This window comes from Spirillospora sp. NPDC127506 (assembly GCF_040302145.1).
Classification (GTDB): domain Bacteria; phylum Actinomycetota; class Actinomycetes; order Streptosporangiales; family Streptosporangiaceae; genus Spirillospora.
On record NZ_JBEORG010000041.1, the window covers coordinates 1 to 55392 of the forward strand.

At 73.5% G+C, this 55392-nt stretch carries 52 protein-coding genes; 21 read left to right on the plus strand and 31 right to left on the minus strand.

Annotated features, from left to right (window positions below; translation table 11 throughout):
- From ABTW95_RS29315 to ABTW95_RS29330, 4 genes are all read right to left on the minus strand, one after another.
- Positions 1-555, minus strand: a 555-nt coding sequence (locus ABTW95_RS29315; RefSeq protein ID WP_500227964.1) for a glycerate kinase, incomplete at its 3' end; no start/stop codon positions are given.
- 14 nt (positions 556-569) lie between these two features.
- Positions 570-1460, minus strand: coding sequence for a hypothetical protein (locus ABTW95_RS29320; RefSeq protein ID WP_396448697.1), 891 nt, complete (start codon positions 1458-1460; stop codon positions 570-572).
- Positions 1457-2533 carry a S66 peptidase family protein gene (locus ABTW95_RS29325; protein WP_396448696.1) on the minus strand — a complete coding sequence of 359 codons (1077 nt, stop codon included), beginning with the start codon at positions 2531-2533 and terminating at the stop codon, positions 1457-1459. Before ABTW95_RS29325 ends, ABTW95_RS29320 begins: the two co-directional genes overlap by 4 nt.
- Positions 2534-2624: 91 nt before the next feature.
- Complete coding sequence (locus ABTW95_RS29330) at positions 2625-3392, minus strand: SIR2 family NAD-dependent protein deacylase (RefSeq protein ID WP_500227965.1); 768 nt, start codon at positions 3390-3392, stop codon at positions 2625-2627.
- 134 nt (positions 3393-3526) lie between these two features.
- On the opposite strand from ABTW95_RS29330, the gene ABTW95_RS29335 reads away from it, so the two are divergent.
- Positions 3527-4489: a sulfotransferase family protein gene (locus ABTW95_RS29335; RefSeq protein ID WP_396448694.1), complete on the plus strand. Its 963-nt coding sequence runs from the start codon at positions 3527-3529 to the stop codon at positions 4487-4489.
- Positions 4490-4493: 4 nt separating this feature from the next.
- Here the strand turns inward: ABTW95_RS29335 and ABTW95_RS29340 are convergent, their stop codons facing one another.
- On the minus strand, positions 4494-6449 hold the full coding sequence (locus ABTW95_RS29340) for an ABC transporter ATP-binding protein (protein ID WP_396448724.1): 1956 nt from the start codon (positions 6447-6449) through the stop codon (positions 4494-4496).
- 263 nt (positions 6450-6712) lie between these two features.
- Here ABTW95_RS29340 and ABTW95_RS29345 point away from each other — a divergent pair, with 263 nt between their 5' ends.
- On the plus strand, positions 6713-8635 hold the full coding sequence (locus ABTW95_RS29345) for a Xaa-Pro dipeptidyl-peptidase (RefSeq protein ID WP_396448693.1): 1923 nt from the start codon (positions 6713-6715) through the stop codon (positions 8633-8635).
- 52 nt (positions 8636-8687) lie between these two features.
- On the opposite strand, the gene ABTW95_RS29350 is transcribed toward ABTW95_RS29345, so the two are convergent.
- The 3 genes from ABTW95_RS29350 to abc-f form a co-directional block, all read right to left on the minus strand.
- Complete coding sequence (locus tag ABTW95_RS29350; protein ID WP_500227966.1) at positions 8688-9518, minus strand: enoyl-CoA hydratase/isomerase family protein; 831 nt, start codon at positions 9516-9518, stop codon at positions 8688-8690.
- Between the two features lie 172 nt (positions 9519-9690).
- Positions 9691-9903: a helix-turn-helix domain-containing protein gene (locus ABTW95_RS29355; RefSeq protein WP_021596738.1), complete on the minus strand. Its 213-nt coding sequence runs from the start codon at positions 9901-9903 to the stop codon at positions 9691-9693.
- Between the two features lie 116 nt (positions 9904-10019).
- On the minus strand, positions 10020-11618 hold the full coding sequence (gene abc-f / locus ABTW95_RS29360; RefSeq protein WP_396448691.1) for a ribosomal protection-like ABC-F family protein: 1599 nt from the start codon (positions 11616-11618) through the stop codon (positions 10020-10022).
- Positions 11619-11951: 333 nt separating this feature from the next.
- On the opposite strand from abc-f, the gene ABTW95_RS29365 reads away from it, so the two are divergent.
- Positions 11952-12749, plus strand: a complete 798-nt coding sequence (locus tag ABTW95_RS29365; protein WP_396448690.1) for a VOC family protein — start codon at positions 11952-11954, stop codon at positions 12747-12749.
- Between the two features lie 65 nt (positions 12750-12814).
- On the opposite strand, the gene ABTW95_RS29370 is transcribed toward ABTW95_RS29365, so the two are convergent.
- Genes ABTW95_RS29370 through ABTW95_RS29380 form a run of 3 tightly spaced genes read right to left on the minus strand, consistent with a single transcriptional unit; the run spans position 12815 to position 14871 of the window.
- Entirely contained in the window at positions 12815-13576 is a 762-nt protein-coding gene (locus tag ABTW95_RS29370; protein WP_396448688.1) for an AIM24 family protein, read from the minus strand.
- A gap of 3 nt (positions 13577-13579) precedes the next feature.
- On the minus strand, positions 13580-14233 hold the full coding sequence (locus ABTW95_RS29375; RefSeq protein WP_396448686.1) for an AIM24 family protein: 654 nt from the start codon (positions 14231-14233) through the stop codon (positions 13580-13582).
- Positions 14233-14871, minus strand: coding sequence for an AIM24 family protein (locus ABTW95_RS29380; protein WP_396448685.1), 639 nt, complete (start codon positions 14869-14871; stop codon positions 14233-14235). Before ABTW95_RS29380 ends, ABTW95_RS29375 begins: the two co-directional genes overlap by 1 nt.
- 68 nt (positions 14872-14939) lie before the next feature.
- On the opposite strand from ABTW95_RS29380, the gene ABTW95_RS29385 reads away from it, so the two are divergent.
- Positions 14940-15335 (plus strand): ABC transporter permease, encoded by a 396-nt coding sequence (locus ABTW95_RS29385; RefSeq protein ID WP_396448684.1) that lies wholly within the window; start codon positions 14940-14942, stop codon positions 15333-15335.
- A gap of 42 nt (positions 15336-15377) precedes the next feature.
- Here the strand turns inward: ABTW95_RS29385 and ABTW95_RS29390 are convergent, their stop codons facing one another.
- Both ABTW95_RS29390 and ABTW95_RS29395 read right to left on the minus strand, forming a co-directional pair.
- Entirely contained in the window at positions 15378-16055 is a 678-nt protein-coding gene (locus ABTW95_RS29390; RefSeq protein WP_396448683.1) for a response regulator, read from the minus strand.
- Positions 16052-17263, minus strand: a complete 1212-nt coding sequence (locus ABTW95_RS29395) for a sensor histidine kinase (protein ID WP_396448682.1) — start codon at positions 17261-17263, stop codon at positions 16052-16054. Before ABTW95_RS29395 ends, ABTW95_RS29390 begins: the two co-directional genes overlap by 4 nt.
- Before the next feature lie 123 nt (positions 17264-17386).
- Here ABTW95_RS29395 and ABTW95_RS29400 point away from each other — a divergent pair, with 123 nt between their 5' ends.
- A complete protein-coding gene (locus tag ABTW95_RS29400; protein WP_396448681.1) occupies positions 17387-17956 on the plus strand; it encodes a hypothetical protein in 570 nt (189 codons plus the stop codon).
- Between the two features lie 383 nt (positions 17957-18339).
- Here ABTW95_RS29400 and ABTW95_RS29405 read toward each other — a convergent pair whose 3' ends face one another.
- From ABTW95_RS29405 to ABTW95_RS29465, 13 genes are all read right to left on the minus strand, one after another.
- Entirely contained in the window at positions 18340-18666 is a 327-nt protein-coding gene (locus ABTW95_RS29405; protein ID WP_396448680.1) for a metal-sulfur cluster assembly factor, read from the minus strand.
- Positions 18663-19121, minus strand: a complete 459-nt coding sequence (sufU, locus tag ABTW95_RS29410; protein WP_396448679.1) for a Fe-S cluster assembly sulfur transfer protein SufU — start codon at positions 19119-19121, stop codon at positions 18663-18665. Before sufU ends, ABTW95_RS29405 begins: the two co-directional genes overlap by 4 nt.
- Before the next feature lie 42 nt (positions 19122-19163).
- Positions 19164-20471, minus strand: coding sequence for a cysteine desulfurase (locus tag ABTW95_RS29415; protein ID WP_396448677.1), 1308 nt, complete (start codon positions 20469-20471; stop codon positions 19164-19166).
- Complete coding sequence (gene sufC / locus ABTW95_RS29420; RefSeq protein WP_396448676.1) at positions 20468-21232, minus strand: Fe-S cluster assembly ATPase SufC; 765 nt, start codon at positions 21230-21232, stop codon at positions 20468-20470. Before sufC ends, ABTW95_RS29415 begins: the two co-directional genes overlap by 4 nt.
- A 27-nt stretch (positions 21233-21259) precedes the next feature.
- The gene (locus ABTW95_RS29425) at positions 21260-21613 is read right to left on the minus strand and encodes a non-heme iron oxygenase ferredoxin subunit (RefSeq protein ID WP_396448674.1); all 354 of its coding nucleotides are present in this window, start codon (positions 21611-21613) and stop codon (positions 21260-21262) included.
- Positions 21610-22746 carry a Fe-S cluster assembly protein SufD gene (gene sufD, locus ABTW95_RS29430; protein ID WP_500227967.1) on the minus strand — a complete coding sequence of 379 codons (1137 nt, stop codon included), beginning with the start codon at positions 22744-22746 and terminating at the stop codon, positions 21610-21612. Before sufD ends, ABTW95_RS29425 begins: the two co-directional genes overlap by 4 nt.
- Positions 22746-24158, minus strand: coding sequence for a Fe-S cluster assembly protein SufB (gene sufB, locus ABTW95_RS29435; protein WP_500227968.1), 1413 nt, complete (start codon positions 24156-24158; stop codon positions 22746-22748). The genes sufD and sufB overlap by 1 nt, the downstream gene beginning before the upstream one ends.
- Positions 24155-24994: a helix-turn-helix transcriptional regulator gene (locus tag ABTW95_RS29440; protein ID WP_500227969.1), complete on the minus strand. Its 840-nt coding sequence runs from the start codon at positions 24992-24994 to the stop codon at positions 24155-24157. The genes sufB and ABTW95_RS29440 overlap by 4 nt, the downstream gene beginning before the upstream one ends.
- A gap of 80 nt (positions 24995-25074) precedes the next feature.
- Positions 25075-26034: a universal stress protein gene (locus ABTW95_RS29445; RefSeq protein WP_500227970.1), complete on the minus strand. Its 960-nt coding sequence runs from the start codon at positions 26032-26034 to the stop codon at positions 25075-25077.
- Positions 26031-27485: an amino acid permease gene (locus ABTW95_RS29450; RefSeq protein WP_396448730.1), complete on the minus strand. Its 1455-nt coding sequence runs from the start codon at positions 27483-27485 to the stop codon at positions 26031-26033. Before ABTW95_RS29450 ends, ABTW95_RS29445 begins: the two co-directional genes overlap by 4 nt.
- Positions 27482-28417, minus strand: coding sequence for a carbamate kinase (arcC, locus tag ABTW95_RS29455; protein ID WP_396448731.1), 936 nt, complete (start codon positions 28415-28417; stop codon positions 27482-27484). Before arcC ends, ABTW95_RS29450 begins: the two co-directional genes overlap by 4 nt.
- Positions 28418-28427: 10 nt before the next feature.
- Positions 28428-29441, minus strand: coding sequence for an ornithine carbamoyltransferase (gene argF / locus ABTW95_RS29460; protein ID WP_396448732.1), 1014 nt, complete (start codon positions 29439-29441; stop codon positions 28428-28430).
- 31 nt (positions 29442-29472) lie between these two features.
- Positions 29473-30714, minus strand: a complete 1242-nt coding sequence (locus tag ABTW95_RS29465; RefSeq protein ID WP_396448733.1) for an arginine deiminase — start codon at positions 30712-30714, stop codon at positions 29473-29475.
- A gap of 199 nt (positions 30715-30913) precedes the next feature.
- Between ABTW95_RS29465 and ABTW95_RS29470 the strand changes: the two genes are divergently transcribed.
- From ABTW95_RS29470 to polX, 5 genes are all read left to right on the plus strand, one after another.
- Positions 30914-31852: an ABC transporter ATP-binding protein gene (locus ABTW95_RS29470; protein WP_500227971.1), complete on the plus strand. Its 939-nt coding sequence runs from the start codon at positions 30914-30916 to the stop codon at positions 31850-31852.
- The gene (locus ABTW95_RS29475) at positions 31849-32616 is read left to right on the plus strand and encodes an ABC transporter permease (protein WP_396448735.1); all 768 of its coding nucleotides are present in this window, start codon (positions 31849-31851) and stop codon (positions 32614-32616) included. The genes ABTW95_RS29470 and ABTW95_RS29475 overlap by 4 nt, the downstream gene beginning before the upstream one ends.
- 3 nt (positions 32617-32619) lie before the next feature.
- The gene (locus tag ABTW95_RS29480; protein WP_396448736.1) at positions 32620-33570 is read left to right on the plus strand and encodes an EamA family transporter; all 951 of its coding nucleotides are present in this window, start codon (positions 32620-32622) and stop codon (positions 33568-33570) included.
- A 141-nt stretch (positions 33571-33711) separates the two neighbouring features.
- Positions 33712-34548, plus strand: coding sequence for a proteasome subunit beta (gene prcB / locus ABTW95_RS29485; RefSeq protein WP_396448737.1), 837 nt, complete (start codon positions 33712-33714; stop codon positions 34546-34548).
- A 69-nt stretch (positions 34549-34617) separates the two neighbouring features.
- Positions 34618-36336, plus strand: a complete 1719-nt coding sequence (polX, locus tag ABTW95_RS29490; protein ID WP_500227972.1) for a DNA polymerase/3'-5' exonuclease PolX — start codon at positions 34618-34620, stop codon at positions 36334-36336.
- A 27-nt stretch (positions 36337-36363) separates the two neighbouring features.
- Here the strand turns inward: polX and ABTW95_RS29495 are convergent, their stop codons facing one another.
- The 3 genes from ABTW95_RS29495 to ABTW95_RS29505 form a co-directional block, all read right to left on the minus strand.
- Positions 36364-37377, minus strand: coding sequence for a COX15/CtaA family protein (locus ABTW95_RS29495; protein ID WP_500227973.1), 1014 nt, complete (start codon positions 37375-37377; stop codon positions 36364-36366).
- 48 nt (positions 37378-37425) lie between these two features.
- Positions 37426-38649 (minus strand): PrsW family intramembrane metalloprotease, encoded by a 1224-nt coding sequence (locus ABTW95_RS29500; protein ID WP_396448741.1) that lies wholly within the window; start codon positions 38647-38649, stop codon positions 37426-37428.
- A 77-nt stretch (positions 38650-38726) separates the two neighbouring features.
- Positions 38727-39686, minus strand: coding sequence for a heme o synthase (locus ABTW95_RS29505; RefSeq protein ID WP_396448776.1), 960 nt, complete (start codon positions 39684-39686; stop codon positions 38727-38729).
- A 561-nt stretch (positions 39687-40247) separates the two neighbouring features.
- On the opposite strand from ABTW95_RS29505, the gene tkt reads away from it, so the two are divergent.
- The 9 genes from tkt (at position 40248) to ABTW95_RS29550 (ending at position 52252) form a co-directional block, all read left to right on the plus strand.
- Positions 40248-42374 carry a transketolase gene (gene tkt / locus ABTW95_RS29510; RefSeq protein ID WP_396448743.1) on the plus strand — a complete coding sequence of 709 codons (2127 nt, stop codon included), beginning with the start codon at positions 40248-40250 and terminating at the stop codon, positions 42372-42374.
- 9 nt (positions 42375-42383) lie between these two features.
- Entirely contained in the window at positions 42384-43499 is a 1116-nt protein-coding gene (tal, locus tag ABTW95_RS29515) for a transaldolase (protein WP_396448745.1), read from the plus strand.
- A complete protein-coding gene (locus tag ABTW95_RS29520; RefSeq protein ID WP_500227974.1) occupies positions 43496-45151 on the plus strand; it encodes a glucose-6-phosphate isomerase in 1656 nt (551 codons plus the stop codon). The genes tal and ABTW95_RS29520 overlap by 4 nt, the downstream gene beginning before the upstream one ends.
- A 116-nt stretch (positions 45152-45267) precedes the next feature.
- On the plus strand, positions 45268-46983 hold the full coding sequence (locus tag ABTW95_RS29525) for a phosphoheptose isomerase (RefSeq protein WP_396448749.1): 1716 nt from the start codon (positions 45268-45270) through the stop codon (positions 46981-46983).
- 158 nt (positions 46984-47141) lie between these two features.
- Positions 47142-48668 (plus strand): glucose-6-phosphate dehydrogenase, encoded by a 1527-nt coding sequence (gene zwf / locus ABTW95_RS29530; RefSeq protein ID WP_396448751.1) that lies wholly within the window; start codon positions 47142-47144, stop codon positions 48666-48668.
- Positions 48668-49702, plus strand: a complete 1035-nt coding sequence (locus ABTW95_RS29535; protein ID WP_500227975.1) for a glucose-6-phosphate dehydrogenase assembly protein OpcA — start codon at positions 48668-48670, stop codon at positions 49700-49702. The genes zwf and ABTW95_RS29535 overlap by 1 nt, the downstream gene beginning before the upstream one ends.
- A complete protein-coding gene (gene pgl / locus ABTW95_RS29540; RefSeq protein ID WP_396448753.1) occupies positions 49699-50445 on the plus strand; it encodes a 6-phosphogluconolactonase in 747 nt (248 codons plus the stop codon). The genes ABTW95_RS29535 and pgl overlap by 4 nt, the downstream gene beginning before the upstream one ends.
- A 141-nt stretch (positions 50446-50586) precedes the next feature.
- Positions 50587-51792 carry a L,D-transpeptidase gene (locus ABTW95_RS29545; protein WP_500227976.1) on the plus strand — a complete coding sequence of 402 codons (1206 nt, stop codon included), beginning with the start codon at positions 50587-50589 and terminating at the stop codon, positions 51790-51792.
- A gap of 127 nt (positions 51793-51919) precedes the next feature.
- Positions 51920-52252, plus strand: a complete 333-nt coding sequence (locus tag ABTW95_RS29550) for a cupin domain-containing protein (protein ID WP_396448755.1) — start codon at positions 51920-51922, stop codon at positions 52250-52252.
- A gap of 3 nt (positions 52253-52255) precedes the next feature.
- On the opposite strand, the gene ABTW95_RS29555 is transcribed toward ABTW95_RS29550, so the two are convergent.
- Positions 52256-52888 (minus strand): helix-turn-helix transcriptional regulator, encoded by a 633-nt coding sequence (locus tag ABTW95_RS29555; RefSeq protein ID WP_500227977.1) that lies wholly within the window; start codon positions 52886-52888, stop codon positions 52256-52258.
- 5 nt (positions 52889-52893) lie between these two features.
- Positions 52894-53217: a ferredoxin gene (gene fdxA, locus ABTW95_RS29560; protein WP_396448757.1), complete on the minus strand. Its 324-nt coding sequence runs from the start codon at positions 53215-53217 to the stop codon at positions 52894-52896.
- Between the two features lie 154 nt (positions 53218-53371).
- Between fdxA and ABTW95_RS29565 the strand changes: the two genes are divergently transcribed.
- Together ABTW95_RS29565 and ABTW95_RS29570 are read left to right on the plus strand one after the other, a co-directional pair.
- Positions 53372-53902 (plus strand): TetR/AcrR family transcriptional regulator, encoded by a 531-nt coding sequence (locus ABTW95_RS29565; RefSeq protein WP_396448758.1) that lies wholly within the window; start codon positions 53372-53374, stop codon positions 53900-53902.
- A gap of 81 nt (positions 53903-53983) precedes the next feature.
- Positions 53984-55392, plus strand: a 1409-nt coding sequence (locus ABTW95_RS29570) for a DHA2 family efflux MFS transporter permease subunit (protein WP_500227978.1), incomplete at its 3' end; no start/stop codon positions are given.

Sequence of the window (55392 nt, forward strand, 5' to 3'; positions counted from 1 at the left end):
GGGGCCGCCGCCGGCCGCCGGGGGGGCGGGGTCCGGGGGGGGCGGGGGGGCGCCCCCCCCCCCGCCCGGCGGCAGCTCCTCCCCCGCGGCGTCCAGGAAGCGGACGCCGAGGGCCCGCAGCAGGCCCGCGCCGCCGTCGGTGCTGGCGCTGCCGCCGACGCACACCAGCACGTCGCGCGCCCCGCGCCGCACCGCGTCGGCGATCAGCTCGCCGGTGCCGGTGGTGGCGGCGTTCATCGGGTCCGGCGGGACGTCCTCGACCAGCGGCAGCCCGGACGCGGCGGCCAGCTCCACCACCGCGGACCGGCCGTCGCCGGACAGCGCGTAGCGGGCCTTGACCGGGCGCCCCAGCGGGTCGGTTGCGGCGACCTCGACCGCGGCGCCGCCGCGGGCGCGCAGGAAGCAGTCGAGGGTGCCCTCGCCGCCGTCCGCCATCGGCACGGCGGCCACCTCCGCGTGCGGCGCCCCCCGGCGCACCCCCGCCTCCACCGCGGCGCAGACCTCGACGGCCGACAGGCTGCCCTTGAACGAGTCGGGCGCGACGACCACCCGCATGGCCCGCGGCATGGTCAGTGCTCGGCGGCCAGGGTCGCGAGGACGGAGGCGAACTCCTCCGGCAGCACCATCGTGTCGCCCTCGTAGCGGGTCTCCAGGAGGGTCAGCTCGCCGGCGCGCCACCAGTACAGGTGCGGGCTGAGGGAGCCGGGGCCCTCCTCGTAGGCGCGGTGCGCCTGCGCCTGCAGCTCGGTCGCCGCCGCCACGGCCGCGCGGTAGCGCGCCCTCGGGTGCCCTTCGGCGATGCGGAGCGGGTGGGCGACGATGAGGCTGCGGTTCGGCGCGATGACCAGCGCCCCGTACGGGCCGATCGGGAGGTACTCCTCCAGCCAGGCCAGGTGCGTGACGGCGTAGAACGTCCAGCCGTGCAGGACCGACACGCGGACGCCGCCGAGGTCCTGCTCGTCCATCTGCAGGGGCCCGTCGGCGCGGACGTTTGCGCGGCCGAGCATGAACAGCGCGTCGCCGGAGACCGGCCAGCCGTTCATCTCCTCGGTCGTGACTGTCCGCACGGTGGTGGGGGTGTCGACGACGACGGCCTCGATCAGGCCCGGCGCGAACGGCCGGGCGGCGAGCATGCCGTTGTCGGCCTCCGCCGGGTAGATGCGGGTGCGCAGCAGGTGCTGGGCGAGGTCGAAGTCGCTGAGGTCGAGCGGCTCCTCGATCGCGGTGACGATGGTGGTGACGTGGTCGGACACCAGCGCCGGCCAGTCGTCGCGCGGCACCAGCCGGGCGAGCTGCCGCAGGTCGCGCAGGCTGACGTGCAGCCGGTTCGCGCCCTCCAGCAGCATCACCTCGCCGGGCGCGCGGGTGCAGCGGTAGCCGAGGCTCTCGGCGACCAGTACGAGCAGCGAATCGAGGGTCCCGTCGTCCCAGGGTTCGGGACGGGCATGGCGGCCGCTCATCGCGCACCTCCCGGGGGCGCTTCGAGGGTGAGCGCGCCGGGTTCCGGCACGGCGGGGTGCGGATCTCGCGGGGAGACGGTGAGCACGGCGGGTGCGCCGAGTTCGAGGGTGAGCTGGCGCGGGCCGTGCCCGGCGGGGACGCCCGCGAGGACGGGGACGCCGAGCGGGCCGAGCCGGGCGGCGAACACCGACTCCAGCTCGGCGGGGTCGCCGCAGTCGCGCCAGGAGCCGAGCGCCACGCCGGCCGCGCCGTCGAACCAGCCGGCCTGGAGGAGCTGGACGAGCATCCGGTCGACCCGGTAGGGCGCCTCGGTGACGTCCTCCAGGAACACGATGCGGCCCTCCGCGGGCGGCGGGGCGTAGGGGGTGCCGAGCAGCGCCGTGAGGAGCGAGAGGGTGCCGCCGGTGACCGGGCCCTCCGCGCGCCCCGGCCGCAGGGCGCGCGTGCCGGGGAGGACGACGGGGCCGCCGAAGAGCGCGGCGCGCAGGGCGGCGAGCGTGGCGCCGTCCGGCTCGGGCTCGGCGAGGGCGCCGGCGGGCATCGGGCCGAAGGACGTCGTGACTCCCAGGCGCGTTCCAAAAGCGGCGTGCAGCGCGGTGATGTCGCTCGACCCGTGCAGGATCTTCGGCTCGGCGACGTCGGCCGCGGCGGCCAGCGCGTCCCAGTCGAGGTGGTCGAGGACGCGGGTCGCGCCGTAGCCGCCCCGGGCGCAGACCACCGCGCGGACGCGCGGGTCGCACCAGGCGTCCTGCAGGTCGGCGGCCCGGTCGGCGTCGCTGCCGGCCAGCCGGTGCCAGTCGTCGCGGACGGGCCCGGGAGCCCCGAGGTTGACACGGTCGAAGGCGTGCTTGCCGACCACCGCGTCAAGGCCGAGACCGCGCAGCGCGGCGCAGCCGGCCTCCAGCCGGGCGGGCTCCGCCGGACCGCTCGGCGCGATCACCGCGACCCGGTCACCCGGCCGCAACCGCCCGTACCTGCGGGTCTCGCGGGCACGGCCGCGGCCGCCGGGCACGCCGACGGCGGGCGCGGCAGGCGGCCCCTCGGCCGTCTCCGCGCGGGCGCCCCCGCTCATCAACCCGATCCCTCCTCGCACCGCGACGGATAGAGCTTGTCAGGATCCGGTCGCCAGTGGAAGAGGCGACTGGTCACGACCCGCCAACAGATCATCTCGCCGTGCCGAGCGCGAGGCCGGCGAGGCGCGGCAGCGTCTCGCCGATCGGCCGCCTGAGCACCGCGTCGGCCAGCCCATCGTACGGCGTCTCCTCCGCGTTGATGATCACCAGCCGGGCGCCGTGGTCGACCGCCTCCAGGCACAGCCCCGCGGCGGGCTGCACGGTCAGCGAGGTGCCGACGGCCAGGAACAGGTCGCAGGAGCGGGCGGCGGCGACCGCCGCGTCGAGGACGTCCGGGTCGAGGGCCTGCCCGAAGGAGATCGTCGCGGACTTCTGCACGCCGCCGCACTCGGCGCAGGGCGGGTCGTCCTCGCCGGCGTCGACGCGGGCGAGGACCTCCGGCATCGGGGTGCGCAGGCCGCAGGACAGGCAGACCGCCTCTCGCATGGTGCCGTGGATCTCGATGACCTTGGCGTCGGACGACCCGGCGCGCTGGTGCAGCCCGTCGATGTTCTGGGTGATCAGGGCGCGCAGCCGGCCGGCCCGCTCCAGCTCGACGAGCGCGGCGTGCGCGGCGTTCGGCTCGGCGTTCCACAGGGGGTGGTCGCGGCGGGACCGCCAGGCGCGCCGCCGCACCTCGGGGTCGGCGAGGTAGGCGCCGATCGTGGACATCGCCTCCGCCGACGGGTCCTTGGTCCAGACGCCCTGCGGGCCGCGGAAGTCGGGGATCCCGCTGTCGGTGGAGATCCCGGCGCCGGTCAGCACGGTGATCGCCTCGACCTTGGGCAGGAGCTCGGCGAGCGTCAGGGGAGCGTCCACCCTCACATGGTAGGCGCCGCCGCGGGGTGGGCCCGCGGCCGCCGCGCGCCGCGGTTAACGGATGGGTATCGGGCGGGCCCTTACGGGGAGTCACGGACCGACCAGCCCTCAAAAGGTGACAAACTGTGCCGCGTATGAGGTCGACGCCGCACATCCTGGTGGTCAACGGCACCAAGGTCCGCCGCCCGGTGTTCATCCTGGGGGCTCCGCACTCGGGTGCGGAGCAGCTGGCGCGCGCGGTCAAGCGGTCCCCCGGCTTCCACCTGACCATCGGGCGCCCCGGCGTGCTGCGCGTCACCTACGCGTTCGCGCGGCAGCCCTCCATCGCGACCGAGCGCGGCAAGGGCGCGGCGCGGGTGCTGCGGGACGCCTTCGCCGAGGCGTGGCAGATCTCGGCCCGGGGCTGCGCGCAGTGCCCGGACGAGTGCCGCGAGCCGGCCGGGCTGCCGCCGCGCCCGCCCGCCCCGCCCGGACGCCCGGCGCCCGAGGCCGACCTCGCGGAGCCGTGCGCGGACCCGCAGGGCCTCGAACGGTTCGCCGACGCCTCCCCCGACCTGATCTACAGCGCCGACGTGCTGCTGGACGCCTTCCCCGACGCCCAGCTCGTCCAGGTGATCCGGGACGGGCGGGACGCGGTCGCCGACATGCTGGACGACGAGCGCTGCCTCGCCTGGTTCAAGCCGGGCCTGGCCAACCTGGACACGGTGTTCCCCAACCCCTTCCTCGGCGTCGAGGACCACACCGACCGGAACCGCTGGCCGCGCGCGGCGGCCGCGGTGAAGTGCGCGCTGCGCTGGCGCGGCTCGGTGCGGCTCAGCGCGCGGCTCCGCCGGCAGATCCCCGAGGAGCAGCTGCTCACCGTCCGCTACGAGGAGCTGGTGGCGCGGCCGCGGGCCGTCGCCGCCGGGCTGTCGGAGTACCTGGACGCGCGGATCCCGAAGACGGCGTTCTCCGGCCTGGTCAGGGCGGGCGACGCGAACGACGGCGGGGTCGGGTCGTGGCGCGACCGGCTCACCCCGCGGCAGGCCGCCCAGGTCGAGAAGGTCGCCGGGACCGAGCTGCGGCGGCTCGGCTACCGGACCGGCCAGGACGCCTGACCGGCTACTCGGCGCCCAGCGGCTCGGTCTGCCGCTCCCCGTCCCGCTGGTGGGAGAACTGGGTGCGGTACAGCTCGGCGTACAGGCCGCCCGCCAGCAGCAGGTCCTCGTGCCGGCCGCGCTCTGCGACCCGGCCGTCCTCGACCACCAGGATCTGGTCGGCCTCCCGGATCGTGGACAGCCGGTGCGCGATCACCAGCGACGTCCGGCCCGCGAGGGCGGTGCGCAGTGCCCGCTGCACGGCCGCCTCGGACTCGGAGTCCAGGTGCGCGGTCGCCTCGTCCAGCACCACCACCGACGGCGCCTTCAGCAGCAGCCGCGCGATCGCGAGGCGCTGCTTCTCGCCGCCCGACAGCCGGTAGCCGCGGTCGCCGACGACGGTGTCCAGGCCGTCCGGCATCCCGGCGATGAGACCGCCGATGTGCGCGGCCTCCAGGGCCGCGAGGATCTCCTCGTCGGTGGCGTCCGGGCGGGCGTAGCGCATGTTCTCCCGGATCGAGTCGTGGAACAGGTGCGCGTCCTGGCTGACCACGCCGATCTCGGCGCGCAGCGACTCCAGCGTCACGTCGCGGACGTCGACGCCCCCGACGCGCACGGCGCCGCCGGACACGTCGTACAGCCGCGACACCAGGTGCGTGATCGTCGACTTGCCCGCGCCGGACGGCCCGACGAGCGCGACGAGCTGCCCGGGCTCGGCGCGGAAGTCGACGTCGTGCAGGACCTCCCGGCCGGGTGCGGTGTCGGTGCGGGCGATCGACTCCAGCGACGCCAGCGACACCTCGTCCGCGGACGGGTAGGCGAACCGGACGTGGTCGAACTCGATCGACGGCGCCCGCACCGGCGCCCCGGCGGGGGCGGCCGGCTTCGCGAGGTCCGGGGCCCCGGCGCGCGCCTCCCCCAGCGGGCGGGCGTCCTCGCGGTCGCGGATCAGCGGCTTGAGGTCGAGCACCTCGAAGACCCGGTCGAAGCTGACGAGCGCGGTCATGACGTCCACGTGCACGTTCGACAGCGCGGTCAGCGGCCCGTACATCCGGGTCAGCAGGGTGGCGAGCGCGACGAGCGTGCCGAGCTGGAGGGTGTCGTCCACGACGAGGTAGCCGCCGACGCCGTACACCATGGCGGTGGCGAGCGCCGCGACCAGCGTCAGCGCGGTGAAGAAGACCCGCCCGTACATGGCGGAGACGACGCCGATGTCGCGGACGCGGGCGGCGCGGCCGGAGAAGTTCCGCTCCTCCTCGGCGGGCCGCCCGTACAGCTTGGCGAGCATCGCGCCGGCGACGTTGAACCGCTCGGTCATCAGCGAGCCCAGCTCGGCGTCCAGCACCATCTGCTCGCGGCTGACCCGCTGCAGGCGCTTGCCGACCCACTTCGCCGGCAGGATGAAGATCGGGAGCAACAGCAGCGCGATCAGCGTGACCTGCCACGACAGGAACAGCATCGTGGCCAGCACCAGGGCCAGGCTGATGACGTTGGACACCACCGACGACAGCGTGGTGGTGAGGGCGCGCTGCGCGCCGATCACGTCGTTGTTGAGGCGGCTGACGAGCGAGCCCGTCTGCGCCCGCATGAAGAACGCGACGGGCTGCCGCTGGACGTGCGCGAAGACCTGGCTGCGCAGGTCGTAGATGAGCCCCTCGCCGATGCGCGCCGAGAACCAGCGCTGCGCGAGGCCGAGCACCGCCTCGACGAACGCCAGCCCCGCGACGGCGGCGGCGAGCCAGAGCACGACGTCCTGCCGGCCCGGCACGATGCCGCTGTCGATGATCGACTTCAGCAGCAGCGGGTTGGCGACGACGATCACCGCGGCCAGCGCGTTCAGCACCAGGAAGATCACCAGCTCGCGGACGTACGGGCGGGCGTACCCGGCGATGCGCCGGACCGTGCCGGGCTTGAGCTTCTGCTGGGTGACGGAGCTGTCCCTGCGGAACGAGGCCATCACCTGCCAGCCGTTGCCTGGCATTCCCACATCTGCCTCCGCTGCGTCCACGCCCCGACGCCGTCGCCATCGAGGTAATCAAGTAAGCATCTCAGTATCCGGCCCGCACAACGCCGCCCCGCCCACGGGGCTTCCCCGCTCCGCTCACGGCGTAATCGCGCCGTCCGCGGCGCGGGATCGTGCCGTCCGCGGCGCCGGATCGCGCCCGTGCGCGGCCCTGGACAACCCCCGGCGCCGGTGTAAGTGTGATCGGCGTTCCCAGGCTCACACCCCCCAGGAGCCCACAAATGAGACGACGCCTCCCCGGCGGCGGCGCCGGCGTGATCACCCTCACCGCCGCGCTGCTCGCCGCGGCCGCGCTCCCAGCGTCGGCGAACGCCCCCACCGGGGCCGCCGCACCGGTCCACGAGGTCACCGTCAGGAACGGCGAGACGCAGCCGGTGTTCTCCCGCGCCGACGCCGTCACCCAGACCGTGAACATCGAGACGGCGGCCGACAGCGACCGCGACGGGGTCCGCGACCGCGTGCAGATGCGGATCATGCGCCCCAAGGAGACCGAGACGGCCGGCCTCAAGGTCCCGACGATCCTGGAGCCCAGCCCCTACTGGGCCGGCATCAACGACGTCCCCAACCACCCCGTCGACATCGGCGACGCGGCGCGGCACGCGCTGACGAGCACGCAGCGGAACCTCGCCGAGATCTTCCCCGGCTACTACGACAACTACTTCCTGCCGCGCGGGTACGCCGTCGCCGACCTCGACAGCATCGGGACGGGCGGCTCGACCGGCTGCCCCACGTCCGGGGACCGCAGCGAGCAGGCGGGCGCCAAGGCGGCGGTGGACTGGCTGAACGGCCGCGCCCGCGGCTGGGCGCCGGACGGCACCCCGGTGAAGGCGGCCTGGTCGACCGGGAACGTCGGCATGATCGGCCAGTCCTACGACGGGACGCTGCCGAACATGGCCGCCGCGACCGGCGTCGAGGGCCTGAAGGCGATCGTCCCGATCGCCGGGATCTCCAGCTGGTACGACTACTACCGCGCGGGCGGCGGCGTCGTCGCGCCCGGCGGCTTCCAGGGCGAGGACCTCGACGTCCTGGCCAGGGCGGTGCTGACGCGGCGGAACCCGGAGGTCTGCACCGAGATCATCGATGGGATCGAGGCGGCCCAGGACCGCGAGACCGGCGACTACTCCAAGGTGTGGGCCGAGCGCGACTACGTCGGGCAGGCGCGGAAGGTGCGCGCCGCCGTCATGGTCGTGCACGGGCTCAACGACTGGAACGTCAAGATCAAGAACTCGGTGCAGTGGTGGAACGCCCTGAAGAAGGCGGGCGTGCCGCGGAAGCTGTGGCTGCACCAGGGCGACCACTCGACGCCGTTCCGGTGGCGGGTCGAGGAGTGGCTGCGGCAGACGCTGCACTGGTTCGACCGGTACCTCTACGGCATCCGCAACGGGATCGAGCACGAGCCGCGGGTCGACGTGCAGCGCGCGGACGGGACGTGGGAGACGGCGCGCGACTGGCCCGTCCCGGGCACCCGCACCGTCCCGCTGAGCCTGAACGCCGGGCCGTCCGGTCAGCCGGGCGCCCTCGGCCTCCGCCCCCGCCCCGGTGACGCGCAGTCGTTCACGGACGAGGGCAGGACCCGGACCGCCGAGCAGCTGCTCGCCGGCGAGGACGCGGCCGACCCGAACCGGCTCGCCTACCTGACCGGGCCGCTGCCGTCCCCCGTCCGGATCGACGGCGTCCCGTCGGTCTCGCTGCGGGCCTCGCTCGACGGCCGGTCGCCGTACCTGACCGCGCTGCTCGTCGACTACGGCACCGACGCCCGCCCCACGGGCGCCCGCGTCGACACCGGCGAGCGGGTCTGCTACGGCCAGAGCGCGCCCGGCGACTCCGGCTGCACGACCCGGCAGGCGCTGCGGACCGAGACCGCCCCCTTCAAGATCATCACGCGGGGGTGGCTGGACGCCCGGAACCGGCACGGCTTCAGCCGGACGGAGCCGATCGAGGCCGGGAAGACCTACACGTTCCGGTGGCGGCTCGAACCCGCCGACTACACCGTGAAGGCCGGCCACCGGCTCGGCGTGATCCTGCTGTCGACCGACTACGACTACACGCTGCGCTACCCGGCCGGGACCGAGGTCGCCGTCCGGCCCGGCGTCAGCCGGGTGCTGCTGCCGCTGGCGCGCGGCGGCCGCGGCGCGCTGAAGTAGCGCGCCGCCGAGGCGCGGGAAGGGGCGGGCCGGCGGCCCGCCCCTTCTCCGGTCACCTGCCGAACATCTCGCGGAGGCGGCCGATCTGCTCGCGGCGCTCGGCGGCGCACTGCTCCTCAAGGGTGTTCTCGGCGGCCTCCCACAGCAGCCGCTTGGTCGCCACGGCCGCGCCCGGGTTCACCGCCAGCAGCGACGCCACCAGGTCGCGGACGGCGCCGTCCAGGCCGTCGCGCGGGACGACGATCTCGGCGATGCCGAGCCGGGCCGCCTCGTCGGCGGGCACGGTCCGCGCCGTCAGGCACAGCTCCAGCGCGCGCCCGATGCCGACGATCTCCACCAGCGGCTTGGTGCCGGTCAGGTCGGGGACGAGCCCGAGCGCCGGCTCCTTCATGCAGAACTTGGCGTCGTCGGCGGCCACCCGGATGTCGCAGGCCAGCGCGAGCTGGAAGCCGCCGCCGATCGCGTGCCCGTGCACGGCCGCGACCGTGACGATCTCGGGGCGCCGCAGCCAGGTGTAGCCCTCCTGCAGTTCCGCGATGAAGCGGTCGGTGGCCTCGGCGTCCGAGCCGTCGGCGAAGCCCTCGCCGTCTCCGGAGAACATGCCGAGGTCGATGCCCGCCGAGAAGCACGGGCCCTCGCCGCGCAGGACGACGACGCGCACGCCCGCGGGGAGGGAGCGGCCGATCGCGGCGAGGCCGCGCCAGGTGTCGAACGTCATGGCGTTGCGCCGCTCGGGCCGGTTCAGGGTGACGGTCGCGAGGGCGCCGTCCACCTCCAGCCGCAGCCCGGCCTTCGCCAGCTCCGCCCCGCCCGGCGGCTCCGCCCCGCCCGGACCGGTGCCCTCGCTGACCGCTTCCGGCCGTCCCGTCGTCGCGTCCCCCACTGGTATTCCTCTCGATGAGCGTGCCCGCGCCGGTGCGGCGGGAGCATGGCGGGCCCGCCCCGCCGTCCACGGGGCGGGACCCGCTCGCCCGGTCCGCCGCCGCGACCGAACCCTACTCGGTCGGCCGCGGCGCCGGATCAGGCGGTGCGCTCATCCGGGGGCAGGGGTCCGGTCAGGACTTCTTGCCCCGGGTCGCGCCACCGCGACCGCGCAGGTTGACGCCGGACTCGGTCAGAATCCGGTGGATGAAACCGTACGAGCGGCCGGTGGCGGCTGCCAGGGCGCGGATGCTCTCGCCGGAGTCGTACCTCTTCTTCAGGTCCGCCGCCAGCTTGTCGCGCTCGGCACCGGTCACGCGGGTGCCCTTCTTAAGGGTCTCGGCCACGAGTACCTCCCGTAGTGATGTGGTGACCGCTGCGTTATCCCCCGCCATGATCAGTCATTCCCGGCTGTTCGGCTACCCACTCGGCCAGAAAAGATCTGCGGAAGTCACCTCGCAGGTCACGCGAGCGCCACCAGATCGGCAAACTCGTCACTCCAGATGTCTTCCACACCATCGGGCAGCAAAATCACTCTTTCCGGCGCGAGCGCCTCGACCGCCCCCTCGTCGTGGGTCACCAGGACGATGGCCCCGGCGAACGTCCGCAGGGCGCCGAGGATCTCCTCGCGGCTCGCCGGGTCGAGGTTGTTGGTGGGCTCGTCCAGGAGCAGAACGTTCGCGCTGGACACCACGAGCATCGCCAGCGCCAGCCGGGTCTTCTCGCCGCCGGACAGGACGCCCGCGGGCTTGTCGACGTCGTCGCCGGAGAACAGGAACGAGCCGAGGATCTTGCGGACCTCGACCGGCGCCATGCCGGGCGCCGCCGACTGCATGTTCTCCAGGACGGACCGGTCGACGTCCAGCGTCTCGTGCTCCTGGGCGTAGTAGCCGATCCGCAGGCCGTGCCCGGCCACGACCCTGCCGGTGTCGGGCTCGTCGATGCCCGCGAGCAGGCGCAGCAGCGTGGTCTTGCCCGCGCCGTTCAGGCCGAGCACGACGACGCGGCTGCCCCGGTCGACGGCCAGGTCCACGTCGGTGAAAATCTCCAAAGATCCGTACGATTTCGACAAACCCTCCGCGGTGAGGGGGGTTCTGCCGCACGGGGCCGGGTCCGGGAAGCGGATCTTGGCGACCTTGTCGGCCTGCCGCTCGCCCTCCACGCCCGCGAGCAGCCGCCGGGCGCGCCGATCCATCTGCTGGGCCGCCTTCGCCTTGGTCGCCTTCGCGCGCATCTTGTCGGCCTGCGACAGCAGCGCCGACGCCTGCCGCTGCGCGTTGGCCGACTCGCGCTTGCGGCGCCGCTCGTCCGTCTCCCGCTGGTCGAGGTACTTCTTCCAGCCGACGTTGTAGATGTCGATCACGCAGCGGTTCGCGTCCAGGTGGAACACCCGGTTGACGACCGCGTCCAGCAGCTCCACGTCGTGGCTGATCACCACGAGGCCGCCCTGGTGGCCCTTCAGGAAGTCGCGGAGCCAGACGATCGAGTCGGCGTCCAGGTGGTTGGTCGGCTCGTCCAGCAGCAGGGTGTCGGCGCCGGAGAACAGGATGCGGGCCAGCTCCACCCGGCGCCGCTGCCCGCCCGACAGCGTCCCGAGGGGCTGGGTCATCACCCGGTCCGGCAGGCCGAGGCTGGAGGCGATCGACGCCGCCTCTGCCTCCGCCGAGTAGCCGCCGAGCACGTGCAGCCGCTCCTCCAGCCGCCCGTACCGGCGGACGGCCCTGTCGCGCTCGGCGCCGGTCGCGGCCGCCATGGCGTCCTCGGCGGCGCGCAGCTCGCGGATCACCTCGTCCAGCCCGCGGGCCGACAGGATCCGGTCGCGGGCCAGCTCGTCCAGGTCGACGCCGCGCGGGTCCTGCGGCAGGTAGCCGATCGTGCCGGAGGACGTCACGGCGCCCTGCGCGGGCAGCGCCTCCCCGGCCAGCACCTTGGTGAGGGTCGTCTTGCCGGCGCCGTTGCGCCCCACGAAGCCGACCCGGTCGCCGGGGTTCACCCGGAACGTGGCGGCCTCGATCAGCAGCCGGGACCCGGCGCGCAGCTCGATGTCTTTCGCGATGATCACAGTGACAGGGCTCCCCTGACGGACGGCTCGGTGGACAGGCGCACGAAACGGCGCGCCGCGCGGCCTCGCAGGCCGCTGGCGCGCCGGGCGCACTGTCAGTTCGGGAGCTGAACCATCCGCCCAGTGTACGTGAGGCCGGGCGGCGCTCCGCCGTCCCAGGGCGGCGGGAGGGCCCTGCGGGACGGGGCCGGAGGGCGCGGGCCGGTCCCGGCCATGCCGATCCCGTGCGGCGGCGATGTGTGAACGGCCCTCCGGGGGCCAGGATGAGGGTGGCGGCGTGCGGCGGATCGGCATCCGGGACCGGTGGTCCCGGCACGAAGGAGTGTGAGTCGGATGACCCAGGTCACGGGCAACGCGCCGGACGGGACGCCGAACTGGCTCGACATCGGCGTCCCCGACCTGGAGCGGGCCAAGACGTTCTACGGGACGCTCCTGGGCTGGCAGTTCCAGGACACCGGCCCCGAAGGGGGCCACTACAACATGTGCACGCTGCGCGGCGAGCCCGTCGCCGGGATGGCGCCGAACCCCGACGACCGGCCCGCCCGCTACTGGTGGACCGTCTACTTCGCCACCGGCGACTGCGACGGGCTGATCAAGCGCGCCGCCGACGCCGGCGGGGAGGTCGTCGTCCCCGCCATGGACGTGATGGACCAGGGCCGCCTGGCGATCCTGAAGGACCCGGTCGGAGGCCAGTTCGGCCTGTGGCAGGGGCAGGCCCACCCCGGCTCCCGGATCGTCGACGAGCCGGGGTCGTTCACCTGGAACGAGCTCTTCGCGCCCGACGCCGGGCCGGCCCGCGACTTCTACACCGCGGTGTTCGGCTACGAGCTGGAGCAGATCCCGGGCGGGCTGGACTACACCGTGCTGCGCCGGGCGGGCGACGGCCGCTACATCGGCGGCATCCTCGGCGGCGAGGGCCTCGTCCTCGGCGGCGGCGGGGACCCGGTCGCCTCATGGCTCACCTACTTCGCGGTCGACGACCCCGACGAGGCGGCCCGCAAGGTCCGCGCCGGAGGCGGCACCGTGGACGAGGAGCCGGTGGACACCCCGTACGGGCGCATCGCCACCGTCCGCGACCCGTTCGGGGTGCCGTTCCGCGTGATGAGGCCGGCGCCCCAGCCCTCGTCGTGACGGCGCTCCGGGGGCCCGGCGCGCCGCCGGGCCCCCGGAGGCGCGCCCCGGCCCGGGTCGCGGGGTCAGCCCTGCCGCTCGGCGGCGAGCCGCTGCCCGATCGTCCGGTGCAGCCGCTGCAGGCCGGACGTGCCGACCAGGCCGATCTGCCCTTCGAGGTCGCGCAGCAGGACGTCCTCGTTCATCACGGTCTCCGACGACTGCATCAGCACGGTGCCCTGGCCGGTGAAGTCGAACTGGTGCTCCTCGCCGGACTGGCCGCCGATCCCGAACACCATGCGCGCCGCGCCGAACGCCCCGCGCATGTAGGAGTGGTCGTAGTGGTGGCAGGGCGACGGGCAGTCGGCCCAGCCGAGCAGCGCCTGCGGGTCGACCCGGATCGGCGGCTCGACGAAGTGGACGGGCCCGTTGGAGGCCGCCACGAACCGCCCCGTGCCGATCAGCGTCAGGAACCCCGGGATGATCGACTGCTTGAGCTCCAGGCCCGGCTCGAACGCCAGCAGGTTCCCGGCGCGGACGGTGAGGTTGCCGTCCTCCAGGTCGTAGGAGTTGACGTCGTAGCCCCGGTCGGCGAGGAGGAGCTTGCCCTGCCCCTGCGCGACGATCCAGTCCTGCGCGTACAGCGGAGAGTTGAACGTGTGCGCGACGAGGGAGTCCAGGGGCCCCGCCGACAGCGCCTCGAACCTGATCTGCCCGTAGTAGGCGATCATCTTGCCCTTCTGCGCGAACCACTGCCCGTTGAGGTCGACGCTGAAGGCGTAGGAGTTGACGTTGTCGTTGGACGGGAGCGTGTACGGGTTCCAGGTCTGCGTGCCGAACGTGCTCACGGGTCAGATCTTCCTCTCGCTGGCCTGGACGTAGACGACACCGGAGCCGCTCAGCTCCAGCTGGAACCCCTCGCCGGAGCCGCGCCCGATCATGTCGCGCAGCCCGACCGCCGTGGTCAGCCTGTTCTGCACCTGGCCGCGGTGGGCCACGTAGGCCTGCGGGTCGACGTGGACGGGGCGCTGCGGGGTGATCGGCATCTCCATCACGCCCCCGTGCGACAGCAGCGCGCAGGAGCCCTGCCCGGTGAGCGTCGTGGTGAACAGGCCCTGCCCGGTGACCGCGCCGCGGACGATGCCGCGCACACCGCCCTGCTCGCCCATGAACATCGTCCCGACCTGGAGGGTCGCGTCGTGCACCAGCAGCCGGTCGGCCTCGGCGTACAGGGTGTCGGCGCCGTTCAGGTCGACGACGGTGACCTCCAGCCCGCGGTGCCCGAACATGACGGTGCCCTGCCCGGTCACGTGCATCATCGCGCTGCGCTCGCCGGCGACCGCGCGCCCGATCGTGCCGCCGATGCCCTGCCCGGCCGTCGCGGTCGGGGCGAACGACACGGCCCCGGTGTAGGCGAGCATCGCGCCGCGCTTGCTGTAGACCTCCCGCCCCGGCCCGATCGGCACCTGGAGCATCTTGGAGTTGATCGACTGGTATCCGGGCATCAGATCTCCAGAATCCCGCCGCGCTCGGCCGGCTGGACGTACACCAGCCCGTGCCCCTGGTACCGGAACTGCACGCTCTCCCCCGATCCCTGGCCGATCACCGTCCGCCAGTTGACGTCGGTGACCACGTCCTGCTGGAGCTGCCCGTGATGGCAGACGTAGGCGTGCGGGTCGACGCACAGCGGCGTCTGCGGCGTCACCTCCAGCGCGATGGCCGGGCCGTCGGACAGCACCGCGACCGTCCCGTGCCCGTCCACCTTCGTGGTGGCGAGGCCCTGCCCGGTGCCCATGCCCCGCAGCCCCACGAACTGGACGCCCGTCTGCAGGTTCCCGTCGAGGGCCAGCAGGCTCTCCGACTCCACGAACAGGGTGTCGCCGGTGAGCTGGACGAGCGTGACCTCCGTCGCCTCGCTCGCCAGGTACACCGTGCCCTGCCCGGTGACCTCCATGAGGGTCATGCCCTCGCCCGCGATGCGCCGTTTGAGGGCGCCCCGCAGCCCCTCGCCGCCCGTCATGCCCTGCCGCTTGAACGACATCTGGCCCTCGTAGGCGACCATGGAGCCGTTCAGCGCCCTGATGGTCTCGCCGGCGAGGTCGACGGCGAGCATCTTCGAGCCGTTCAATCGAAATTGCGCCACGAAGCGAGAAGATACAGCCCGGCGCGTTGCCGGTCCCGCTCGCGCGCACATCGGGAAGGATGAGCATCATGTGGATCGCTCCCGAACGCCGCAGTCTCAGCCGGTGGGCCGTGCCAGGGCTCGTCCTGGGCGCCGGTGTGGTGGTCGGGGCCGTGCTGGCCGCCGAAGGTCGGTCCGGGACGGCCCTCATCGCGCTGGCCGCGCTCACCGGGTACGCCCTGTACCTGGGCTACCGGCGCAACGAGCCGGCGCTGCCGATCAGCGACGGGTTCGGGTCCGGCACCCGGGCCCGCGCGCACCTGCGCGCCGCCGCGACGACCGGCGACGTGCTGACCGTCGCGGTCGTCGGCGCCCTCGTCGTGCAGGCGCTGCGCGGCGCCGACATCACCGCCTACGCGTGGCTGGCGGCCCTGGCCGGCGTCACGTACCTGATCGCCGCCCTGGCCGGCGCCCGCAGTCTCTGACCGCCGCACCGGGAGCGCCGCGCTGAGAGCACCGCAGCGCGATCAGCGCGGCCCCGGCGGGCCCTCGGATGGATCACGCCCGGAAAGTCCGGTGGCGGCCATTTCCTGGGCGAGGATGGCCGCCTGCACGCGGCCGGCCAGCCCGAGCTTGCCGAGGATGCGGCTGACGTGCGTCTTGGTGGTCGTCTCGGCCATGTCGAGGCGGGCCGCGATCTGCCCGTTCGACAGGCCCTCGCCCAGGCACGCGAACACCTCGCGCTCCCGGGGCGTCAGCTCGTCCAGGCCGGGCGCCTCCGCCGGCGCCGCCGGGCGGGACGCGAACGCAGCGATCAGCCGCCGGGTCACCCGCGGGGCGATGATGCCCTCGCCCGCCGCGACCGTCCGGACGGCCTCCACGAGCCCGTCGGCGTCCACGTCCTTCAGCAGGAAGCCGGCGGCGCCCGCGCGGAGCGCCCCGAACACGTACTCGTCCATGTCGAACGTCGTCAGCACCAGCACGTCGGTGAACCGGGCGATCTCCCGGGTGGCGCCGATGCCGTCCAGGCGGGGCATGCGGACGTCCATGAGCACCACGTCGGGGCGCAGCTCCCGGGCCAGCTCCACCGCGCGCAGCCCGTCCGCGGCCTCGCCGACGACCCGCACATCCGGCGCGCCGCGCAGGATCAGCACCAGGCCGGCCCGCACCGCCGCCTGGTCGTCGGCGACCAGCACCTCGATCATGGCGTCCTCTCCAGCTCCACGGGCAGCTCGGCGTGCACCCGCCACCGGCCGCCGTCCGGCCCCGCGTCGAACTCCCCGTCCAGCATCACCGCGCGCTCGCGCATCCCGACCAGCCCGCTGCCGCTGCCGGGGAGCCGGGAGCCGTCCCGGCCGAGCGGGCTGAGCACGTCGATCACCAGCCGCCGGCCGTACCGGACGCGGACCTCGGCGCGGCCCGGCCCGGCGTGCTTGAGCGCGTTCGTCAGCGACTCCTGGACGATCCGGTACGCGGCCAGCTCCACCGCCGCGGGCAGCTCCACCGGCTCCCCCGCGACCTCCAGGGAGGCCGACAGGTCCGACCGCGCGGTGTGCCGGACGAGCCGGTCCAGCTCGGCGAGCCGCGGCCGGGCGGCCGGGTCGGCGTCGCCGCCGTCGCGCAGCAGCCCGATCATCCGGCGCATCTCGGCGAGCCCCTGCACGCTGTTCTCCCGGATGACGCGCATGGACCGCTCGATCTCGTCCCGGTCCAGGTCGGGCACCCGCAGCACCGCCGAGGAGTGCAGCGCCACCGCGCTCAGATGGTTGGCGATCACGTCGTGCAGCTCGCGGGCCATCCGGGCCCGCTCGGCGGTCACCGCGGCGCGCCGGTCCAGCTCCGCCAGCCGCGCCACCTGCTCGGCCCGCTCGCGCTCGGCCTCGGCGCGGCGCCGCTCGGCCTCGGCCCGCCGCCGCTCCGCCTCCGCCCGGAACCGGTGCTCGCGGACGGCCATCGCGGTCAGCACCGGCGCCACCCAGACCAGTCCGGCGACCGCGCCCACCACCACGCCGACCGCGACGCCGCGCAGCGCGATCCCGACGCCCGCCGCCACCGCGAGCGACGCGAAGACCGTCGCCCCGAGCAGCCACTCCGCGGTCCGCCGCCGCCCGTACAGGCACGCCGCGTACAGCGCGTCCCCGTAGATCATCGCGGTGGCGATGCTCGGCCCGAGCGCCACGTCGGCGAAGTTGAACGGCGTCGCGAGCGCCAGCCCGGTCAGCGGCGCCGTCCGCCGCAGCAGCATCGCCGAGCACAGCCCGAGCAGCGGGACGAGGCGCACCCAGCGCGACGGGTCCCAGTCCGGCGACCAGGCCGAGTAGCCGTGCGCCGCCAGCATCAGCAGCCCGCCGGCGAGCGCGGCCACCGTGATCAGCGCGTCCTGGCGCGTGGTCGCCCGTCGGATCGGATGCACGGATACATCTCAGCATCCCCGCGGCCGTGCCTCGTCCGCCCGGGTGAGGACCCCGCGTACATCCTTCGGACGACCCGGAGAACGTCGCCGCGGACGACGATCCGCCGCCCCGCCGGGGGCACGATGGAACCCGTGCTCATCGCCGTCATCGCCGGCTGCGAGATCGGCTTCTGGATCGTCCTCGCCGCCGGCCTCGCCGCCCGCTACCCGCTGCGGCTGCGCCGCACCGGCGCGGCGCTGCTGATCTGCGTCCCGCTGGTCGACCTGGTCCTGCTGGCCGCCACCGCGATCGACCTGCGCGGCGGGGCGACCGCCGGCACCGGCCACGGCCTGGCCGCCGCCTACCTCGGCTACTCCGTCGCGTTCGGGCACAGCGTGGTCCGCTGGGCCGACGAGCGCTTCGCGCACCGCTTCGCCGGCGGCCCGCCGCCCCGCGGCAGGCCCGCGTACGGCGCCGCCCGCACCCGCTACGAGTGGCGCGAGTTCGGCAAGGCGGCCCTGGCGACCGCCATCGCCTGCGGCATCCTCCTCGCGATGATCGTCCTGGTGGACGACCCCGCCCGCACCGGGGCCCTCACCGCCTGGCTCGGCCGCCTGGGCGTCGTCCTGGCGATCTGGGCCATCTGGCCGGTCAGCCACACCCTCTGGCCGGCGAAACCGAAGGAGCGCGCAGACCGCGCGCCGCGAGAGTGACGATCGCCGCCGCCCGCGCCCCGAACGAGGCCGCCCGCCGCGCCACCAGCCCGGGATCGCTCCCGGGGAACGCGTCCATCACGCCGCCGCACCCCCCGTCAGCGCGTCCGCGCGGCCGAGCGGCGCCGGCGCAGGCGCGGCACCCGCCCGGCGTGACCCGCCCACGGGTCTGCCGGGGAGCGCGGCCGCCGGGTCGGGCGGCAGCGCGCGGCAGGACGGGTCCGGGGACTCCGGGGGTGCGGCCATCCTGGCTCCCTCCGCACGGGCGATCGCACAGCCGTCAAGAGCGTCGCATCGCGGCGCGCGCCGCGATGCGGGAACGCGCGCCGGCCGCGCCCCGCGGGCGGGGGCGCGGCCGGTGCGAGCGGTGCGAGCGGTGCGGGTCAGACGTTGAAGCCGAGGGCGCGGAGCTGGTCGCGGCCGTCGTCGGTGATCTTGTCGGGCCCCCACGGGGGGAGCCAGACCCAGTTGATCTTGACGTCCTTGACGATGCCCTCCAGGGCGCTGTGGGCCTGGTCCTCGATCACGTCGGTGAGCGGGCAGGCGGCGCTGGTGAGCGTCATGTCGATGGTGGCGACCTCGTCGTCCAGGTTGATCCCGTAGATCAGGCCGAGGTCGACGACGTTGATGCCGAGCTCGGGGTCGACGACGTCCTTGAGCGCCTCCAGGACCTCTTCCTCCTGGACCGTGGTACCGGGCGTGTCGGTCATGATGCCTCTCCGAGTGCGCGTGCGGTCGCGTCCTTCCACGCCATCCAGGCGAGCAGGGCGCATTTGATCCTGGCGGGGTACTTGGAGACCCCCGCGAAGGCGATGGCGTCCTCCAGGACGTCCTCGTCCGGCTCGACGTCCCGGCCGCGGGACTGCATCAGGGCCAGGAACTCCTCGCCGACCGCCATCGCCTCCTTCACGGACTTTCCGATGATCAGGTCGGACATCACCGAGGCGCTGGCCTGGCTGATCGAGCAGCCCATGGCGTCGTAGGACACGTCGGCGACCGTGGCGTCCTGGCCGTCGCCGTCGAGGTGGACGCGCAGCGTCACCTCGTCACCGCAGGTCGGGTTGACGTGGTGCGCCTCGCCCTCGAACGGCTCCCGCAGCCCCCTGTGGTGGGGGTTGCGGTAGTGGTCCAGGATGACCTCCTGGTACATCGCCTCCAGCTGCATGTCGTCCCTTCCAAGCCTTTTTCGCTACAACCGGCCCGCGCGTCAGTGTGTTCCGAAGAACTTCTGCGCGTGCCGTACCCCGTCGGCGAGCGCGTCCACGTCGGCGAGGGTGTTGTAGAGGTAGAACGTCGCGCGGGTGGTCGCCGGGATGCCGAAGCGCCGGCAGATCGGCCACGCGCAGTGGTGGCCGACGCGGACCTCGACGCCCAGGTCGTCCAGGACCTGGCCGACGTCGTGCGGGTGGATGTCCTCGACGGTGAACGACACCGCGCCGCCCCGCGCCTCGGTGGTGCCGGGGCCGATGACGCGGACGCCGGGGATCTCGCCGAGCCGCTCCAGGGAGTAGCCGACGAGGGCCTCCTCGTGGGCGTGGACGCGGTCCATGCCGATCTCGGCGAGGTAGTCGCACGCGACGCCGAGCCCGATCGCCTGCGCGGTCATCGGGACGCCCGCCTCGAACCGCTGCGGGGGCGGCATGAACGTGGTCTCCTCCATGTGGACGACCTCGATCATGGAACCGCCGGTGATGAACGGCGGCATGGCCTCCAGCAGCTCGCCGCGGCCCCACAGGACGCCGATGCCGGTCGGGCCGAGCATCTTGTGCCCGGAGAACGCCAGGAAGTCGGCGCCGAGCCCGGTCACGTCGACCGGCTGGTGCGGGACGGACTGCGCGGCGTCCAGCAGGACGAGCGCGCCGACCGCGTGCGCCCGCTCGGCGATCAGCTGGACCGGCGGGACGGTGCCGAGCACGTTCGACTGGTGCGTCAGCGCGACGATCTTGGTGCGCTCGTTGACCAGCTCGTCGAGCCCCTCCAGGTCGAGGCGGCCCTCGTCGGTGATGCCGAACCAGCGCAGCGTCGCCCCGGTGCGCAGGCAGAGCTGCTGCCACGGGACGAGGTTGGCGTGGTGCTCCATCTCCGACACCACGATCTCGTCGCCGGGGCCGACCGCGAACCGCTCGGCCTCCGGGCCCGCGGTCGCGGCGTTGCTCATCGCGTACGCGACGAGGTTGATGCCCTCGGTGGCGTTCTTGGTGAACACGATCTCGCCGGGCGTCGCGCCGATGAACCGGGCGATGGAGGCGCGGGCGTTCTCGTAGGCCTCCGTCGCCTCCTCGGCGAGCAGGTGCGCGCCGCGGTGCGGGGCCGCGTTGTGCCGCTCGTAGAACTCCCGCTCGGCGTCCAGCACCCGGAGGGGCTTCTGCGACGTCGCCCCCGAGTCGAGGTACACGAGCGGACGCCCGCCGCGGACCGTGCGGCCCAGCAGCGGGAAGTCCTTCTTCAGCTCCTCGGGGAGCAGGCCCGCCCCGGGCGGGGCCGCGGCCGCCCGGCCCGCCTCGCTCGCCGTCATAGGGACGCGCCCGCCTTCGCGTACTTCTCGTAGCCCTGCTCCTCCAGCTCGTCGGCCAGTTCCGGGCCGCCCTCGGCGACGACGCGGCCGGCGGCGAACACGTGCACGAAGTCGGGCTTCACGTACCGCAGGATGCGGGTGTAGTGGGTGATGAGCAGGACGCCCGTCTCACCGGAGGCGAACCGGTTCACGCCCTCGGAGACGACCTTGAGGGCGTCGACGTCGAGGCCGGAGTCGGTCTCGTCGAGGATGGCGACCTTCGGCTTGAGCATCTCCAGCTGCAGGATCTCGTGCCGCTTCTTCTCGCCGCCGGAGAAGCCCTCGTTCAGGCTGCGCTGCGCGAACGACGGGTCGATGGACAGGTTGTCCATCGCCGTCTTCATCTCCTTGGAGAACTCGCGGAGCTTCGGGGCCTCGCCGCGCACGGCGGTCACGGCCGAGCGCAGGAAGTTGGAGACGGACACGCCCGGCACCTCGACCGGGTACTGCATCGCCAGGAACAGCCCGGCGCGGGCGCGCTCGTCGACGGACATCGCGAGGACGTCCTCGCCGTCCAGCGTCACGGTCCCGGACGTCACCTCGTACTTGGGGTGACCGGCGACCGCGTAGGCCAGGGTGGACTTGCCGGAGCCGTTCGGCCCCATGAGCGCGTGGGTCTCGCCGGCCTGCACGGTCAGGTCGACCCCGCGCAGGATCTCCTTCGCCCCGTCGGAGCCGTCGCCGACGGAGACGTGGAGGTCGCGGATCTCTAGCGTGGCCATAGTGCGTGTGGTTCCTTCGTCGTGGGGTCAGTCGTCGCCGAGCGAGACGTAGACGTCCCCGCCCTCGACCTTGACCTTGTAGGTGGCGACCGGCTGCGTGGCCGGAGGGTTGGTGGGCTTGCCGCTGCGCAGGTCGAAGCAGGACCCGTGCAGCCAGCACTCGATCGTGCCGTCGTAGACCTCGCCCTCGGACAGCGAGACCTCGGCGTGCGTGCAGATGTCGTTGACGGCGTACACGTCCTCGCCGCTGCGCACGATGGCGATGGGCGTGTCGCCGACCTCGACGCCGAGCGCCCCGTCGGCGGGGACCTCGTCGAGCGCGCACACCTTCACGTACCCCTCCTGCGGGGTCGTGTTCCCGGATTTCGCGGTCTCGGTCATCGGGCGGCTCCCTGGTCCAGCTCTTCCTCAATGGCCTCGCGCACCTTGTCGCGGACCTCGGGGACCTCGATCCGCTCGACGAGCTGACCGAGGAAGCCCCGCACGACCATGCGCCGCGCCTCGTCGAAGGTGATGCCGCGCGCCTGCAGGTAGAACAGGTGCTGGTCGTCCAGCCGCCCGGACGCCGAGGCGTGCCCGGCGCCGGCGACCTCGCCGGTGAGGATCTCCAGGTTCGGCACCGAGTCGACCCGCGTCCCGTCGGTGAGGACGAGGTTGCGGTTCAGCTCGTAGGTGTCGGTGCCCTCCGCCTCCGCGCGGATGATCACGTCGCCGATCCAGACGGCGTGCGCGTCCTGGTCCTGCAGGGCGCCGCGGTAGTCGACGCGGCTGCGGCAGTGCGGGACGGCGTGGTCGACGAGAAGGCGGTGCTCCAGGTGCTGGCCGCCGTCGACGAAGTACACCCCGTACAGCTCGGCGTCGCCGCCGGGCGCGGCGTAGGCGACGGACGGCGAGATCCGCACGACGTCGCCGCCGAGCGAGATGTTGTGCGAGACGAACCGGGCGTCGCGGCCGAGCCGGGCGTGCTGGTGGGCGACGTGGACGGCGTCGTCCGCCCAGTCCTGCAGGCTGATCACCGAGAGGCGGGCGCCGTCGCCGACGACGAACTCGACGTTCTCGGCGTAGGTCGCCGAGCCGCGGTGCGTGAACACGACGGTGGCCTCGGCGAACGGCTCCACCACGACGGTGGTGTGGCCGTAGGCCGCGGCCGAGGCGTCCTCGCCGCGCCGCCGCAGGACGGTCGGCGCCGAGGCGACGGCCTCCTTCGGGACGGTCACGACGGTCGCGTCGGTGAAGGAGTTCCACGCCTGCGCGCTGACCCGGTCGGCGGGGACGTAGGCCCTGCCGAGGCGCGGGTCGTCGCGCCCGACGGTCTCGACGGCGGCCTCGGGCGCCGCCTCGACCTCCAGCAGCACCTTGCCGCCCTCCTGCGCGGTGCCCTTGTGCAGGCCGCGGAGGCGGCGCAGCGGGGTGAACCGCCACTCCTCCTCGCGGCCCGTCGGGACCTCGAAGTCGGCGACGTCGTAGGACGCCTTCTCGTGCAGCGTCGAGAGAGGCTTGGTGTCGAGCCCCATCAGCCGACGGCTCCTTCCATCTGCAGCTCGATGAGCCGGTTCAGCTCGAGGGCGTACTCCATCGGCAGCTCGCGCGCGATGGGCTCGACGAACCCGCGCACGATCATGGCCATCGCCTCGTCCTCGGTGAGGCCGCGGCTCATCAGGTAGAACAGCTGCTGCTCCGACACCTTGGAGACGGTCGCCTCGTGGCCCATCTCGACGTCGTCCTCGCGGACGTCGACGTAGGGGTAGGTGTCGGAACGGCTGATCTGGTCGACGAGCAGCGCGTCGCACTTGACCGTGGACTTGCTGTGCTCGGCGCCCTCCTGGATCTGCACCAGCCCGCGGTAGGACGTGCGGCCGCCGCCGCGCGCCACCGACTTGGAGATGATGCTGGACGAGGTGTTGGGCGCGGCGTGCACCATCTTGGCGCCGGCGTCCTGGTGCTGGTCCTCGCCCGCGAACGCGATCGAGAGGGTCTCGCCCTTGGCGTGCTCGCCGAGCAGGTAGACGGCCGGGTACTTCATGGTGACCTTGGAGCCGATGTTGCCGTCGACCCACTCCATGGTGGCGCCCTCGTAGGCGACGGCGCGCTTGGTCACCAGGTTGTAGACGTTGTTCGACCAGTTCTGGATGGTCGTGTAGCGGACGCGGGCGTCCTTCTTGACGATGATCTCCACGACCGCCGAGTGCAGCGAGTCCGACTTGTAGATCGGGGCGGTACAGCCCTCGACGTAGTGGACGTAGGAGCCCTCGTCGGCGATGATCAGCGTCCGCTCGAACTGGCCCATGTTCTCGGTGTTGATCCGGAAATAGGCCTGGAGCGGGATCTCCACGTGCACGCCCGGCGGGACGTACACGAACGAGCCGCCCGACCACACGGTGGTGTTCAGCGCGGCGAACTTGTTGTCGCCGACCGGGATCACCGAGCCGAAGTACTCCTGGAAGATCTCCGGGTGCTCGCGCAGGCCGGTGTCGGTGTCGACGAAGATGACGCCCTTCTCCTCAAGGTCCTCGCGGATCTTGTGGTAGACGACCTCCGACTCGTACTGCGCGGCGACGCCCGCGATGAGGCGCTGCTTCTCCGCCTCGGGGATGCCGAGCTTGTCGTAGGTGTTCTTGATGTCCTCCGGGAGCTCCTCCCAGGAGGACGCCTGCTGCTCGGTGGAGCGCACGAAGTACTTGATGTTGTCGAAGTCGATGTCCGAGAGGTCGGAGCCCCAGGTGGGCATCGGCTTCTTGTTGAACAGCCGCAGCCCCTTGAGGCGCAGGTCGAGCATCCATTCGGGCTCGTTCTTCTTGGCCGAGATGTCGCGGACGACGTCCTCGTTCAGGCCGCGGCGGGCCGAGGCGCCGGCCTCGTCGGGGTCGGCCCAGCCGAACTTGTACCTGTCGAGCCCCTCGAGCTCAGGGTGGGCTGCCGTAGTCATAGGGAGGTCCCTCCGGACTCCTCGTCACTGATCTGTGTGTGTTCGGGGGGATCCCCCGGGTCCCCCGCGTCCCCGCCGGGGGCGACGCTCGCGGCGGGATCGCCGGCCCCGTCGCCCCCGCACAGGGAGCGCGGGCTGACGTGGGTGGTGCAGATCCCGTCGCCGTGGGCGATCGTGGCCAGCCGCTGCACCGGGGTGCCTAGCAGCCGGCTGAACGCCTCGGTCTCGGCCTCGCACAGCTGCGGGAACTCCGCGGCGACGTGCGCGACCGGGCAGTGGTGCTGGCACAGCTGCTCGCCGCCGCCCGGCTGGGGGGCCTTCGCGGCGGCGGCCGCGTAGCCGTCGCCCGACAGGGCCTCGGCGAGCGTGCGGACCCGCTGCTGGGGCGGCGCCTCCTGCACCACGGGCCGGTACCGCTCCTCCAGGTCGGCGATCTGCCGCCGGGCGAACTCGGCGACGGCGCGGTCGCCGGCCTTCTCGGCCAGGAACCGCAGCGCGCTGCTCGCCAGGTCGTCGTAGGCGTGCACGAACGCGCTGCGCCCGGCGTCGGTGATGGCGAACCACTTGGCGGGGCGCCCCCGGCCGCGCCGGGTCTGCGGCACCCGCGCCTTGCGGACCTCGATCATGCCCTCGGCCAGCAGCGCGTCCAGGTGCCGGCGGATCGCGGCCGGCGTGAGGCCGACGCGTTCGCCCAGCGTGGACGCCGTGACCGGGCCGTGCTCGAGGATCAGCCGGGCCACCCGCGCGCGCGTGTCGCGCTCGGTGTGACCGGGAGCGGACGGCGCGCCGGACGGCCGCGCGGCGGCGGCCCCGGTGGTCGTCTGATCCTCGCTCACGTATTTCACAACATCAGTGTGCCGTAATTCCTTCCCGCAAAACACCGGAACGCCGATGTCGTAGCTCACGCAGGTAAGGCTTACCTAACCTGGGCTTTCTCTCCCACGGTCGGCGCGGCCGCCCCGCGCGGCAGCAGCAGCACCGGGCACGGCGCGGCACGGACGATCTTGCCGGAGGTCTCCCCGAGGAAGACCTTGCGCAGCGGCCCCTCGCGGCTCGACAGGCAGGCGAGGACCTCGCCGTGCAGCATATCGACGGTGCCGAGCGTCTTGGCGATGTCGGTCCCGACCGCGGTGAGCCGCTCCACCGGCGTCCCGCCGCCGAACATCCCGGCGGCGTAGCGCAGGTCCTCCTCCGCCTGGGCGAGCTGGCGGTCCAGCACGCCGCCCGGGGCGCGGAACTTCGCCGCCAGGCCGGGCGGGCGCAGCACGAGGGTGAGCAGCCGCAGCTCCACGCCGAGCCGGTCGGCGAGCGCGGCGGCCGCCGTGAGCGGCCCTTCGCCGTCCCGGTGCCGCCAGTACGCGACCGTCATCCGCGCGAACCGCTTCGGCGGGTGCGCCGCGTACCCGCGCGGGGCCAGCATCACCGGGACGGGCGAGCCGTGCAGCAGCTGGTCGGCGGTGCTGCCGATCGCGACCCGCCCGCGCCGCCCGCGCGGCGCGGAACCGGCGACGATCAGGCCGGCGCCCGCCTCCGCGGCCACCTGGAGGAGGCCGCGCCCGCTGCTGCGGTGCGCGTGGACCCGCAGGTCGACGGCGCGCTCCGGCACGCCCAGCTCCCCGAGCCGGGCGGCGGCCCGGCGGAGCGCCTCGTCGGCCTGGCCCCTGAGGTAGGCGACCCATTCGGCGTCCACCGCGCCGGGGCCGGGGGTGGGCCAGGGCGGCGGATGGACGTGGGCCGCCGTCAGCGGCGCGTCCATCGTGCGGGCGAGCAGGGCGGCCAGCGCGAGCGCGTCGTCGCCGCGCTCGTCGGGCGAATAGCCGACCAGCACGCGCGGCGCGCCGGTGTCGTTCCCGTTCACGGCGTTCGAGGCGTTCACGCCGTCCCCCTTCCCGCGGATTCGCCCGCCAGGCGCGAATGGCGGCGGCCGTACAGGAAGTAGGCGGCCAGCCCCACGGCGCACCACAGCGCGAACACCGCCCAGGTGACGCCGCCGAGGCCGACCATCAGATACACGCAGAACGCGACGCCGAGCAGCGGCGTGACCGGGAAGAGCGGGGTGCGGAAGCTGCGCGGCAGGTCGGGCCGGGTCCGGCGCAGCACGATCACGCCGACGCTGACCAGCGCGAACGCGAACAGCGTCCCGATGCTGGTGGCGTCCACGAGCCGGCCGAGCGGGATCACCGCGGCGAGCAGCCCGATGAACACCGCCACGATGACGGTGTTGGCGACGGGCACGCGGCGGCTGGGGCTGACCCTCTGGAAGACGTCCGGGACGAGCCCGTCCCGCGACATCGCGAACAGGATGCGGGTCTGCCCGTACATGACGGTGAGGACGACGCTGGCGATGGCGATGACGGCGCCGAGGGCGAGGACCATCGACGGCCACGACTGCCCGGTCGCCACGTCCAGCACCTCCGCCAGGGACGCCTCCGAGCCGCTGATGTCGAACCTCTCCCAGTGCATCGCGGCGACGGCGGCGAGCCCGACCAGCACGTAGAGGACGGTGACGATGGCGAGCGACAGCACGATCGCGAGCGGCAGGTCGCGGCGCGGGTTCCTGGCCTCCTCGCCCGCGGTGGAGGCGGCGTCGAAGCCGATGTAGGAGAAGAACACCTTGCCGCCGGCGGCGCTGATGCCGGCCCAGCCCATCGGCGCGAACCCGCTGAGGTTGCCGGCCTTGAACGCGGTGAAGGCGACCGCGCAGAAGAACAGCAGCACGCCGATCTTGAGGAACACCATGATCGTGTTGGCGGTGGCGCTCTCCGACGTGCCGCGCAGCAGGAGCAGCGTGGCGATCAGCACCACGACCACGGCCGGGATGTTGACCAGGCCGCCGTCGCCGGGCGGGTTGCTGAGCGCCTCCGGGATCACGAACCCGAACGCGGAGTCGAAGAACGCGTTGAGGTAGGAGCCCCAGCCGACCGCGACGGCCGACACCGAGACCGCGTACTCCAGCAGCAGGCACCAGCCGCAGACCCAGGCGACCAGCTCGCCGAGCGTCGCGTAGGCGTAGGAGTAGGACGAGCCCGACACCGGGATCGTCCCGGCCAGCTCCGCGTACGACAGCGCCGAGAACAGCGCGGTGACGGCGGCGAGGACGAACGACAGCACGACCGCCGGGCCGGCCAGCGGCACCGCCTCGCCGAGCACGACGAAGATGCCGGTGCCGAGGGTCGCGCCGACGCTGAAGAAGGTGAGCTGCAGCAGGCTCATCGACCGCTTCAGCTCGCCGCCCTCGCCCCGCCCGCCCTCGGCGACGATCCGGTCGACCGGCTTGGTGCGCAGCAGGCTGCGGGCGAAGCCCCCCGGCGCCGTCCCCGTGGTCACAGGGTGCTCTCCAGCGGCCAGGTGGCGTTGGGGGTGACGATCGTCCCCGCGGTGCCCGCCAGGATCTCCACGCACTGGTCGAGCAGCCCGATCGCGGCCATGTCGCCGGTCCGCTCGACGAAGCTCGCCGCCGCCTCGGCCTTGGGGCCCATCGAGCCGGCGGGGAAGTCCTCGGCGCGCAGCTCGTGCGGCGTCGTGTGGACGATCTCCTCCTGCTCGGGCGTGCCGAAGTTCCGCATCACCCGCGGCACGTCGGTGAGGATGAGCAGCGCGTCCGCGTCCATGCTCTCGGCCAGGACGGAGGCGGTGAGGTCCTTGTCGATCACCGCCTCGACGCCCTGCAGACGGCCGACGTCGTTGCGGAACACCGGGATGCCGCCGCCGCCCGCGCAGACCACGACCGTCCCGAGCCGCACCAGCTCCCTGATCAGCCGCGTCTCGATCACTCGCTGCGGGCGCGGGGACGGCACGACGCGGCGCCACTTGTCCCCGTCCGGGCGGATCGTCCAGCCGTACTCGGCGGCCAGCTTCTCCGCGTCCTCCCGGTCGTAGACCTGGCCGACGAACTTGGCCGGGTTCTCGAACGCCGGGTCCACCGCCGACACCAGCGTCTGGTTGATCATCGCCATGACCTGGCGGCCGGGCAGCGCGTTCTGCAGCGCCTGCAGCATCCAGTAGCCGATCATGCCCTGGGTCTCCGCGCCGATCGTGTCGAGCGGGTAGGGCCGGGTCAGGTTCGGGTCGTTGACGCTCTCCAGCGACAGCACCCCGACCTGCGGGCCGTTGCCGTGCGTGATGATCAGCTCGTGCTCCTCGGCGAGCGGCGCGAGCGAGCGCACCGCCCGGTCCACGTTCGCCCGCTGCGGCCGGGCGTCGGGGATCTCGCCCCGTTTGACCAGCGCGTTCCCCCCGAGCGCGACGACGACGCGCATCCGCTCCCCCTCACCCGCCCGGCCGGCCGAGCGTCGCGACCATGACCGCCTTGATCGTGTGCATCCTGTTCTCGGCCTCGTCGAAGACGATGGAGGCGGCCGACTCGAACACCTCGTCGGTGACCTCCAGCGCCTCCAGGCCGGTCTTGCGGTAGATCTCTTCCCCCACCGCGGTCTCCCTGTTGTGGAATGCGGGGAGACAATGCATGAACTTGACGTCCGGGTTGCCGGAGGCCCGCATGACCCCGGCGTTCACCTGGTAGGGCTTGAGCAGCGCTATGCGCTCGTCCCACACCTCCTTGGGCTCGCCCATCGACACCCACACGTCGGTCATGACGAAGTCGGCGCCCCGCACGGCCTCGGCGACGTCCTCGGTGAGCGCGATGTCCGCGCCGGTCGCGGCCGCCGCCTTCCTGGACGGCCGGACGACCGCCTCGTCGTCCGGCCACAGCGACCGCGGCGCGGCGATCCGCACGCTCATGCCGAGCAGCGCGCCGGCGGCCACATAGGAGTGGCCCATGTTGTTGCGCGCGTCGCCCAGATACGCGTACGCGACGTCCCGGAGGGGCTTGCCGCTGTGCTCGCGCATGGTGAGCATGTCGGCGAGCATCTGCGTGGGATGCCACTCGTCGGTCAGGCCGTTCCACACCGGGACGCCGGCGTGCTCGGCGAGCTCCTCGACGAGCCGCTGGCTGGAGCCCCGGTACTCGATGCCGTCGTAGAACCGGCCGAGGACGCGGGCGGTGTCCTTCATCGACTCCTTGTGGCCGATCTGCGTGCCGCCCGGGTCGAGGTAGGACACGTGGGCGCCCTGGTCGTGCGCGGCGACCTCGAACGCGCAGCGCGTCCGGGTGGACGTCTTCTCGAAGATCAGCGCGATGTTCCTGCCGGTCAGCGCCCGGCGCTCCGTCCCGGCGCGCTTGGCGGCCTTGAGCTCGGCCGCGAGGTCGATGAGGTGCTCGAACTCCCGCGGCGTGAAGTCGAGTTCCTTGAGGAGGCTGCGGCCGCGGAGGTCCAGCGTCATGTCCGGTCTCCCGAGTACGAGGGCGGCGGTGTCAGGCGTCCCGGACGAGCGGGCAGGTCATGCAGCGCGGGCCGCCCCTCCCCCGGCCCAGCTCGCTGCCGCGGATGGTGATGACCTCGATCCCGTTCCGGCTCAGGTGGTTGTTGCTCGTCGCGTTGCGCTCGTAGGCGACGACGACGCCGGGCGCGACGGCGAGGACGTTCGCGCCGTCGTCCCACTGCTCCCGCTCGGCGGCGAACACGTCCTGCGTCGGGACGAGGACCCGGATGCCGTCCAGGCCGAGGGCGGCGGCGATCGCCCGGTGCATGTCCTCCGGCGGATGGTCGGTGATCTTCAGTTCCTTCTCGGTGTCGCCGGGCTCGACGGTGTGCGACGGCAGCATGCCCATCCCCGCGTAGGCGGTGAACACGCCGTGGTCGACCATCGTCATCACCGTGTCCAGGTGCATGAAGGCCCGCTTGTGCGGCATCCGCAGCGCGACGATCCGGGTGCACGACCCGGCGGCGAACAGCGACTGCGCGAGCATCTCGACGGCCTGCGGCTGCGTCCGCTCGCTCATCCCGACCAGCACGGCGCCGTTCCCGATGACCAGGACGTCGCCGCCCTCCAGCGTCGCCGGGGCCATCGCCGTCCCGCTGTTCCACACGTGGAAGCCGCCCTCCTCCGGCCGGCCGTAGCCGGCGGCGAACAGCGGATGCCACCGGTAGATCGCCTCCATGTTCACCGTCTCGCGCATCCGCGCCTTCTTGCGCATCGTGTTGATCGAGACGCCGTCGTAGATCCAGCAGGACGTGTCGCGGGTGAACAGGTGGTTCGGCAGCGGCGGCAGGATGAACCCGTCCATGGGGATGGAGTGGAACGCGATCGACGCGGGCGCGGAGATGCGCTCCAGGATCTCCCGCTTGGTGATGCCGCCGATCAGGAAGGAGGCCAGCTCCTGCACGTCCATGGAGTCGAAGCAGTTGCGGATCGCGTCGGTGGCCAGCGGGCCGAACCAGTGCGGGTCGACGACGGCGTCCAGGATGTGCTTGCGCGCCTCGGGGATCCCGATCGTCTCGGTCAGCAGGTCGATCAGCAGGTGCGTGCGCACGCCCTCCGCCCGCAGGACGTCCTCGAACTCCTCGTGCTCCTCCACCGCCCGCCTGACCCAGAGCACGTCGTCGAACAGCAGCTCCGCCGCGTTGGACGGGGTCAGCCGCTTCAGCGACAGCTCCGGCCGGTGCAGCAGCACCTCGCGGAGCCGGCCGGCCTCCGAATCGACGTGGAACCGCATCCCCCACCTCCTCGGGGCCCGGCCGCGGCGCCGCATGACCCCAGCTCACCGGGCACGGCCCGGCGACAGATCCGGAATTCCCCGCGCTCCGGCGGGCGAAACTGGACCGCCTCCGGCCGCGGGCTTCGCCCGGCCTTCACCCGCCCGAGCTGCGGGACCCCGCGCGGAGCCGTCCGGCCCCGGACCTAGACTCGTCTGCATGACACCCCCCGGAGGAGGCGGCCGAGAAGACGCGGTCGAGCTGCGCTCTCTCGTGAAGCGCTACGGCCCGGTCAGGGCCGTGGACGGCCTGTCGTTCAGCGCGCCGCGCGGCGCGGTGACCGCGCTGCTCGGCCCGAACGGCGCGGGCAAGACCACCACGATCGAGATCTGCGAGGGGTTCCGGCGGGCCGACTCCGGCACCGTCCGGGTCCTCGGCCTCGACCCCGCCGCCGACGGGCGGGCGCTCAAGCCGCGGGTCGGCGTGATGCCGCAGTCCGGCGGCGTCCCGGCGACGGCGCGGGCCGGCGAGTTCCTCAAGCTCGTCGCGTCCTTCCACGCCGCGCCGCTCGACCCGGCGGCCCTGCTGGAGCGGCTCGGCCTCACCGAGCACGCCCGCACCCCGTTCCGCCGCATGTCCGGCGGGCAGCAGCAGCGCCTCTCCCTCGCCGTGGCCATCGTCGGGCGGCCCGAGCTGGTCTTCCTCGACGAGCCGACCACCGGCCTCGACCCGCAGGCCAGGCACGCCACCTGGGAGCTCATCGAGGAGCTCCGCGCCGCCGGGGTGTCGGTGGTCCTCACCACCCACTACATGGAGGAGGCCGAGCGCCTCTCCGACCGCGTCGTCATCGTCGACCACGGCAAGGTCGTCGCCGAGGGCGCCCCCGAGGAGCTGACCGGCGCCGAGCGGCAGCTGCGGTTCCGCGCCCGCCCCGGCCTCGGCCTGGACGAGCTGCTCGCCGCGCTGCCGGCCGGCAGCGCCGCCAAGGAGTCGCCCGCCGGGCACTACCTGATCGAGGCGGACGTGCGGCCCGAGCTGCTCGCCACCGTCACCGCCTGGTGCGCCTCGCACGGCGTCATGACCGAGGACCTGCGCATCGAGCGCCGCACGCTGGAGGACGTCTTCCTCGAACTGACCGGACGGGAGCTGCGCTCATGACGACCCCGCTGGACCTGTCCCCGGCGCCGGGGGCCGTGCCGCTGCCGCGGATGGTGCTGTCGCAGGCCGGCTACGAGTTCCGCACCGTGCTGCGCAACGGCGAGCAGCTGCTGCTGACGCTGATCATCCCGGTGGTGCTGCTCGTCCTGTTCAGCGCCACGTCGCTGCTGGACCTCGGCGGCCGCCGGGTCGACTTCCTCACGCCGGGCGTCCTCGCGCTCGCGGTGATGTCCACCGCCTTCACCGGCCAGGCGATCGGGACGGGGTTCGAGCGGCGCTACGGCGTCCTCAAGCGGCTCGGCGCCACCCCGCTGCCGCGCGCGGGGCTGATCGGCGCCAAGACCGCCAGCGTGCTGGCGGTCGAGGCCGTGCAGGCCGCGGTGATCTGCGCGGTGGCGCTCGGGCTCGGCTGGCGGCCGGACGGCGACCCCGCGTCGGTGGTCGTCCTGCTGCTGCTCGGCACCGCCGCGTTCTCCGGGCTGGGCCTGCTCATGGCCGGGACGCTGCGCGCCGAGGCGACCCTCGCCGCCGCGAACCTCGTCTACATCCTGCTGCTGGCCGTCGGCGGCGTCGTGTTCCCCCTCGACAAGTTCCCCGGCCCGGTGCGCGGCGCCCTGGAACTGCTGCCGATCTCGGCGCTGGCCGAGGGGCTGCGCGACGTCCTGCGGGACGGCGCCGCGTTCCCCGCGCAGCCGCTGATCGTCCTCGCGGTGTGGGCCGCCGCCGCCCTCGCCCTCGCCGCCCGCTTCTTCAGATGGGAGTGACGGGTGGCGCTCGCTGACGCGCCCGGCGGCGCGTCGCGGGCGGCCGGGCGCGCCCCGCTCGCGGCGCGGCCGCTGTCGCTCGGGTCGGTGCCGCCGCCCGCGCTGATCCTCCTCGGCATCGTGTCCGTGCAGGTCGGCGCCGGCCTGGCCAAGCACCTGTTCGAGCGGCTGCCGCCGACCTCCGTGGTGTCGATCCGGCTGCTGGCCTCGGCGCTCGTGCTGGGCTTCGTCGCCCGCAAGGCGCTGCGGACCGTGCCGCGCGACCACCCGTGGACGAGCCTCGCCGTCGTCGCCGGGTACGGGATCTCCCTCGCCGCGATGAACTTCGCGTTCTACCAGGCCCTGGCGCGGATCCCGCTGGGCGTGGCGGTGACCGTCGAGTTCCTCGGCCCGCTGTCGGTCGCGATCGCCGGCTCCCGCCGCCCCCGCGACGCCCTGTGGGTCGTCCTCGCCGGCGCGGGCGTGGTCATGCTCGCCCGGGGCGGCGGCGCCACCGATCTCGCCGGCATCGCGTTCGCGCTGCTCGCCGCGGTCGGCTGGGCGTCCTACATCCTGCTGACCGCCGCCACCGGGCGGCGCATCCCCGGCACCACCGGGCTGGCCCTGGCCAGCATCATCGGGACGCTGGTCATGCTGCCGGGCGGCATCGCGGCCGGCGTCGCGGCGGGCGGCGGCGCCCTCCTCGACCCGACGCTGCTCCTGATCGGCCTCGGCGTCGGCCTCCTGTCGTCGGTGATCCCCTACTCGCTGGAGCTGGAGGCGCTGCGCCGGGTGCCCGCGCGCGTCTTCGGGATCCTGATGAGCCTGGAGCCCGCCGTCGCCGCGCTCGTCGGCGTGGCGGTCCTCGGCGAGGTCCTCGGCGCGCGCCAGTGGGTCGCGATCGCCTGCGTCATCGTCGCCTGCGCCGGCGCCACGCGGGGCCAGAAGGAACCGGTCGAGGCTCCCGAAGCCTGACCCGGAGCATCCGGGGGATCCGGAGGGCGTCCACCCACGGCGAAACCGTGCGAGTGGCGGCTCGGCGGGGCCGCGTGGAAGGATCGGCGTGTAAGGATCAAGGGGGCCACGGGTCGCCCCAGCGCGGGGAGAGGAGCAGCCGTGATCGGCCGGACCGAGGACCAGGGGATACCGCCCGAGTTCTTCGAGGCGGGGTCGGCGTCGTTCGTCGACTTCCTGCGCCTCCACTCCCCCGAGCTGCTGCCCGTCAACCGGCTGCCGGAGGGCGACGCCCCCGAGCTGCCGCACGGCACGACCGTCCTGGCGCTGACGTTCCCGGGCGGCGTCATGATGGCCGGCGACCGGCGCGCCACCCAGGGCAACCGCATCGCCTACCGGGAGCTGGACAAGGTCCAGCGCGGCGACGAGTTCTCCGCCGTCGCGTTCGCGGGGACGGTCGGGCTGGCGCTGGAGATGGTCCGGTTGTTCCAGGTCGAGCTGGAGCACTACGAGAAGATGGAGACCGTCTCGCTGTCGCTGCCCGGCAAGGCCCGCCGACTGGGCGCGGTCATCCAGGCCAACCTCGCGCAGGCGATGCAGGGCCTCGCGGTCGTGCCGCTGTTCGCCGGGTACGACCCAGGCTCGGGCGAGGGCCGCATCTACACCTACGACATCACCGGCGCCCCGCAGGAGGCCCGCGACTTCCACGCGGACGGGTCCGGCTCCCCCTACGCCATGGGCGCGCTGAAGAAGCTGTACCGGCGCGACCTGTCGCTGGAGGACGCCGCGACCGTGTGCGTCCACGCGCTCTACGACGCGGCCGACGACGACACCGCCACCGGCGGGCCCGACCCTACGCGGCGCATCTACCCGACGATCGCGGCCGTCACCGAGGACGGCTACCGGCGCCTGCCCGAGGACGAGGTCTCCGCGATCGCCGACGAGGTCATGCGCGCCCGGATGGACAACCCCGGCGGCCCGACCGCGCCCCTCCGCTGATCGGGGGACGTCAGGGCGCGGGCCGCGCGAGCACGGGGAACGTCGGACCCGGCTTCTAGACTCGGCCGTATGGCACGCGCGAACGAGGAGGCCGCCGCCCTCATCCAGGAGCTGGCCGACCTGCTGTCCATCACCGGCGGGGACGCCTTCAAGATCAGGGCGTACGAGAAGGCCGCGCGGGCGATCGCGGGCCACCCCGACGACATCGCCGGCCTCGACCTGGCCGGGCTCCGCGAGATCCCCGCCGTGGGCGAGGCGATCGCCAAGAAGGTCCTCGACTACACCGCCACCGGCACGATCCGGCAGGTCGAGGAGCTGCGCGCGCAGATCCCCGCCGGGGTGCGGGCGCTCACCGCCATCCCCACGCTCGGCCCGAAGAAGGCCCTCGCCGTCTACGAGGAGCTCGGGATCTCCTCGGTGGACGAGCTGGCCGCCGCCATCCGCGAGGGCCGGCTGCGCGGCCTGAAGGGCTTCGGCGCCAAGACCGAGGAGAACATCCTCCGCGGCATCGAGCTGATGCGCAGCTCGGGCGAGCGCGTCCTGGTCGACGCCGCCGCGGGCGTCGCCGACGAGGTCGTGGCCGCCCTGTCGGAGCTGCCCCAGGTGGAGCGGTGCGCCCACGCCGGGTCGCTGCGCCGGATGCGCGAGACGATCGGCGACGTCGACGTCCTCGCCGCGTCCCGCGACCCGCGCCCGATCATGGCGGCGTTCACCGCGCTGCCGTTCGCCGCGGAGGTCATCGCGGGCGGCGACAAGAAGACCTCGATCCGCACCGCCAAGGGCCTTCAGGTCGACCTGCGCGTCGTCCCGCCCGAGTCGTGGGGCGCCGCGCTGCAGTACTTCACCGGCTCGCAGGCCCACAACATCCGCACCCGCGAGATCGCCGTGAAGGCGGGCCTCAAGCTGTCGGAGTACGGCCTGTTCGACGCCGAGTCGAACGAGCTGATCGTCTCGGAGACCGAGGAGGAGGTCTACGAGCGCCTCGGCCTGCCCTGGATCCACCCCGCCCTCCGGGAGGACACCGGCGAGATCGAGGCCGCCCTCAGAGGCGAGCTGCCCCGCCTGGTCACCGTCGACGACCTGCGCGGCGACCTGCACACCCACACCGACCTGACCGACGGCGTCGCGTCCCTGGAGGACATGGCCGCCGCCGCGCGCGAGCGCGGCCTGGAGTACTACGCCGTCACCGACCACGCGCCGAACCTGGTCATGCAGCGGATGACGGACGAGAAGATGCTCGCCCAGCGCGCCCAGATCGCCGAACTCCAGAAGCGGTGCCCCGACCTGGTGCTGCTCCACGGCACCGAGCTGAACATCGACCCGGACGGGAACGTCGACTGGGACGCCGGCTTCCTCTCCGGGTTCGACGTCTGCGTCGCGTCCGTCCACTCCCACTTCACCCAGGACCGCGACGCGATGACCCGCCGGCTGATCCGGGCCTGCGAGAACCCGCACGTCCACGTGATCGGCCACCCCACGGCCCGCAGCATCGGCCGCCGCCCGCCCGTGGACGCCGACTGGGACGAGGTGTTCCGCGCCGCCGCCCGCACCGGCACCGCCATGGAGATCGACTCGTTCCCCGACCGGCTCGACCTGCCGGCCGACCTGATCCGCCGCGCCAAGCGGTTCGGGGTGAAGTTCTCCATCGACACCGACGCGCACTCGCTGGCGAACCACCGCAACATCCGCTACGGGGTCGGGACCGCCCAGCGCGGCTGGCTCACCCCGGACGACGTCATCAACACCTGGCCCCTCGACCGGCTCCGCGAGTTCCTCCGGCCGGCCTGACCGGCGGCCCTCCGGAGACGGGAGCCGTCAGGCGGGCTGCGGGGACTCGGGCCGCGGGGACTCGGCCTGCGGGGCGCTCGGAGCGGGCCGCGGCGCCACGGCGGCGGCGGAGCCCCGGTCGCGGAGCGCGAAGAACAGGCGGAACGCCGCGATCCACATCAGCACCGAGCCGAGCATGTGCAGGAGCACCAGCCCGGCGGGGACGCCCAGGAAGTACTGGGTGTAGCCGATGGCGCCCTGGACCACGATCAGGGCGGCCAGCTCGATCGCGCGCCGCTTCGCGGCGGCGGGCCCGCCCGTCCGGTAGAGGGCGACGATGACGGCGGCGGTCAGGGCGATGGTGAGCCACGCCAGCTCGCCGTGGATGCGGGCGACGTCGGTGATGTTGAACCCGTAGCGGCGCGACTCGGCGTCCCCCGCGTGCGGGCCGGTGCCGGTGACGACGGTGCCCGCGACGAGGACGGCGGCGCACGACACCAGCAGCGCGGCGGCGAGGCGGCGCGTCCACGGGCCGGTCAGGCGGCGCGGCGGGGCGTCGCCCTCGCCCGCGCGGACCCACAGCGCCACGCAGAACACCAGCAGCGCGGGCGAGACGAGGAAGTGCAGCGACACGGCGGCCGGGTGCAGCTTGGTCAGGACGACGATGCCGCCGATGACCGCCTGCGCGACCACGCTCATCGGCTGCGCCAGCGACCACCAGACCAGCTCCCTGCGGCGCGGCCGCAGCCGCAGCGCCGCGACGAACACCAGGATGCCGATGCCCAGCACCAGGAAGGTGACCATGCGGTTGCCGAACTCGATCGACATGTTCAGCAGGTGGTGCTCGGGGCTGTTCGTGGGGACGAGGCTGTCGCCGGTGCAGCGCGGCCACTCCGGGCAGCCGAGCCCGGACTTGGTGACGCGGACGGCTCCGCCGCTGAGGACGATCAGCACGTTGCCGATGACGCCCAGGAGCGCGAGCAGCCGCAGCGATCCGGGGGTCGGACGCCATACGGCGTTCCAGGCTCGGATCACGGGATCGGACGACGGTCGCTCTGCCACGGCAACAATCGTATGGCCGGGTCCCCGGACCCCCGACCCGACCCCCGGCTACCGGCCGTACGGGCCGGGCGGCTGCGGCGGCAGGAACCCGGACGGGCCCTGCCCGGCCCACGGCGGGCCGCCCGGCCACGCCGACCCGCGGCGCGGCGCGCGCAGGAACGCCTGCCTGGCCAGCGCCATCAGCTCCAGCAGCGCGTCGCGGCGGGCGACGAACCAGCGCTGGTCGGCCACCCCCCGGTCGGCGCGCTTGTGCAGCAGCGCCAGCTCGGTCGCGGCGAGCTGGTAGTCGGTCATGGCGCGCCCGGCGGCCGCGCCGCCGACGAGCCGGGCCCAGCGGCGGGCGGCCCGGCGGGACGGGATCGAGCACAGCATCCGCACGTCCTGCGGCGTGACCAGGCCCGTCCCGGCGTACATCGGCAGGTACGTCTCGATGCGGCGGACGGTGCCGCGGCGCTCGACGAACACGATGACGACCAGCGCGACCAGGACGCAGAAGTCCAGCAGGTAGACGACGCCGAGGCCGGCCAGCCCGAACGCGCCCGCGGCGCCGTTCCACAGCCCGTGCAGGATCATCGCGCCGAGCAGCCCGGCGAGCGGCGCGGCGATCTGGCCGCGCCGGTGCGTGGCCGCGTAGGCGACGCCGAGCCCGGTCATGGACGTGAACAGCGGGTGGCTGAGCGGCGCGATCAGGCCGCGCAGGATGAACACCGCCTGCAGCTGCTGGGCGCCGCCGTCCTCGAACGCCCGCATGTAGTAGGTGATGTTCTCCATCATCGCGAAGCCGAGGCCGACCATGGCGGCGTAGATGATGCCGTCGGCGAAGCCGTCGATCTCGTTGCGGCGGAACCACAGCAGGCCGAACAGGACGGCGCCCTTCAGCGTCTCCTCGATGATCGGCGCGCCGAACGTGGCGCTGACGAAGTGGCCCTCGGTCTCGCCGAAGATGGGCACGGTCACGTACAGCAGCCCGGCGGTGTTGAGGACGAGCGCGCCCAGCACGGCGATGCCCGCGCCCCACATGAACGAGAACACCAGGGCGCGCGGCGGTTCGGGCTCAAGCCGGTCCAGCGTGAGCGCGAGGGCGACCAGCACGGGGATCGGCAGTATGGCGAGCAGCACGCCGACCCAGAAGCCCGCCCCGCCGAGCGCGGCGTCGGCGCCGAACGCGATCAGGATGCAGAGCCCGGACACGGTCATGCCGATGATGAGGCCGACCGGGGGCCTGCCGGGAACGCGGCCTTCGAGCACCGCCTTCGGGTCCATGCGCGCCATGACGCGAGCGTAACGGGACGCCGCGTCCAACGCTAAGCCGGTCCGTCACCGTCGGTGACCGCCCGGCCGCGCCGGGCTCAGTGCAGCAGCGGGTCGACCGCGACGGCGGTGAACAGCAGCGCCAGGTACACGTTGGAGAGGTGGAAGAACCGCATCGGCCGCAGGTGGACGCCGGTCACCCCGGCGCGCACCGCCTTCAGCAGCCGGTGCCCCTCGGCGAGGAACACCAGGCCGAGCACGGCCGCGACGGCCCCGTACACCGGGCTCATCCCGGCGACCGGCCACAGCGCCAGCGAGGCCGCGACGGTCGCGTAGGTGTAGGCGAGGCTCTCGACGACGACGCGGCGCTCGGACGCGACGACCGGCAGCATCGGGACCTTCGCGACGGCGTAGTCCTCGCGGTAGCGCATCGCGAGCGTCCACGTGTGCGGCGGCGTCCACAGGAACACCACCATGAACAGCACGAACGGCGTCCAGGCGACGGACCCGGTGATCGCGGCCCAGCCGATGAGGACGGGCATGCACCCGGCGATGCCGCCCCACACGACGTTCTGCGAGGTGCGCCGCTTGAGCAGCAGCGAGTACACGAAGACGTAGAACAGGATCGCGAACAGGGACCCGGCCGCCGCGACGGGGTTCACCGCGAGCAGGAACCCGGCCGTGGACAGCACGGCGAGCGTCACCCCGAAGATCAGGGCGCGGGCCGGGGTGACCTGGTGGCGGGCCAGCGGGCGGCGGCGGGTGCGGCGCATCTTGGCGTCGATGTCGCGGTCGATGTAGCAGTTGATCGCGTTGGCGGACCCGGCGGACATCGTCCCGAACGCCAGCGTGAGCAGCACCGCCGACAGCGGGGGGACGCCGTCCGCCGCCAGGAACATCACCGGGATGGTGGTGATCAACAGCAGTTCGATGACGCGCGGCTTCGTGAGCGCCACGTAGGCGCGGACGCTCGCGCCCACCGTCCGGCGGGCGGCGCTTTCGGCGGGGTTCGGCACGAGGGCCGGCGCGAGCGCCCCCGGCACCCGGTCCAGCTCCATCTCGTGCTTGCTACTGAGCACCGTCACAATCGGGTCCACGTCCAACTAGGGATGAGAAATCGGTCCACCTCGGCGGTGCCCCCGCGTTACCGGGCCGGCCTCGGATTGGTGCGACTTCGGCTTGGTCTCTGTTGCCGCGGCCACTGCCGGCAGCCGCGCAATCACTGTAGTCCGCCCCCTCCGGAGGTCGCGCACCGGGTCGCCCGGCGCGCCCGCGGCGCCGCCGGGACGGCGCCCGGACGGCACCGGGAACCGGGCCGCCGGCCGCCGGGCCGCGCGGGCCGCCCCGGCGCGTCGCGGATCACCCGCCGGATCACCCGCGCGGGGGGTTAGCCCGCGCGGCGTCCGGGCAAGGGTGCTTGAAGGCGCGGGAAGCCGGCCCCCCGGAACGCGGCGCCTTCCCGCTGCAGGATGAGGCGGCCGCCCGCGCGGTAGGCTCGCCAGGGGTGGCGCATGATCTTCGCCCGCCGCGGACCGGGCGGCGGCACGGGGCTGGACACGCGCGCCCGTACGACGCTGCACAGAGGTCTTGACACCGGTTCGAGAGGAGCCTGGCGTTCCGTGAGCAGGGACAACAACACGTTTGAGTGGTCCGACAAGGACCGGCGCGCGGTGGACGTGATCCGCGCCCTCGCCATGGACGCGGTCGAGGAGGCCGGCTCCGGTCACCCCGGCACGGCGATGAGCCTGGCGCCCGCCGCCTACCTTCTCTTCCAGCGGTTCCTCCGGCACGACCCGACGGATCCGCACTGGCCCGGGCGGGACAGGTTCGTGCTCTCCTGCGGGCACTCCAGCCTGACCCTCTACATCCAGCTGTACCTGTCGGGCTACCCGATGACGCTGGACGATTTGAAGGCGCTGCGCAAGTGGGGCAGCCTCACCCCGGGCCACCCGGAGCACGGGCACACGGCCGGGGTGGAGACGACCACGGGGCCGCTGGGCCAGGGCCTCGCGAACGCGGTCGGGATGGCGATGGCCGCCCGGCGCGAGCGCGGCCTGTTCGACCCGGACGCGCCGCAGGGCGAGTCCCCCTTCGACCACATGATCTGGACGTTCGCGTCGGACGGCGACATCGAGGAGGGCATCAGCCACGAGGCGAGCGCCCTGGCCGCCCACCAGCGGCTCGGCAACCTGGTGCTGCTCTACGACGACAACAAGATCTCCATCGAGGACGACACGTCGATCGCGCTGTCGGAGGACGTGCGGGCGCGCTACGAGGCGTACGGCTGGGACGTCCACCGCGTCGACTGGACCGAGAACGGCGACTACGAGGAGAACGTGGCCGCGCTCGCGGCGGCGTTCGAGGCGGCGAAGGCCGAGACGGCCCGCCCGTCGTTCATCGCGCTGCGCACGATCATCGGCTGGCCCGCGCCGAACAAGAAGAACACCGGCAAGATCCACGGGTCGGCGCTCGGCGCCGACGAGGTCGCCGCGACCAAGCGCATCCTCGGCCTGGACCCGGCCGAGACCTTCTACGTCCCCGAGGACGTCCTGGCGCACGCCCGCGAGGTGTCCGACCGAGGCCGCGCCCAGCACGCCGAATGGAACAAGGCGTTCGACGCGTGGCGGGCGGCGAACCCGGAGCGGGCCGCGGAGTACGACCGGATCTCCTCGCGCACGCTGCCGCCCGGCTGGGACGAGGCGCTCCCGGTGTTCGAGGCCGGCAAGGACATCGCGACCCGCGCGGCGTCCGGCGAGGTGCTGGCGTCGCTGGCGCCCGTCCTGCCGGAGCTGTGGGGCGGCTCGGCCGACCTCGCCGAGAGCAACAACACGACGATGAAGGGCGAGCCGTCCTTCATCCCCGAGGAGTTCCAGACCAAGGAGTTCCCCGGCCACCGCTACGGCCGGACGCTGCACTTCGGCATCCGCGAGCACGCGATGGGCGCGATCTGCAACGGCATCGCGCTGCACGGCGGCACCCGCCCGTACGGCGGCACGTTCCTGATCTTCAGCGACTACATGCGCCCGGCGGTCCGGCTCGCGGCGCTGATGAAGCTGCCGGTCACCTACGTGTGGACGCACGACTCGATCGGCCTCGGCGAGGACGGCCCGACCCACCAGCCCGTCGAGCACCTGTGGGCGCTGCGGGCGATCCCCGGCCTGGACGTGGTCCGGCCCGCGGACGCCAACGAGACGGCCGTCGCCTGGCGGACCGTGCTGCGGCACACCGACCGGCCCGCGGGCCTCGCGCTGACCCGGCAGAAGCTGCCGACGTTCGAGCGCGGCGGCGAGATCGCGTCCGCGGAGGGCGTCGCCAAGGGCGGCTACGTGCTGGCCGACGCCGACAACGGCCGGCCCGAGGTGATCATCATCGCGACCGGCAGCGAGGTGCAGCTCGCGCTGGAGGCGCGGCGCACGCTGCAGGCCGAGGGCACCCCGACCCGCGTCGTGTCGATGCCGTGCGTGGAGTGGTTCGAGGAGCAGACCGACGCCTACCGGCAGGAGGTCCTGCCGCCGGGCGTGCGCGCCCGCGTGTCCGTCGAGGCGGGCGTCGCGCTGGGCTGGCGCACCTACATCGGCGACGACGGCGAGTCGGTCAGCCTGGAGCACTTCGGCGCGTCCGCCGACTACAAGACGCTGTTCCAGCAGTTCGGCATCACCTCCGAGCGCGTCGTCGCGGCGGCGAAGGCCAGCCTGATCAAGGCCGGCGTGCACGGCGCCGGGCGCGGCGCCACCACCGGCAACTAGGAGAGGACGATGAGCGACATTCTGAAGCGGCTCTCGGACGAGGGCGTGTCGATCTGGCTGGACGACATCAGCCGCGAGCGGCTGCGGTCGGGGAACCTGGCGGAGCTGGTCAAGGACAAGCACGTCGTCGGCGTCACGTCCAACCCGACGATCTTCGCCAAGGCGCTGAGCAAGGGGAACGCCTACGACGACCAGGTCCGCGACCTGGCGCTGCTCGGCGTGGACGTCGAGGAGGCGTCCCGCGCGATCACCACCTACGACATCCGCTGGGGCTGCGACGTGCTGCGCCCGGTCTACGACCGGACGGAGGGCGTGGACGGCCGCGTGTCGATCGAGGTGGACCCGCGGCTCGCCAAGGACACGGCCAAGACGGTCGCCGAGGCGCGGATGCTGTGGTGGCTGGTGGACCGGCCGAACCTGTTCATCAAGATCCCGGCGACGCCGGAGGGCCTGCCGGCGATCACCGAGACGCTGGCGGCCGGCATCAGCGTGAACGTGACGCTGATCTTCTCGCTGGAGCGCTACGGCGAGGTCATCGACGCGTTCTTCGCCGGCATGGAGCAGGCCAGGGAGAACGGGCACGACCTGTCGAAGCTCGCGTCGGTCGCGTCGTTCTTCGTCAGCCGGGTCGACACCGAGATCGACAAGCGGCTCGACAAGATCGGCTCGGACGAGGCGAAGGCGCTGCGGTCGAAGGCGGGCCTCGCCAACGCCCGGCTCGCGTACGCGCTGTACGAGGAGAAGTTCGGCACCGCCCGGTGGAAGGCGCTGAAGGACGCCGGGGCCCGCCCCCAGCGGCCGCTGTGGGCCTCGACCGGCGTGAAGGACCCGAACCTCGTCGACACGCTGTACGTGGACGAGCTGGTCGCGCCGGGCACCGTCAACACGATGCCGGAGGCGACGCTGGTGGCCGCGGCCGACCACGGCCAGGTGCGCGGCGACAGCGTCCGGGACGCCTACGACGACGCCCGCGCGCACATGGCGGCGCTCAAGGAGATCGGCGTCGACTACGACGACGTCGTGCAGGTCCTGGAGGACGAGGGCGTGGAGAAGTTCGCGGCCTCGTGGAAGGGCATGCTCGACTCCATCACCGGCGAGCTGGAGTCCAAGGCGGCCGGCGCGTGACCTCGGTGGTGACCGCCGGGGGCATCTCGGTCACCATCCGCGGCGCCGTCGTCGACGAGGGCGAGACGGTCCTGGACCGTCTCGTCTCCGACGGCGTGCCCGGGTCGCTCGCGTCCCGGAGCGCCAAGCTGTGGGGGCCGGACGCGGCCCCGCTCGCCGCCCGCCGGCTCGGCTGGCTCGACCTGCCGGAGACCTCCCGGTCGCTGCGCGACCGGCTGGCGGCGGCGGCGGGCGAGGCGCGCGACGCCGGCCTCGACCGGGTCGTGCTGGCCGCCGCCGGGGGCGCGGCGGCCGCCGCCGAGGCGATGTGCCGCACCGCGGGCGCCGAGCTGACCGTCCTCGACACCACCGACCCGCACGAGGTGTCGGGCGTCCTGGCCGGCGACCTGGCCCGGACGCTCGTGGTCGTCGTGGGCGGCGGCATCGAGGCGCAGGCGCTGCGCCGCGTGTTCGCGCAGGCGTTCGCCGAGGCCGGGCTGCGCGGCGGCGAGGCGGCGCGCCGGTTCGTCGTCGTGGCCGAGGAGGGCTCCGATCCCGCCCGCGCCGCCGCCGAGGCGGGCCATCATCTCGTCCCGGCCGAGCCGGACGTCGACGACCGGTTCGGGGCGCTGGGCGCCCGCTCCCTGGTGCCGGCGGCGCTGGCGGGCGTCGACGTCGACGGCGTGCTGGACGAGGCGTCCCGGCTCGCGGGGGTGCTGGCGCAGCCCTACGACAACCCCGCGCTGGCGCTGGGCGCGGCGCTGGGCTCGTCGGCGCTCGGCGGCCGCGACAAGCTCGTCATCGCCGACCACGGCTCCGGGCTGGACGGCTTCGCCGGGTGGGCGGAGCAGCTGGTCGCCGGGGCGACGGGCAAGGAGGGCAAGGGCCTGCTGCCGGTCGTGGTGGAGGACGTCGCCGCGCCGGGCTTCGAGCTGGCCGGCGACCTGCGCCGGGTCATCCTCGGCCGCCGCCCGGACGAGCCGGGCCCGGGCCGGGAGGCGGGGATCAGCGTCGCCGGCCCGCTCGGCGCGCAGTTCCTGCTGTGGGAGTACGCGGTCGCGGTGGCGTGCCGGGTGATCGGCGTGAACCCGTTCGACGAGCCGGACACCGCGGAGTCGCGGGCCAGCACGGCCGCGCTGCTGCGCTCGGAGGAGGGCGCGGCGCCGACGGTCGTGCGGCGGCCGCCGGAACTGGTCGAGGGCGCGGTGGAGGTGCACGCCCCGGAGGACGCGCTGCGCGGCGCGCGGACGCTCGCCGAGGCGCTGGAGGCGTTCCTCGCGGACGTCCCGGACGGCGGCTACCTCGCGGTGCTCGCCTTCCTGGACCGCTCCGGCGACGCGGCGGCGGCCGGGCTGCGCCCGCTGCTGGCCGCGCGGGGCGCGCAGCTGCGCAGGCGCCCGGCGCCGGTCACGTTCGGCTGGGGGCCGAGCCACCTGCACACGACCGGCCAGTACCACAAGGGCGGGCCGCTGAACGGCGCGTTCCTGCAGATCACCGGGGCGGTCACCGGCGACGTGCCGGTGCCGGGGCGCCCCTACAGCCTGGGCGAGCTGCAGCTGGCGCAGGCGTTCGGCGATCTGCGGGTGCTGCGCTCGCTGGGGTGCCCGGCGGTCCGGCTGCACCTGCGCGACCGCGCGGAGGGCCTCGCGCAGCTCGCCGCGGCGCTCGGCTGACCGCCCGGTCCGGACGCACCGCGACCGGGCGGATCCGGGACGCGACCAAAGAAGATCAATGGAGATGGTCGCGAATGCCCGTTCTCTCCTGAAACGATGGGGGGCAGGAGGGAACGGTGTCCGGATTCGACGTATTGACGCGCGGCGACGTGCTGGACTCGGCGCTGCGGGCGAGGGACTACCTCGTGAGCTGCGGCGTCCCCGGCGCGCTGGCCGCCAAGGACCCGCGGCTGTGGGGCCGGCGCGCGGTGGACCACAGCCGGCTCGGCTGGCTCGACCTGCCGTTCGCCTCCCGCGGGCTGCTGAACCAGGTGCACGGGCTGGTCGCCGAGGCGCGCCAGTCCGGCCTCGACCACATCGTGCTGATCGGCGTCGGGGCGGAGAGCCTCGCCGCGCAGGCGATCATGGAGGCGCACGCGCCGGCGCTCGCCGCTACGGGCGGCGCGGCCGGCGGCGCCGGCGGCGGCGCGGAGGCCGGGCCGGAGCGGACGACCGGCGAGCTGACCGTGCTGGACGGCGGCGACACGGCCGCGCTGGCGTTCGCGCTGGAGCGGCTCGACCGGACGCTCGTGGTGCTGGCCAGCAAGGCGGGCGTGTCCCTGGAGGGCGACGCCTACCGGCGGATCTTCGCCGAGGCGTTCCGGGAGCGGGGCCTGTCGGAGCGGGAGATCGCGGGCCGGTTCCTGGTCATCACCGACCACGGCAGCCCGCTGCACGACTTCGCCCGGCAGTGCGGCTACCGGATCGGGCTCACCGACCCCTACCTGCCGGGGCACTACGGCGCGCTGTCGGCGTACGGGCTCGTCCCGGCGGTGCTGGCGGGCGCGGACGCCGACCGGCTGCTGGACGAGGCGGCGTCGCTGGTGCCGTCGCTGTCGAAGGACGAGGACAACCCGGGCCTGCTGCTCGGCGCGGTCATCGGCGGCTGCGCGCAGCAGGAGCCGGGCGGCCTCGCCCGCGACAAGGTGCTGCTGCGCGAGCCGGGCGGGCCGGGCGCGCTGAGCGCGTGGATCGGCCAGCTGCTCGCGGTCGGCACCGGCAAGCGGGGCCGCGGCGTGCTGGCGTTCGAGCCGCCCGGCGGGCGCGGCGACTTCCCCGACGTGCACGGCGTGTCGATCAACCCCGGGTCGGCGGCGCGGGACGACTCCGACACCTCGGTGTGGGCGCCGCTCGGCGCGCAGTTCCTGCTGTGGGAGTACGCGACGGCGGTCGCCGGGTGGCTGCTCGGCGTGAACCCGTTCGAGGCGGGCAGCACGGTCGTGCAGGAGGCGGAGGACGACGCGGCGACGCTGCTGCGCACGGCGTCCGCGGGGTCGCTGACGGCGGAGCGGCCGGTGTACGTCGAGGACGGCATCGAGGTGCACGCCGACTTCCCGTGGCCGCCCGGCGCGGAGCTGCAGACCGTCCTCGGCGGGCTGGTCGCCTCCGTGCCGAACGACGGCTACCTGGCGGTGATGACGTACCTGTCGGGCGACTTCTCCGGCCGGTACCTGGCGCCGTCGCTGGCCCGCGCGTCGGGCCGCCCCGTCGCCTACGGGCCGGGGCCCGGCTACCCGCACGCGACCGGCCCGGTGCACAAGGACGGCCCCGGCAACGGCGCGTTCCTCATCATCACCGGCGACCCGGCGCCCGGCGACGCGCTCGCCGGGCACCCGGTCCCCGGACGCCCCTACAGCCTGGCGCAGCTGCGGCTGGCGCGGGCCCTCGGCGAGCTGCGGGCGCTGCGCGAGCGGCGGCTGCCGGTGATCCGGCTGCACCTGCGCGACCCGATCGAGGGAGCGGGGCGGCTGACCGAGGCGGTCCGCGCGGTGGCGGGGGCGCGCAGGCCGTGATCCCGTTCGGGGAATGATCAAGCGGGCACGCGCGTATACCTGGGGGACGACGGGGAGAGCCGTCCGCTCACGCCCGGAATTCGGGTCCGCGAAGCGAGTTGGGGCAGGATGCTTGCAGTACTGAGACGAGAAGGCGCAGTCCGATCAGAGGGGGCCACGTGACCAACCCAGCCAATCCGCTCCGCGACCCGCGGGACAAGCGCCTGCCGCGGGTGGCCGGGCCGTGCGTGCTCGTGCTGTTCGGGGTCACCGGCGATCTGTCCCGCAAGAAGCTGCTTCCGGCGATCTACGACCTGGCGAACAGGGGGCTGCTGCCGCCGGGCTTCTCCCTGGTGGGCTTCGCGCGCCGCGACTGGGAGAACGAGGACTTCCGGCAGATCGCCTACGAGTCGGTCAAGGCGCACGCGCGGACCCCGTTCCGCGAGGACGTGTGGACGCACCTGTCGGAGGGCATGCACTTCGTGCCCGGCGAGTTCTCCGACCCGGGCGCGTTCGACGCGCTGTCGATGGCGGTCAAGGAGCTGGACGAGAGCCGCGGCACCGGCGGCAACTACGCCTTCTACCTGTCGATCCCGCCGAAGTTCTTCCCGCAGGTCGTCGAGCAGCTGCAGCGCAGCGGCCTGGCCGACCGCAAGGACGGCTCCTGGCGCCGGGTCGTGATCGAGAAGCCGTTCGGCAGCGACCTGAAGACGGCGGTGGAGCTGAACGACACCGTGCACCGCGTCTTCCCCGAGGAGTCGATCTTCCGGATCGACCACTACCTCGGCAAGGAGACGGTGCAGAACATCCTGGCGCTGCGGTTCGCCAACACCATGTTCGAGCCGATCTGGAACCGCTCGTTCGTCGACCACGTGCAGATCACGATGGCCGAGGACATCGGGATCGGCGGCCGGGCCGGCTACTACGACGGCATCGGCGCCGCCCGCGACGTCATCCAGAACCACCTGCTGCAGCTGCTGGCGCTGACCGCGATGGAGGAGCCCACCTCGTTCCGCGCGGAGGCCGTCCGCGCCGAGAAGGCGAAGATCCTCTCGTCGGTGCGGGTGCCCGGCAACATCGCCGAGTCCACGGCGCGCGGGCAGTACGCGGCGGGCTGGCAGGGCGGCGTGAACGTCAAGGGCTACCTGGAGGAGGACGGCATCCCGGCCGACTCCCGCACCGAGACCTACGCCGCGATCAAGCTGGAGATCGAGAACCGCCGCTGGGCCGGCGTCCCGTTCTACCTGCGCACCGGCAAGCGGCTGAGCCGCCGGGTGACCGAGGTCGCGATGGTGTTCCAGAAGGCGCCGCACCTGCCGTTCTCGCAGACCGACACCGAGGAGCTCGGGCAGAACGCGCTGGTGATGCGGGTGCAGCCGGACGAGGGCATCACCGTCCGGTTCGGCTCGAAGGTGCCCGGCACCTCGATGGAGATCCGCGACGTCAACATGGACTTCGCCTACGGGGAGTCGTTCACCGAGACCTCCCCCGAGGCGTACGAGCGGCTGCTGCTGGACGTGCTGATCGGCGACCCGCCGCTGTTCCCCCGGCAGGAGGAGGTCGAGCTGTCCTGGAAGATCCTCGACCCGATCACCGAGTACTGGGCGAGCCGCAGCGGCCTCGACCAGTACAAGTCCGGCGGCTACGGGCCCGCCAGCGCCGATGAGCTGATGGCGCGGGACGGGCGCACCTGGAGGCGGCTCTAATGAACATCGATCTCACCGGAACCACCACCCGCAAGATCCAGGACGCGCTGACGCAGTCCCGGCACCTGATGGGCGGCCCCGCCGTCGGCATGGTGCTCACCCTGATCATCGTGACCGACGAGTCGGCGCAGTACGACGCGGTCCGCGCCGCGACGGAGGCGGCGCGCGAGCACCCGTGCCGGGTGCTGACCGTGATCTCCCGCGATCCGCGCGGCGGCTCGTCGCGGCTGGACGCCGAGATCCGCATGGGCGAGACCGGCCCGGGCGAGACGGTGCTGCTGCGCATGTACGGGCCGCTCGCCGAGCACGCCGACTCCGTCGTCGTCCCGCTGCTCATGCCGGACACGCCGGTCGTCACGTGGTGGCCGGGCGGGAAGGTGCCGAAGGTGCCGGCGGAGGACCCGCTGGGCGCGCTCGCGCAGCGCCGGGTGACCGACTCCTACGCGGCGCGCGACCGGCTCGGCACCCTCGCCCAGCTCGCCCACGGCTACCGGCCCGGCGACACCGACTTCACCTGGACGCGGCTGACGTCGTGGCGGTCGCTGCTGGCGGCGGCGCTCGACCAGCACCACGAGGAGATCGTGTCCGGCGAGGTGACGGCCGAGCCGGACAGCCCGAGCGCGGAGCTGCTGGCGGCGTGGCTGTCGATCCGGCTGGGCGTGCCGATCCAGCGGACCGTGTCGGAGGGGCCGGGCATCACCGGCGTCCGGCTGACGACGACCGGCGGCGACATCCAGATCCACCGCCCGGACGGGCGGGTCGCGACGCTGTGCCGGCCGGGCCAGCCCGACCGGCAGGTGTCGCTGCTGCGCCGCCCGATGGCCGAGCTGCTCGCCGAGGAGCTGCGGCGGCTCGACCCCGACGAGGTCTACCACGACGCCGCCGTCCGTTTCGCCAAGGACCTGGCGCACGGCACGGCCACGCCGGGCGTCGCGGACGACCCGGTGTCGGCGAGCCCCGAGGCGGCGCGGACCGAGCCGGCCACGCGGCACGCGGAGGAGCAGGGCGCGGCCGAGCGGCAGGGGGGCGAGTGAGCGCCCCGGCCGTCCTCGTCCACCGCGACCAGGACCTGCTGGCCGCGGCCGCCGCGGCGCGGCTGGTGACCGCGATCGCCGACGCCCAGGCGGCGCGCGGCTCGGCGTCGGTCGTGCTGACCGGCGGCGGCGTCGGCACGGCGGTGCTGGCCGCGCTCGCCGCCGCGCCCGCGCGGGACGCGATCGACTGGGGCCGCCTGGACGTGTGGTGGGGCGACGAGCGGTTCCGCCCCGCCGGCGACGCCGAGCGCAACGAGACCGGGGCGCGGGCGGCGCTGCTCGACCACGTCCCCGCCGACCCGGCGCGGGTGCACCCGATGGCCCCGTCGGACGGCCCGGACGGCGACGACCCGGAGGCCGCGGCGGAGCGCTACGCCGCCGAACTGCTCGCCGCCGGCGGCGGCGCGGTCCCGGCGTTCGACGTGCTGATGCTCGGCGTGGGCCCGGACGCGCACGTCGCCTCGCTGTTCCCGGGCATGCCGGCGCTGCACGACGAGCGCCCGGTCGTGGCCGTGCACGGCTCCCCCAAGCCGCCGCCGACCCGGATCTCGCTGACGTTCCCGTCGCTGCGCGCGGCGCGGGAGGTGTGGGTGCTGGCGGCCGGCGAGTCGAAGGCGGAGGCCGTGCGCCTCGGCCTGTCGGCGGACGCGGACCCGGAGAAGGCCCCGGTCGCCGGCGCGCGCGGCCGGGAGCGGACCCTGTTCCTGCTGGACACGGCCGCCGCGTCCAGGTTGCCCGGCTGAGAGAACACTGAAGAGTGTCCCCGGATCCGCATGCCGCACGCTGAACCGCGCATAACCTGAGCACGTGATTATCTTGTGCACCCCTTGACCGGGGGATGACCCGCAGTGCGGGCCGAGCAGGCGAGCGTGAGGAGTTCTCAGGTGCTCAAGGGTCGGACCGGGACGGCGGGCGCGGCGCTCGCAGGGGCGGTTCTCATCGCCGTCGCGGGATGCTCGTCCGGCGGCGACGGCGGCGGCAAGGGCGGCGACGGCGGCAAGGCCGCGGACGCGGTCAAGCTGGCGATCACGCCCGCGACCGGGACGAGGGAGGCGGCGCCCGACCAGCCCGTCACCGTCACGGCGGACAAGGGCAGGCTGACCAGCGTGACCTTGACCTACGGCAAGAAGAACACCAAGGCCGAAGGCAGGCTCGCGCCCGACGGCAAGTTGTGGAAGTCGTCGTGGACGCTGCGCCCGTCCACGACGTACACCGTCACCGCCAAGGGCACCGGCGAGGGCGGCAAGGAGGTCACCGCGACCTCCACGTTCACGACGCTGACGCCGAAGAAGAAGCTGACCTCGGGCATGTCGCCGCTGGACGGCGAGACCGTCGGCGTCGGCATGCCGGTGCAGCTGCTGCTGTCCCGGCCGGTGAGCACCAAGGCCGGGAAGATCGCCGTGGAGCGGGCCCTTGAGGTCCGCATGTCCAAGCCGGTCGAGGGCGCCTGGTACTGGATCAGCGACAAGGAGGTCGACTTCCGGCCCCGCGACTACTGGCCGACCGGGCAGAAGGTGAAGGTCATCGCGCACCTGGCGGGCCTGAAGGTCGGCGAGGGCGTCTACGGGATGAAGGACCGCAGCGCCGCCTTCACGGTCGGGCCGCGGCACATCACCACGATCGACGCCAAGAAGCACCGCGCGACGGTGACCGAGGGCGGGAAGACCGTGCGGACGATGAAGGTCAGCCTCGGCAAGCCCGGCCACGACAGCTACAGCGGAACCATGATCGCCCAGGAGAAGGCGAAGGACATCATCATGGACTCCGCGACCACCGGCGACCCCGGCGAGTACCGGATCCCCACGAAGTGGAACGTCCGCCTCACCTACAGCGGGACGTTCGTCCACTCGGCGCCGTGGTCGACGGACGCGCAGGGCAACGACAACGTCAGCCACGGGTGCGTGAACGCCTCACCCGAGGACGCCAAGTGGTTCTACAACTTCACCAACCGGGGCGACATCGTCAAGGTGACCGGCACGTCCCGCAAGCTCCAGTTCGGCAACGGCCCGACGCCGTGGGCGAAGTCCTGGGAGGGCTGGCTGGAGGGCAGCGCCACCGGCAAGCCGGTGATGGGCCTGCCCCTCAAGTGACCGGCCTCAAGTGACCGGCCTCAGGTGACCGGGGTCCAGTGACAGGGCTCGGGTGACAGGGCTCCGGTGACAGGGCTCCGCGAGCCCGGGCCGTGTGCGCGGGGCGATCACGGGAAGACTTGGTGCCATGCAGAAGCTCTCGTTGGACGCACAGGTACGGGACAATCTGAAGCGCGCCGCCGCCGGCTCGACCGGGCGCAGCGCCGACACCGTGTACGGCGGGCATGAGCACGTCCTGCGCCAGACGGTCGTGGCCCTCACGGCGGGCACGTCGCTGTCCGAGCACGAGAACCCCGGCGAGGCGACCATCTACGTCCTGCACGGGCGGGTGCGGCTGCTGGCCGGGGACCACCACTGGGACGGGATGGTCGGCGACCTGCTGATCATCCCGGACCAGCGGCACAGCCTGGAGGCGCTGGAGGACGCCGCGGTCCTGCTGACGGTGGCCAAGACCGGCTGACCGTCAGTCGTGGCGCAGGTGCGCGTGGCAGGCGCCGGGTTCGGCGAAGGGCACCAGCCGGTCGGCCTCGACGGGGGCGTTCAGCTCCTTCAGCGCGCCCTGCATGAGGCCCAGGTGCACGTCGCAGACCAGCGGGCCGTACTCCTCGGCGAGCTCCAGGAACGGGCAGTGCCGCAGCCGGATGAGGTCGCCGTCGGGCCGGGGCGCGAAGTCGAGGTCGTCCAGCAGCGCGGTGAGCCGCTCGGTCGCCGCCTCGCCGGACAGCCGCTGGAACGGCGGCTTCCGGTCGACGAGGTAGCGGCCCCACTCGCGGCCGGCCTGCGCCGCGCTCTCCCGGGCGGCGGGCCCCTCCGAGGCCAGCCGGCTGAGCAGGATCTGCGCGAGCAGCCGGTAGCCGCGGGCGCCGCCGCGGTCCATGCCGGGGCGCGGCGTGTAGACGGTGCGGGGGCGGCCCGGCCCGGTCGGCTGCTCGGCGGTCCGTTCGACGGTGCCCTCGGCGGTCAGCGCGTCCAGGTGGAAGCGGGCGGTGTTGGCGTGCACGCCGAGCCGCGCGGCGACCTCCGCGACGCCCAGCGGGGCATCGGCGTCGCGCAGGATGTCGAGGACTTCCTGGCGGCGGGAACGTTCGGTCGCCATGCGGGTCACCCCTCCCCCGCCGGCGGCTGGGCCGCGATCAGCGGATGGTCTCGGTCGAGCGGACCGAGTTTCCCGGCCCCGCCCGGCGAGCCGAGGTCGTCGAAGAACTCCGCGTTCGCCCGGGTGTAGGCCGTCCACCGGTCCGGCAGATCGTCCTCGTAGTAAATCGCCTCCACGGGGCACACGGGTTCGCAGGCGCCGCAGTCGACGCATTCCTCCGGGTGGATGTACAGGGCCCGCGCCCCCTCGTAGATGCAGTCGACCGGGCACTCGTCGACGCACGCCAGGTCCTTGACGTCAACGCAGGGTTCGGCGATCACGTAGGTCACGGGCGCTCCTCCAGGTCGGCCACATTTCTAACAGTGCCACATGTAATAATAATTGAACAGGGAGGAGTAAGGAACGACATGCCGGGACGCGGCTCGCGGGAGAAATCCGCGGGAGGGGTTGACAGGTTCTGATTGGTGTATCAATAATGAAGCCATGACGACCGCACAGGGAACCCGCAGGACCACCTCGGAGGAGCGCCGCGAGCAGGTGATCGAGGCCGGCATCGCGGTGTTCGCCGAGTACGGCCTCCACGCCACCAAGACCGCCGACATCGCCAAGCGCGCCGGCATCTCCCAGCCCTACATCTACGCACTGTTCGACGACAAGAAGGCCCTCTTCATCGCCTGCCTCCAGCGCGCCCGCGAGCAGATCCGGGACTCGTTCGCGGCGGCCTGGGAGGTCCGCGACACCCCGGAGGAGACGCTCGCCGCGGTGAGCCGCAACCTCCAGCGGACGCAGCCGAGCACGGAGGCGCGGCGCTGCCAGCTCCAGGGGTACGCCGCCTCCGCCGACCCGGAGATCCGCTCGTTCATGCGCCGCGGCTTCATGGAGGTCTCCGACCACATCGCCGAGCGCACCGGCGCCGACCGCGCGACGGTGGCGCGGTTCATGGCCGCCGGCAACCTGCTCAACCTGGGCATGGTCCTGGACCTGCCCGACGAGTACGTCAGCGTCGCACTCTGACGCTCCCGCTCCCGCTCCACGCGGGACTCCTCTCGCCCATCTATTTATTGGTCAATCAATCAAATCTCGAAGGAGCCTCACATGTCTTCGCCCACCACCACACCCACCACGCCCCGGACCACCGGCCCCGCCCGCGGCGGCGCCCCGTCCCCCTCCGCGGAGGCCGCGATGCCCTACCCGCGCCGCTGGTACACCCTCGCCGTGCTCTGCCTGTCGCTGCTCGTCATCGTCGTCGACACGACGATCGTGAACGTGGCGGTCCCCACCCTCGCCTCCTCGCTGCACGCCGGAGCCGGCGCGCTGGCCTGGATCGTCGACTCCTACACCCTCGTGTTCGCCGCCTTGCTGCTTCCCGCCGGCACCCTCGGCGACCGGTTCGGGCGGCACCGCGCGCTCGCCGCCGGGATGGCGGTCTTCGGCGCCGGCTCGCTGGGCGCGGCGCTGTCGGCCACCGCCGCGCAGCTGATCGCGGCCCGCGCGGTCATGGGCGCCGGCGCGGCGTTCATCATGCCCGCCACGCTCGCGCTGCTGACCGCGGTGTTCACCGACCCGCGCGAGCGGGCCAAGGCGATCGGCCTGTGGTCGGCGGTCAGCGGCCTCGGCGTCGCGATCGGCCCGACCGCCGGCGGATGGCTGCTGCAGCACTTCTCGTGGAGCGCGATCTTCGCGGTGAACCTGCCGGTCGTCGCGGCCGCGCTCGCCGCCGGCCCGTTCCTCGTGCCCGCCTCGTCCGCCCCGCACCGCCCGCGCGTCGACGTGCTCGGCGCCGCCCTCGCCGCCGCCGGGCTGGGCGCGCTCACCTACGCGGTCATCCAGGCCGGGGAGGGCGGCTGGACGTCGGCGGCCACGCTGCTGCGGTTCGCGGTCGCGCTCGTCCTGCTCGCGGTGTTCGGGTTCTCGCAGGTCCGCGGCGGCCACCCGATGCTGGACCTGGACCTGTTCCGGGACGGCCGGTTCACCGCCGCCGCGATGTCGGTGATGGTGCTGTTCTTCGGGCTGGCCGGCAGCACGTTCGTGCTCACCCAGATCTACCAGTTCGTCCTCGGCTACTCGCCGCTGGAGGCCGGGATCCGGTCGCTGCCCGGCGCGCTCGCGCTGACCGTCGCGTCCCCGCTCGGCACCCGGGCCGCCGCCCGCTTCGGGATCCGCGCCTCGATGACGGCCGGGCTGGTGGCCGCCGCGGCGGGGCTCGGCTACTTCGCCACCGCGTCCGGCGGCACCGGCTACGTCCACTACATGGTCGCCTCGATGGTGCTGTCCGCCGGGATCGGGCTGACGATGGCGCCCGCCACCCAGTCGATCATGTCGACGCTGCCGCCCGCCAAGACCGGGGTCGGCTCGGCGGTCAACAACGCCACCCGCAACCTCGGCACCGTCCTCGGCGTCGCGGTCGTCGGCACTCCAGCCGGGCATGGACGAGGTCGGCGAATACGGCCGGACGCTGACCTCCGGCGCACCCGAACCGGCGTTCATCTCCGACCTGTTCTACC

What these genes read in the sequence shown, in the direction of transcription:
- ABTW95_RS29345 (WP_396448693.1), top strand. Translation starts at nt 6,713, where the DNA reads ATGAGACGACGCCTCCCCGGCGGCGGCGCCGGCGTGATCACCCTCACC.
- ABTW95_RS29340 (WP_396448724.1), bottom strand. Translation starts at nt 6,449, where the DNA reads ATGCCAGGCAACGGCTGGCAGGTGATGGCCTCGTTCCGCAGGGACAGC.
- sufC (WP_396448676.1), bottom strand. Translation starts at nt 21,232, where the DNA reads ATGGCCACGCTAGAGATCCGCGACCTCCACGTCTCCGTCGGCGACGGC.
- sufB (WP_500227968.1), bottom strand. Translation starts at nt 24,158, where the DNA reads ATGACTACGGCAGCCCACCCTGAGCTCGAGGGGCTCGACAGGTACAAG.
- sufU (WP_396448679.1), bottom strand. Translation starts at nt 19,121, where the DNA reads ATGCAGCTGGAGGCGATGTACCAGGAGGTCATCCTGGACCACTACCGC.
- arcC (WP_396448731.1), bottom strand. Translation starts at nt 28,417, where the DNA reads ATGCGCGTCGTCGTCGCGCTCGGGGGGAACGCGCTGGTCAAACGGGGC.
- ABTW95_RS29565 (WP_396448758.1), top strand. Translation starts at nt 53,372, where the DNA reads ATGACGACCGCACAGGGAACCCGCAGGACCACCTCGGAGGAGCGCCGC.
- argF (WP_396448732.1), bottom strand. Translation starts at nt 29,441, where the DNA reads ATGACGCTGGACCTCCGCGGCCGCAGCCTCCTCAAGGAACTCGACTTC.
- ABTW95_RS29550 (WP_396448755.1), top strand. Translation starts at nt 51,920, where the DNA reads ATGCAGAAGCTCTCGTTGGACGCACAGGTACGGGACAATCTGAAGCGC.
- ABTW95_RS29535 (WP_500227975.1), top strand. Translation starts at nt 48,668, where the DNA reads ATGAACATCGATCTCACCGGAACCACCACCCGCAAGATCCAGGACGCG.
- ABTW95_RS29320 (WP_396448697.1), bottom strand. Translation starts at nt 1,460, where the DNA reads ATGAGCGGCCGCCATGCCCGTCCCGAACCCTGGGACGACGGGACCCTC.
- ABTW95_RS29375 (WP_396448686.1), bottom strand. Translation starts at nt 14,233, where the DNA reads ATGCCCGGATACCAGTCGATCAACTCCAAGATGCTCCAGGTGCCGATC.
- tal (WP_396448745.1), top strand. Translation starts at nt 42,384, where the DNA reads ATGAGCGACATTCTGAAGCGGCTCTCGGACGAGGGCGTGTCGATCTGG.
- ABTW95_RS29465 (WP_396448733.1), bottom strand. Translation starts at nt 30,714, where the DNA reads ATGCGGTTCCACGTCGATTCGGAGGCCGGCCGGCTCCGCGAGGTGCTG.
- ABTW95_RS29470 (WP_500227971.1), top strand. Translation starts at nt 30,914, where the DNA reads ATGACACCCCCCGGAGGAGGCGGCCGAGAAGACGCGGTCGAGCTGCGC.
- ABTW95_RS29390 (WP_396448683.1), bottom strand. Translation starts at nt 16,055, where the DNA reads ATGATCGAGGTGCTGGTCGCCGACGACCAGGCGGCGGTGCGGGCCGGC.
- ABTW95_RS29505 (WP_396448776.1), bottom strand. Translation starts at nt 39,686, where the DNA reads ATGGAGCTGGACCGGGTGCCGGGGGCGCTCGCGCCGGCCCTCGTGCCG.
- ABTW95_RS29365 (WP_396448690.1), top strand. Translation starts at nt 11,952, where the DNA reads ATGACCCAGGTCACGGGCAACGCGCCGGACGGGACGCCGAACTGGCTC.
- ABTW95_RS29400 (WP_396448681.1), top strand. Translation starts at nt 17,387, where the DNA reads ATGGAACCCGTGCTCATCGCCGTCATCGCCGGCTGCGAGATCGGCTTC.
- ABTW95_RS29335 (WP_396448694.1), top strand. Translation starts at nt 3,527, where the DNA reads ATGAGGTCGACGCCGCACATCCTGGTGGTCAACGGCACCAAGGTCCGC.
- ABTW95_RS29405 (WP_396448680.1), bottom strand. Translation starts at nt 18,666, where the DNA reads ATGACCGACACGCCCGGTACCACGGTCCAGGAGGAAGAGGTCCTGGAG.
- ABTW95_RS29500 (WP_396448741.1), bottom strand. Translation starts at nt 38,649, where the DNA reads ATGGCGCGCATGGACCCGAAGGCGGTGCTCGAAGGCCGCGTTCCCGGC.
- ABTW95_RS29475 (WP_396448735.1), top strand. Translation starts at nt 31,849, where the DNA reads ATGACGACCCCGCTGGACCTGTCCCCGGCGCCGGGGGCCGTGCCGCTG.
- ABTW95_RS29385 (WP_396448684.1), top strand. Translation starts at nt 14,940, where the DNA reads ATGTGGATCGCTCCCGAACGCCGCAGTCTCAGCCGGTGGGCCGTGCCA.
- polX (WP_500227972.1), top strand. Translation starts at nt 34,618, where the DNA reads ATGGCACGCGCGAACGAGGAGGCCGCCGCCCTCATCCAGGAGCTGGCC.
- ABTW95_RS29325 (WP_396448696.1), bottom strand. Translation starts at nt 2,533, where the DNA reads ATGAGCGGGGGCGCCCGCGCGGAGACGGCCGAGGGGCCGCCTGCCGCG.
- ABTW95_RS29555 (WP_500227977.1), bottom strand. Translation starts at nt 52,888, where the DNA reads ATGGCGACCGAACGTTCCCGCCGCCAGGAAGTCCTCGACATCCTGCGC.
- ABTW95_RS29425 (WP_396448674.1), bottom strand. Translation starts at nt 21,613, where the DNA reads ATGACCGAGACCGCGAAATCCGGGAACACGACCCCGCAGGAGGGGTAC.
- sufD (WP_500227967.1), bottom strand. Translation starts at nt 22,746, where the DNA reads ATGGGGCTCGACACCAAGCCTCTCTCGACGCTGCACGAGAAGGCGTCC.
- ABTW95_RS29415 (WP_396448677.1), bottom strand. Translation starts at nt 20,471, where the DNA reads ATGACGGCGAGCGAGGCGGGCCGGGCGGCCGCGGCCCCGCCCGGGGCG.